Origin of the sequence: Rhizobium sp. 3T7 (assembly GCF_020166565.1) — a bacterium.
GTDB lineage: Bacteria > Pseudomonadota > Alphaproteobacteria > Rhizobiales > Rhizobiaceae > Rhizobium.
This window is the reverse complement of record NZ_JAIQXS010000011.1, coordinates 110,978-165,248: the sequence shown is the minus strand read 5'-3', so window position 1 is coordinate 165,248 and position 54,271 is coordinate 110,978. Positions and strand designations below refer to the sequence as shown.

The window sequence follows — 54,271 nt, the reverse complement described above, 5'->3', positions numbered from 1 at the left end:
AAATCCGACCATGAAAACCCTAAAAACAATAGCAATTGTGGTTCTGAGTTTGGCATGCATAAGTGCAGCACAGCAGCCAACGACAATAGGCGATTTTGGCGCCCAGACGCTGGCTCTCATCAATTCTTACAGGACGAGCCGGGGCCTATCTCCCCTCGCCGCAAATGGCACTTTGAAAGCGCTGGCCCGGCAACATAGTCGGTACCAAGCAGCTCGAAGAACCATCAGCCACGACGGCTTCCGCCAGAGATCGGCTCAAGCCAGAGCTGCAGGCCTCAGTGTGGTGTGTTCGGAAAACGTCGGTGTTGGATATATGACTCCACAGCAGCTTTTTTCTGGCTGGCGAAGTTCCCCGGGCCATAACACGAACCTGCTTCGACCTAACCTGCGATACGCGGGAGTATCCGTGGTCGGAGGCTACTCGACTTTCTTCGCTTGTCGATAGTTTTGCCTTCGCCTGCGAACTGCAGGAAACTGCCGCTATTGGCAAGTAGCTCAAAAGGCTTGCTCGATCCGCCCTACCCGATTAAGAGACCTGCGAAACGCGAGACTTTGGATAAGAACATGCAGATCGAGATCCCCTGCCCGAAATGCAGGAACACGCGAATGAAATTCGAGCGACCCGAGCCGCTCGACACCGATGTACTTATCTGCTTCACCTGCGGCCACGAACTGGGAACACTGGGTTCGGTCAAGGCAAAGATGCTTGCTGCCTTCGAGCGCATGAAGAAGCAGGCGCAGCAACCGCGCAAGCACTAGCAGCAGCTATTTGACCAACGCAACGCGGCCGCCGGGGCCGCTGTCGACACGCCAACCCCGATAATCGGGGATCGAAAAGTGCGGCGTTGCGAACGGCGTCGTATGCGTTTCTGTAATGACCGTCACATCTGCCCCCGCCGCTTCGCCTGCGAGAATTCCGGCAACGGCATCTTCGAACACCAGGCATTTCGTCGGATCGACTCCGAGGCGTTTGGCGCCCAGCAGATAGCATTCCGGGCTCGGTTTGCCGGCCGCCACTTCGTCACCGCTTACCATTGCTACCGGTGTGGGAATGCCAGCCGCTGCCATGCGGCGCCTGGCGAGTTCGATCGGTGCCGACGTTACGATCGCCCACTTTTCCGGCGGAATGCCGTTTAGGAAATCGATAGCGCCTGGAATCGCGACGATGCCCCCAACATCTTCCATCTCCTCCTTCAACAATTGCCTTGCCTCATACTCCGGATCTACGCCTGGTAGCGCCAGTTGCCGAATGACGTCGGACGCGCGAATGCCGTGGATCGTCTTGAGGAAGACCTCCGGCTCGAAGCCATACCGGATCGCCCATTCGCTCCAGACGCGTTCGACCACCGCAATGGAATTCAAGAGCGTGCCGTCCATATCGAACAGGAAGGCGTCGTAGAATTTGCCGGGAACGGAATGAGAGGCAGTCACGAAAGTTTCCTTGGTACTGACTGATATCGAACTCGGCCAACTGCTGTGCACCCGGCAGAGGCTGCGCCCGAACAGCGGGCGACGTTTCACTCACGAAGCCAAAGGCGCCTGGCGCTCAGCGAACCTGGTCCAGTAAGCGCTTGCATTCGAGGAGATCGTAGAGTGCTTCCTGGAGCAGGGCCCGATCCTCCTTGCCGACGCTCGACTTGCCGATCGAAACTTCGGGAGATTCTTCATCACCACCGCCAAAATTAAAGAACCGGCGGGTGATCGGTGGTTTCGCCCGGCCGACGACTTGATCCTCCTCGGACATCCCGACTCGCGGTTCGGCAGCATCGGCGCCCTCCTGCTGGCCGCCCGTCAACGCCTGAACGCTGGCAAGGTCGCCATGTCCGATCGCGATGACGAACTTGTTGCCATTGGTCTTCAAGAGCTTCTGCACGCCCTTGATGGTATAGCCGTGATCATAGAGCAGGTGCCGGATGCCCTTCAGGAGATCGATATCCTCTGGCCTGTAGTAGCGTCGGCCGCCACCGCGCTTCATCGGCTTGATCTGCGGAAACCGCGTTTCCCAGAAGCGCAGGACATGCTGTGGAAGGTCTAGGTCGTCCGCCACCTCGCTGATGGTGCGGAACGCATCGGGGCTCTTATCCAACATCCTTACTCCCTACGCGGTCTCGGGGCGTGCCGCGCGTCTGTTCGGCTGATAAGACGCAGCTGTATCTCACGAACGCCAGAACCGAGCCGCGACTCATCATATTTCAACGGTTTGACGCCGTGAATTCAAGTCACGTCTTGAATACCGCACAGATCGTTCAGGGAAGATTATAGTTGTTGTCGGCAAACGAGAGAACGATTCTCTCTTTTGGGTCCGATCAGGAGGCCGGATTGGCGGTCTTCTGCTTGGTTTTGCGCAGGGTATGTGCCTTGAGAATCCGCGTCTTCAAGACATTCGACGCCTTGAAGGTCATGACGCGGCGGGGAGAGATCGGCACTTCCTCCCCGGTCTTGGGGTTACGTCCGATGCGCTCATTTTTGTCGCGCACCTGAAAGGTCGCAAAAGACGAGAGCTTGACAGTTTCGCCGCGAACAATCGCGTTACAAATCTCGTCGATGACAGTTTCCACGAGCTCGGCAGATTCGGTTCTCGAAAGACCGACCTTGCGAAAAACCGATTCCGCCAGGTCTGCTCGCGTCACTGTCTTTCCGGTCATGGTTTCCCCGCCCATTTGCCAATTATATTATGAAAGCGAACAAAGAGTATTTGTCTTGCGCCTCACGGTCAAGCTCTTGTTCGTCGGTAGTTTTTTGGATTTTCTGGTTACCAGCGCAGGAGTGCGGCGCCCCAGGTAAAGCCGCCGCCCATCGCTTCCAGCATCACCAGATCGCCTTGCTTGATGCGGCCATCGCCGGCAGCCGTCGCCAGCGCGAGCGGAATCGAGGCGGCAGAGGTGTTGCCGTGAAGATCAACCGTAACGACTACTTTCTCTGGAGCAATATGCAACTTCTTGGCGGAACCATCGATGATGCGACGGTTGGCCTGGTGCGGCACGAGCCAGTCGAGATCGTCAGCAGTCGTCCCTGTCGCATCGAAGGCAGCCTGAATGACGTCGGTGATCATGCCGACCGCATATTTGAAGACTTCGCGGCCTTCCATGCGCAGCTTGCCAACTGTGCCAGTCGTCGAGGGGCCACCATCCACGTAGAGCTTTTCCTTGTGGGAGCCGTCGGAACGCAGATGCGCCGTCAGCACGCCGCGATCGACGGTCGTGCCCTCGCCTTCCGCAGCTTCCAGCACGATTGCGCCGGCGCCGTCGCCGAAGAGGACGCAGGTCGTGCGATCGTTCCAGTCGAGAATGCGCGAGAAGGTCTCGGCGCCGATCACCAGCACACGCTTGGCGAGACCGCCCCTGATATAGGCGTCGGCCGTCGTCACTGCGTAGACGAAGCCCGTGCACACGGCCTGCACGTCGAAGGCAAAGCCATGGTGCATGCCCAGTCGGTTCTGGATATTGACGGCAGTCGCCGGAAAGGTGTTATCGGGCGTTGAGGTGGCACAGATGATGACATCGATGTCGGCCGGGGTCAGACCAGCCCGGTCGAGCGCTGCGCGCGCTGCCGCTTCACCGAGCGACGAAGTCGTCTCGCCCTCGCCGGCAATGTAGCGCTGGCGGATGCCAGTGCGCTGGACAATCCATTCGTCTGATGTGTCCACGACATCTTCCATGTCGCGATTGGTCATAACGCGTTTCGGAAGTGCGGCTCCGAACCCGCGAACAACTGAACGGATCATATTGCTTAAACCTCGTCGCTCATGCGGCTTCCGGCCCGATCGGGGGCAGCCGCTTGGCATGATACTTCTGAAGATCGTTTTCTATTTTCTGATTGAGGCCATTCTTGGCCATGTCGTAGCCGACCTCGATGGCTGCAGCGATGCCCTCGGCGTTGGCGCCGCCGTGGCTCTTGATGACGACGCCGTTGAGGCCAAGGAAGACGCCGCCGTTAACCCGGCTCGGATCCATCTTTTCGCGCAGCATGTCGAACGCGCCTTTGGCGAAGAAGTAGCCGATCTTGGCAAGCAGCGTGCGCGACATTGCGGCGCGCAGATACTCGCCGATCTGGCGCGCCGTGCCTTCGGCCGCCTTCAGCGCGATGTTGCCGGAGAAGCCTTCGGTCACGACGACGTCGACGGTCCCCTTGCCGAGATCGTTTCCTTCGACGAAGCCATAGTACTCGAGCGAGTCGATGTTCGCCTCGCGGAGCAGCCGCCCCGCCTCCTTCACCTCTTCCTGCCCCTTGATCTCTTCGACACCTACGTTCAGCAGGCCGATCGTCGGACGCTCGATCTCAAACAGCGCGCGGGCCATTGCCCCACCCATGAGGGCGAAATCCATCAACTGCTGCGAATCCGCGCCGATCGTCGCGCCGACGTCGAGAACGATGCTTTCGCCCTTCAGCGTCGGCCAGATGGCGGCGATCGCCGGCCGCTCGATATTGGCCATCGTGCGCAGACAGAACTTGGCCATCGCCATGAGGGCGCCGGTATTGCCGGCCGACACGGCAACGTCGGCCTCCTTCGTCTTTACCGCCTCGATCGTCCGCCACATGGTGGAGACATAACGACCGCGGCGAAGCGCCTGACTCGGCTTCTCGTCCATACGGACGGCCAGTTCGCAATCGTGGAAGACAGTCTTTTCCTTAAGCTTCGGAAACCTGTCGAGAACCGGCTCGCACTGTTCCTTCAAACCATACATCACGAAGGAAATATCGGGATGTCTTTCCAGTGCCTTGGCGGCGCCGGGGATGACAACCTGGGGGCCATAGTCGCCGCCCATGAGGTCGATAGAAATTCTGATCACGCGTCCCTGATCCTTATTTTTCGCCTCCGGCGGGCGAAATTTCGGCCAAAATACCGGTTTTCCCGTCGCTTACAACTGAATTGTGTCAAATCCCCAACGGGGTTCAGTCCTTTTTCCAATCCTTCAACACGGCGAAGGCGGACGGCTTTTTATCATTCTCTCCAGTGTCTTCCATGTGACCGCCGAACTCGACACCTGCCTTGCGAGGATAGGGATCTATCGCAAGAGCCGCGAATTCTGTCACGACCTCACCTGCATCGATTGTATCGCCGGTAAAGCTCTCGGGAAGGTCCGGACCGTCAGGATCGAACACCATCTCACCGGCATCATTGGCTGGCCGACGCGCAAGCTTCGAATTTTCAGGCACGAAGATCTGCTCGAAGGTCTCATCGATGGCGGATGGAACCGGATCGAGGGTAACGACGCAGGATTGGACAATATTTGCTTGGACCCTGCCCTTCATGCGGATGCCGTCGCGCTTCCACCGAGCGATCTGAAGTTCTGCTTTGAGGCTGTCCACAGAAAGGACATTCCAACTCTCGGCGAGCGCGGCCAGTTCCCGCTTGTCGGCCTCCAGATGCACCTCGACAGGATTGGCCGATATATGACCGACATTTACGAGGTAAGAGAATGGCACGTCATCTCTCTTGTTCTTCATCGTCTTCTCCTCAGGCAACCTTCGGGAGCGTCGCCGAGCCTGTCGCGATGACGTCTTCCGACTGAGACAAAAGATGGTCCTCGGCCTTGAACATCCAGCCCGCGAGACCGCGCATATCGACCGGATCGGTCGTCTTGGGATGGATGTTTCGGACAAGCGCAGCGGCAAGCCCTTCGGCATCCCCGGTGTCCATCGCCTTGGAGTAGGCCTCGAGGCGGCCATAGAACATGCCGGCCAGCTTCTTCATGCGTTTCGGCACGCTGTTGTCGCCGATCCCCAGTTCACGAATGGAGTAGTCGATGTCCTGGAAAAAGGCATCGACAATTTCCTGTGCGATTTCCTGGCCGCTCGTCTCAGACGTTCGTGTGCGCCGGAAGAAAAGGATCATCACCGCGGAGAGCATTTCGAAGCGCCCCATGACCGTATCCGGCACATTCAGGCGCTCGTAGAGGTCCGGCATCCGAGCGGCCGACGTTAATGCCTGATATTGCCGATCAACGATTGCCTGATTGTTGTTTTTCTTGCCAAAGAGCCCGAAGATCATCGTTTTTTCCGGAAAGGCCTCATTCTTGACGCCAAGCGGCGTCCGGCCTTGTTGCATGATTTCGAAAGCTGGTTTACCGAAGCAGGCGCGAATTGCAATGCCGAAGGTGGCCACTTTCGGGACAGCGCCCATCTGTCCGCACGAGCCAACGGGATGTCCGACCCCGGAATGGCCACAATGGTTTTGCATCAGCGATCTGAGGCCGGTGGCTGCCATATATATTTTTAGGGAGTAGATGTCGTTGACGAAACGGTATTTCAAGTCTGACAAGAAATTCCTCAGCAATGCCGCCATTGCCATCATGATCGCCTCCGCCGGACTTTCGGGCTGCCAGACAGGAACCGTCCTTAATGGTGGGTATGTCGCCGACGAGCAGTCTCTGAATCTCGTCCCGGAAGGATCGAGCCGCGAGCAGGTTCTCCTATCCCTGGGCACGCCGTCAACGACGGCGACGTTCGATGGCGAAGTCTTCTACTACATCTCACAGCGCCGCGAGCGCTCCATGGCCTTCCAGAAGCTGAGAGTCGTCGACCAGAGCGTTTTGGCGATCTATTTCGACAAGGACGGCATCGTTACGCGTCGCGCCAACTACACCCTCAAGGACGGCAAGGTTTTCGATACGATTACCCGCGTCACCCCGACAGGCGGCAAGGACTTCACCTTCCTGCAGCAACTCCTGTCCGGCGGCAGCGCCGCGAACGCTGCCAAGGGCCTGTTCGGTGGCGGCACCTCGCAGCCGGCCTCCCCGCAGAATCCGGCCAGCTTGCGCTAGCGGGGATCGAACTCCACGGAAAAACCTGCCGGATCGGTGAACTGACCCCCCGAAAGTTGGACAACAACCTTCGGGGGGCATGTCCAAGCACAGCGAAGTTTTAAGCGATCTGTTGTGGAGTTTTTTCAGACGGGTGAGCGAGGCGCCCGTGAAGTAGGCCGGCATTTCGGCGTAGATCATGCCACGGTTCGTAAATGGGCGGCGAGTTACGCGGCGCACGGACCTTTAGGTCTGGCGAAGAAATCCAGCCGCTACGATACAGCTTTCAAGCTGTCGGTTCTCCAGCGGATGTGGGAGGATGGTCTCCCAGGAAGGCCACAGGGTCAATCACAAGACGGTGCAGCATCTGATGGTCAAGATGGGACTGAAATCGCTGGTCAGACCGAAGAAACATCGATCCTACAAGGGCGGCGTCGGGCGCACAGCTCCTGATCTGATCGAACGGCAGTTAACGTCGGGGGCGAGAAGCTCTATCTCTCGCCGGTTATGGACTTGTTCAACGGAGAGATCATCGCTTTTGAAACCGCAAGGCGGCCCGTCTTCAAACTGGTGGAAGGGATGTTGAGCAAGGCGTTGAACCAGCTCGGCAACAATGACAAGCCGATCCTGCATTCTGACCAGGAATGGCATTACCAGATGCCCGCATATCAGCAGCAATTGAAAAAACACGGTATCCAACAGAGCATGTCACGCAAAGGCAACTGCCTCGACAACGCGGCAATGGAGAGCTTCTTCGCAACCCTCAAGTCCGAGCTCTTCTATCCCAATCGTTTCGAAGGCACCCAGAGCCTGAAGAACGGCATCAAGGACTATATCCACTACTACAATCATCAGCGCATCAAGCTGAAAAGGACCGAGCCCTGTGCAATACAGAACTCAGTCCCTTGTATCATAACCCAGCAACCGTCCAACTTTATGGGGTCAGTTCAATCGCTCCGGCGGGTTTTTTAGTGTTCGTTCGCGGTTACCTCAGGCCAGAACGGCAAGAAGCAGAAGCGCGACGATGTTGGTGATCTTGATCGCCGGATTGACGGCCGGACCCGCCGTGTCCTTGTAGGGATCGCCGACCGTATCACCAGTCACCGAAGCCTTATGGGCATCCGATCCCTTCATGTGGCGAACGCCGTCCTTGTCGACGAAACCGTCCTCGAAGGATTTCTTGGCGTTATCCCAGGCGCCGCCGCCCGATGTCATCGAGATGGCAACGAAGAGGCCGTTGATGATCACGCCGAGCAAGGATGCGCCCAGCGCCGCAAAGGCCGAAGCCTTCGATCCGGAAATGGCAAGAACGCCGAAGTACACGACGACCGGTGCCAACACCGGCAGCAAGGACGGTATGATCATCTCGCGAATGGCTGCCTTCGTCAGCAAGTCGACGGCCCTGCCATAGTCCGGCCGCTCTGTCCCCTGCATGATGCCCGGCTTCTCCTTGAACTGGCGGCGAACCTCCTCGACGATTGCGCCAGCCGCACGACCGACGGCAGTCATGGCAATGCCGCCGAAGAGATACGGGATCAGACCACCGAAGATCAGCCCCGCCACTACGTAGGGATTCGAGAGGTCGAACGAGATCTCACCAATTCCCGCAAAGTAAGGGTACTTGTCCCCGTTCGCCGCGAAATATTTAAGATCGTACGAATAGGCAGCAAAGAGCACGAGTGCTCCGAGGCCCGCCGAGCCAATCGCGTACCCTTTGGTGACCGCCTTCGTCGTGTTTCCTACGGCATCAAGCGCGTCGGTCGACTTGCGAACTTCAGGCGGCAGATGGGACATCTCAGCAATACCACCGGCATTGTCCGTTACTGGACCGAAGGCATCCAGCGCAACGATCATGCCGGCAATGCCGAGCATCGCGGTAACCGCAATACCGGTACCGAAAAGACCACCTAGCTGATAGGTGGCAAGAATACCGCCGACGATGACAATGGCCGGCAACGCCGTCGACTCGAGCGAAACTGCCAGCCCCTGGATAACGTTGGTTCCATGACCGGTTACCGACGCCTGGGCGATCGAGTTGACCGGGCGCTTGTTGGTGCCGGTGTAGTACTCGGTGATGGCGACGATCAGCGCTGTAACGACGAGGCCGATCAATCCACAGGAGAACAGATTGGTTCCGGTCACCTCTGCGCCACCGACGGTGCCGAGCGAGCCCCAGCCGATCGTAAGCGACGTGGCGGCACCAAGACCAATGATCGAGAGCAGACCCGTGACGATCAGCCCCTTGTAGAGCGCGCCCATGATCGAACCGTTGCTGCCGAGCTTGACGAAGAATGTGCCAATGATCGAGGTGATGATGCACGCCCCACAAATCGCCAGCGGATACAGCATCGCCGATTGCAGGACGGGCGCGCCGGCGAAAAAGATCGCGGCGAGAACCATCGTTGCAACGACGGACACGACGTAGGTTTCGAAAAGGTCTGCGGCCATGCCAGCGCAATCGCCGACATTGTCACCGACGTTATCGGCGATCGTGGCAGGGTTGCGCGGATCGTCTTCCGGGATGCCCACTTCGACCTTGCCAACGAGATCGCCGCCAACGTCGGCGCCCTTGGTGAAGATGCCGCCACCAAGGCGGGCGAAGATAGAGATCAGTGAGGCGCCGAAGCCGAGCGCGACAAGTGAGTCCACAACCTCGCGCGAGCTGCCCTCGTGACCGAGGACGACCGTCAGTACATAGTAGTAGATCGATACGCCCAGCAGCGCCAGCCCGGCTACGAGCATCCCGGTGATCGCGCCGGACTTGAACGCGATTTCAAGGCCGGCCGCCAGGCTTTGAGATGCTGCCTGCGCCGTGCGGACGTTGGCGCGCACCGAGACGTGCATGCCGATGAAGCCGGCGGCGCCGGAGAGAACCGCGCCGATGAGGAACCCGATTGCAGCCGTGCCGGAGAGCAGCAGCCAGGCTGCAATGAAAACGACGATGCCGACGATTGCGATGGTCTTATACTGGCGCATCAGATAGGCCTGCGCGCCTTCACGAATATAGCCTGCAATTTCCTGCATACGCTTGTTGCCCTGATCGGCGGCAAGAACCGATCGGGTTGCCCAGATGGCATAGACCACCGAGAGCAGACCGCATGCTATTACCCATAAAAGAATGCTCATTTCGCTCTTTCCTCCAAAAGAGCCGGAGCTCACTCCCTCTCCGGCTGCGAATACGCCGACTCGATTTCCTCCCACAGAAATGCTGCAACGCCGCGCGGAGATTGCGTGGAGGAAAACGGCGCGTCAAGCCCGCAAACGCCAAAAGCCCTTGCAGCACAATGGGAACCGGGAGTTTCTGGAGGTCGGGGCCACGGCCCCGGCAGAACGCTACTTCTTGGCTTCGCCGCGAACCTGCTTCGCGATGCGGTCAAGCACCGCATTGACGAGCTTCGGCTCATCTTCGCTAAAGAAGGCCTGGGCGATCTCGACATATTCCGTCACGATGACCGCGACGGGAACATCCTTACGATCGAGGATCTCGAACACGCCGGCACGCAGGATCGCGCGGACCGTGCTATCGAGACGCGACAGCGCCCAGTCGTCCTGCAAAGCGGAGGCGATCAGTGGATCAAGTCGACGCTGTTCTCGTACGACGCCCGAGACGATGGAACGGAACCAGGAGGGGTCGGCCTTCAGATAGGTCTCGCCGTCGAGTTCCTGACCGAGGCGATGCGCCTCATACTCGGCGACGATTTCCAGGACGCCGGTACCGCCAATATCCATCTGGTAGAGCGCCTGAACGGCAGCAAGGCGCGCAGCACCTCGCTGGTTTGCGGCCTTGACGGGACGCTCCGAGTTCTCGTTGTTCATTCGTTATGCACCCAACTTTTTCTTCAGCTCGATCATCGTGAGAGCTGCGCGGGCGGCAAATCCGCCCTTGTCCTTGTCTGAACGGCGGGCGCGAGCCCAAGCCTGATCGTCATTCTCAACAGTCAGAATGCCATTGCCAATGGCAAGGGATTCGCTCACGGCCAAATCCATCAGCGCGCGCGAGGATTCATTCGACACGATATCGAAATGGTAGGTCTCGCCGCGGATGACCATGCCAAGGGCGACATACCCGTCATACTGCGTACCATCATTATCCGCTCCGTCGAGCGCCATGGCAATCGCCGCTGGAATCTCGAGAGCGCCGGGAACGGTGACGACCTCATAGGTCGCGCCGGCCTCTTTCAAGGCGAAGGTCGCGCCTTCAAGCAAGGCATCGGCCATGTCGTCGTAGAAGCGTGCTTCAACGATCAGAATGTGGGGAGCGGTTTCTCGCGCCATGCTTCACCTTCGGTAGCTAGAGGACTTCGCCAATCGGCAGGCCGCGGTCAAAACACGCCGCGACCCGAATGGCAAGCAAATTCCGAACTTGGTTTGGATGCGAAATCCGGAATCACGGCAGGGGCATGGTTGACAATCCTTGCATCGCCTTGCGCCGAAGGTGCCCCGGCGCCTCGAAGATGGCAAATGAAGGGCGATCCGCATGAACAATTTGTAACTAAATTCCAGATACTTATTGGTTGAAGGCGGATGATCGGGACACCAATTTCATCCGTGTAACGCTGACGATCTACTGCCGACGGCCGATCGTCAGAGCAGATGAAAGGATACTCCCATGAATCGCGTTGCCGCCATCGCCTCCGCAGTCGCTACTCTTGCCTTCGCAGACGCCAGCCGTGCGGAAAGTCTAGATATGAATATCCCTTCGGGCATCGAACGAACGCTGCGCAGCTTCAGCGGCCGCAATCTCGATGTTCGGCAGGTGTACGATCACGGCGGCTCGGGAAATATCGGTGACCCCAAGTCCTTCGCCGCGCGCAGCGTAAACGACATCCAGATGATCCGTGCCGCTATTGCCGTCAACAAGCCTCTTGTGCATCAACTCAACGCCAGAGGGGTCTTGTTGGGCAACATCGTCAATGCCGACCAGGCCGCTGATGGCGGTATCACCGTCTACTATCGATGAAAGCAAGGGCGACAGCGGAAGACTGTCGCCCATACGATGCTTTGCGGTTGTATTTTCTCGCGGGATGGTGCCTCTTCTCCGGAAACAGGAGGGAGACAATGTCCATCGTATCGAATCCCGTGATCAACACCGCCGATTTGGAGCTTGAGCACTGGAAGCAAGGAGATCTGTATGAAAGCGCAGATGCCTCGTTTGGCTCGCTTCTCGGTCTCGCAGGTCTCGGCATAAGCTACAACGAAGTTCCGCCCGGCAAATCCAGCTGTCCGTTCCACAACCATCACGTGGAGGATGAGCTGTTTTTCATTATTGAAGGCACCGGCGAGTATCGCTTCGGCCCTGACCGCTACCCTATTCGAAAGGGCGACACACTCGGCGCTCCGGCCGGCGGGCAAGAGACCGCCCACCAGATCATCAACACCGGTTCGACGCCTCTCATCTACCTCGGCATCTCGACAACGGCGAAGACGGAGATCGTCGAGTATCCCGATTCCGGCAAATTTCTAGCCAAGACCAATCGCGACGGGGGACAAGCGAACCGCTTTCGCTTTATCGGCAGTGAGAGCGGTAAGTTGGACTACTGGGATGGCGAGCCCGGCGCATGACTTCCGTCCGAGAGAGCACTTTGAAATGACAAGTATTCCGACCATCGAGACCGCGCGGCTATTGCTGCGGCCGCATACCGTTGAAGATTTTTCGGACTATGTGACGATGTGGAGCGATGAAGCGGTCGTGCGCTTCATCGGGGGTATGCCCTCTACCCGTGAGCAAACCTGGGCACGCATGCTGCGCGTCGCGGGCATGTGGTATCACATGGGCTTCGGGTTTCTGGCGATCGAGGAAAAGCAGTCAGGGCGCTTCATCGGGGAAGCAGGCTTTCTCGACATGAAGCGGGACATGCATCCGGTCTCCACGGAAGGCACCCTGGAAACCGGTTGGGGTCTGATGCCCTTCGCGCAAGGACGCGGCTACGCCAGCGAAGCGCTGACGGCGCTGATCGCCTGGGCGGAAGAACGCTTCCCCTCCAAGCCGATGACCTGCATCATCCACCCCGAGAACGACCGCTCGCTACGCCTAGCGCGCAAGCTCGGCTTCCGCGAAGTCCAGCGATGCAACTACAATGGAGACGTCATTCTCCTTGCGCGGTCGGGAACTCCGCCAGCCTAGCGGCATAGCGCGCCATGGTATCGACTTCGAAATTGACGAAGTCGCCTGCCTTGCGCTCGCCCCAGGTCGTGACCTCAAGCGTGTGACGGATCAGCAGGACGTCGAAATCCGTGCCGTCGACCGCATTGACCGTGAGCGACGTGCCGTCCAGGGCGATAGAGCCCTTGCGTGCAACGAACTTGGCGAGATGTTCAGGCGCGCGCAGGCGAAAGCGTGTAGCGTCACCCTCTTCGGTCACAGAGAGAATCTCTGCCTTGCCGTCGACGTGGCCGGAAACGATGTGACCGCCGAGTTCGTCACCGATCTTCAGCGAACGCTCGAGATTGATGCGGCTACCTTCCTTCCACGTTCCGATCGTCGTCAGACGCAGAGCCTCTTCCCATGCTTCGACCTCGAACCAGCGGCCGTTGCTGCCGTCGCTCGGTAGGCCGGTCACCGTCAGGCAGATGCCGCCGTGCGAGATCGAGGCGCCCATGTCGATGGTCGCCGGATCATAGGCAGTGGCGACACGCAGCTTGATGCCTTCCTTCAACGGGGAAACGGACTCGATCGTGCCGATGTCGGTGACAATTCCGGTAAACATCAAAGCTCTCTTTCGTATTCGTCCAGGCGGTCGTCGCCAAACATGAAGGTGCCCTTGTGTAGGAAACCCGATGGCATATCGGTCTTCGTCACCGGCGATTCAATACCGCCCTGCCCGATCACCTGAGGGCCTTGATAGAGCAGAACCCGGTCGACGTATCCGGCGTCAAGGAAGAGCCTCGCCGTGCGCGCACCACCTTCGACAACAAGCGAGGAAATGCCGCGCGACGCGAGCGCAGGCAGCAGCTCGTCCAGGCGGTAGGGATTGCACTGGACGACTTCGACGCCCGCCTGATCGAGCGCGGCACGGCGCGCAAGAAAGGCCGCGTCCTCGCTTTCGTCGAAGCGGGGCGGCTCGGTTGCAACGACGATCAACGGCACCTGCTTGGCAGTCGCAACCAGCTTGCTATCCAGCGGCAAAGAGAGATCTTCGTCGAGCACGACCCGGATCGGCGAGCGGGTCTCAAGGCCTGGGGTGCGAACTGTCAGCAAGGGATCATCAGCGATCGCCGTACCGATCCCAACCAGAATCGCATCGGTTTCAGCGCGCAGCTTCTGCACCTCGGCGCGTGCGGCAGGCCCGGTAATTGCAATCTGCCCCTCGCCCTTTTTTCCGATCATGCCGTCGGCAGAAACCGCAAGCTTGAGAGTCACGTACGGTCGGTTCTTCGTCTGCCGCGTGAGGTAGGCGGCAAGCGAACGCTTGCCTTCATCTTCAAGAATCCCGGACTCGACCTCGATCCCGGCATCGCGCAGCATGGCAATGCCCCTGCCCGAGACGCGCGGATCCGGATCGGTCACGCTGATGACGACCCGACCGACGCCATAGGCAATCAGCGCCTCCGCGCAGGGCGGCGTCTTGCCATGGTGCGAGCAGGGTTCGAGCGTCACATAGGCGGTAGCGCCGCGTGCCAGATCGCCGGCCCCGGCCAGAGCTTGCGGCTCCGCATGCGGGCGCCCGCCGACTGCCGTTACGCCACGGCCGACGATCTGCCCGTCACGCACGATGACGCAGCCGACCGAAGGATTGGTGGATGTCTGGCCGAGGTGCAGGAGACCCAGCCGGATCGCCTCTTGCATGAAACGCGCGTCGTTTTCCGAAGCGCTCATCAGCTAGTTGTCCAAGGGATCGCGAGCGATCTTGGCGTTGATCTCGGAAATCACTTTCTCGAAATCCTCGGCATGCGAGAAGTCCCGATAGACCGAGGCGTAACGAACAAAGCCAACATCATCCAGACTCTTCAATGCTTCCAGCACCTGCAGACCGATCTGCTCGGAGCTGATCTCAACCTCGCCGGAGCTTTCAAGCCGTCGAACGATACCGGAGACCGCGCGCTCGATGCGGTCGCGGTCGACGGGGCGTTTGCGCAACGCGATCTCGAAAGAACGCACCAGCTTGTCGCGGTCGAAAGGCACCTTGCGGCCGGTTTTCTTGACGACCATCAGTTCGCGCAGTTGCACGCGCTCGAAGGTTGTGAAGCGACCGCCGCAGTCGGGACAGATACGCCTCCGGCGGATGGACGTGTTGTCCTCCGCCGGGCGTGAATCCTTGACCTGTGTGTCTTCCGATCCGCAAAATGGGCAGCGCATGCGCTACTCTTAGCCGATGTAGTCGTACATTGGGAAGCGGTTGGTCAGGTTGACCACCTTGTCCCGCACGGCCGCTTCGACGGCTGCATTGCCTTCGTCGGAATTGGCAACCTTCAGGCCATCGAGAACCTCAACGATTAGGTTACCGATTTCCTTGAATTCCGCTTCCTTGAAGCCGCGCGTCGTGCCGGCAGGGGCGCCGAGACGAACGCCCGATGTGACGAAAGGCTTTTCGGGGTCGAACGGGATGCCATTTTTGTTGCAGGTGATATAGGCCCGGCCGAGAGCTGCTTCGGCGCGCTTGCCAGTCGCGTTCTTCTTGCGAAGGTCGACGAGCATCAGGTGGTTGTCAGTGCCGCCCGAGACGACATCGAGCCCGCCAGCGATGAGCGTTTCGGCAAGTGCCCTGGCGTTCTTGACGATCTGGGCCGCGTAGTCCTTGAACTCAGGCTGCAGTGCTTCGCCGAAGGCAACGGCCTTGGCGGCGATGATATGCATCAGCGGGCCGCCCTGGAGACCCGGGAAGACGGCCGAGTTGAACTTCTTCGCCAAATCCTCGTCGTTGGTCAGGATCACACCACCGCGCGGACCGCGCAGCGACTTGTGGGTCGTGGTCGTGGCAACGTGGCAATGCGGGAACGGCGACGGATGCTGGCCACCGGCAACGAGACCGGCGATGTGAGCCATATCAACCATGAGGTATGCGCCAACGGAGTCAGCAATCTCGCGGAAGCGCTTCCAGTCCCAGATGCGGGAATAAGCAGTACCGCCAGCGATGATAAGCTTCGGCTTGTGCTCTTCGGCCTTGCGGGCGACTTCGTCCATGTCGAGCAGGTTGTCGCCTTCGCGTACGCCGTAGGAAACGACGTTGAACCACTTGCCGGACATATTGACCGGCGAGCCGTGCGTCAGGTGACCGCCCGAGTTGAGGTCGAGGCCCATGAAGGTGTCGCCCGGCTGCAGCAGTGCCAGGAACACGGCCTGGTTCATCTGCGAACCGGAGTTTGGCTGAACGTTGGCGAAGTTGACGCCGAAGAGCTTCTTGGCGCGTTCGATCGCGAGCTCTTCAGCAATATCGACGAACTGGCAGCCGCCGTAGTAGCGCTTGCCCGGATAGCCTTCGGCGTACTTGTTCGTCATGATGGAGCCCTGGGCTTCCAGCACCGCACGGGACACGATGTTTTCCGAAGCAATCAGCTCGATCTCATGCCGCTGGCGGCCGAGCTCCTTTTCGATCGCGCCGAAGATTTCCGGATCGGTGTCGGCGAGCGAGCGATTGAAGAAGGTCTGGGTGGAAGCATTTGTCATGGGCGGGCTCCTCAACTGGAATGCGCGAAGGTATTAGCGCCCCGCCCTGTCAAGGGCAATACGGAGAACGACATTTGCTAGGCAATCTACGCGCAACAAAAAACCGCGCCTCGAAAGACGCGGTCTTGAAAGCGAACGAGAGGCTGGAGCCTCACTGAACTGGCTGCTCTGTGCCAGCGGTCGTATCCAGCGCCAGCTCGGCATTGCCGTCGAGCTGGTAGATATCGTCGCGGAACTGTACAACGCCATCCGGCATGCCCCAGGCGGAGATGTAAACGAAGTAAACCGGCACTTCTTCAGCAAGTTTGATCGGCGTGTTGACGCGGGTCGTGATGACCTGCTCCATCTGCTGACGCGACCACGGCGGGGTCTCGCGAAGCAGCCACGTCGTCAGGTCGCGCACATTCTGAACGCGGACACAGCCGGAGGATTCAAAGCGCATGAGCTTGTTGAAGAGGCCCTGCTGCGGCGTGTCGTGCATGTACTCGCCGTTCTTATTGTAGAAATTGATCTTCGTGGAGGCCATGGCGTTGATCTTGCCCGGGTCCTGACGGAACATCAGGTTCGGTGCCTTCTCAGCATTCCAGTCGACCGTTTCCGGCGCCACCTCATTGCCCTTGCCGTCGATCAGGCGAATGGCATTCTTCTCGAGGTAGGTCGGATCCTTGCGCATGAGCGGCACGATGTCCTTTTCGACGATCGAGCGCGGTGCGGTCCAATATGGGTTGAGGATGACCTCGTAGACCTTCGAGTTGACGAGATGCGTGGGACGGCTGATGCGTCCGACGACGGCCGCATGGCGCGTGGCAACGCTGCCGTCTTCGACCGCCTCGACGTAAGCTGCCGGAATATTGACCATCAGATGGCGGCGTCCCAGGTCTTCCGGGAACGTTTGAATGCGGATGAGATTGGTGTTCAGTTGCTGCAGACGAACGTCAGCCGGAATATTCATGGCCTTCAAGGTGAACTCGCCGATGACACCGTCAGCCGGGAGACCGTGGCGCGCCTGGAAGCGCTTGACGGCGCCGTCGACGTAGGAGTCGAAAGCACTGGAAATGCCCGCTTCCTGCGGCAGGTCGCCGGTGATGATCAGGCGCTGACGAAGGCTCTGGACGGCCGGATCAGTCACGCCGATCTGCAGACGCTGCTGGCTTGGGCTCACCTCCGGCCAGCCGCCTGCGGAAGCGATCTGCTGATATTGGGCGATCGCCTGTTGGATGCTCGGCACCGACTGCGGTCCGAGAATCGGCGTGTTCGAAACGACGGCCGTCGCCGTGCGGGACGCAGCCTTCGCATCGAACTGGTCATCCCAATCGCCCCGCTGCGGAGCATTGATGAGCGAATCAATCGCTGACTGCGCGAATGCGGGGGCAGCCAAAGCGCCCGCGCCAACCATTGCCGCAGACGTCAGAAACGCCCGACGAGAAAAAGCTTCAGTTCCGATTTTCTTCGACATTCATCCCAACCACTAAATTGCCGCTGCTTGAGAGACCGGCGACCTTCGCTATCCCTGCGAGAACGCAAATCCCTATCAACCCGTCGCCACGGCGCATCGCACAATCTCTCTGCCGGCGATCACATGATTGCGAGCAGGGAGCGCGAGGTTATCGGACCTCAATTGGGGAAGCGCCATTTGCTATGTATTTCCGCTGACATGCTAATATGGCCAATTCGTGTCACCCTAAACCGCGCTCAACCGTCGGTGGCGGGCGATGCGCAAATAACCATACCGATCCACAGAATGTGGCGGTTAATAGCGGCTAAAAAACGGCTTGAATACAGGCGATTATGCTTGCCTGCCATGCGTTGCAAAGATGTCACGAGACAGCTGACGGGGTTCGAATTACTCGCGCCAGTGGTCGGCCACCCATGGCGTTGGGCGGATGTAGTGGCGCAGGTAGCGGAACAGCGACTTGTTCCTTCTCCGCTCCGGATCGAACATATGCAGGATGTGATCGAGCGGTGGCGCCGCACGCCCCTTCAACCCGAACCGCCCCTCGACCGCGAACTGCGGATGGAAATCGCGTGGGAATAGGATCACCCGGGCATTCGCGGGTAGGCGCGGCGTCAGGAAATAATTCAGCGGGAAAGGCCAGCGGCAATCCTGCCTGAAATGCAGGACCCACCGGCGGGGAAAGAACTTCGCGCCACCGGGCGCATTTCGCGTCACGAAGCGCTGTTCGAATTCGTACTTGTCGGCCACGCCCTGCGGATCGGCTCGGAACTTCTCCTGCAACGAAACGAGCTTGCCGACCGGGAATCGGAAAAGAGAGGTCTGCCCGAGGCGTTCAAATGGCGTCGTCTGGTTGCGCGACAGGATGACGTCATCCGGTTCGCCAACCTCGAAGAATGAATCGAGAGAGCCGACAATCACTAGATCGAGGTCCAGGAACAGAACCGGGCCGCTCAACTTTCCAAGCTTCGGACCCCAAAGCCGGGCCTTGGGCCAGATGCCCTTCGTCCTTACCGGCATGTTTTCGACATCCAGCGGCGGCAGGTCCTCGCAGAGAATTTCCGGATTCAGGTCGGCGCGGTTGTCGGTGAAGCAAGTGAACGTGAAGGGCGGCGTGATGTTGCGCCTCACCATGGCGTACAGGCGGTTGATGAAGGGGGCCCCATACTTCGTTCCCCAGCTAATGCAGATGACCTGCTTCACCCCACCGCTCGCAGCCAGTACAGCTGACGTCATAACCTGCAACTCCTGATTCACGCGAAGACCGAAGGTCCGTGCGGAAGTCATTATCAACTTGGCGACCGAATATGTAGCCCTGTCACGAAGCGCAGCAAACGGCGAAAAGGGCGCTACGGCATACCGTTGCGCCCTTTCGTGCCTTGGAGGTCCAATAAGCCAGCAGGGAAGTTGGCCTAAGGGATTACAGGCGGTAGAGGATCTGGTCGTTCCAAAAGCGGTCCAGACGGGTCAGCAGCTTGTTCATCTGCGTGAATTCGTCGGTGCCGATACCGCCGACCTTGTCGATCGAGCCGATGTGGCGCTCATAGAGCTTGGCAACGGTTTCGGCGATGTCCTGGCCCGTTTCCGTCAGGCTGATGCGGACCGAGCGACGGTCGATGCGCGACCGCTGGTGGTTGATGAAGCCGAGATCAACCAGCTTCTTGACGTTGTAGGAAACGTTGGAGCCGAGATAGTAGCCACGGGAGCGAAGTTCGCCGGCGGTCAGCTCGGAATTGCCGATGTTGAAGAGAAGAAGTGCCTGAACGGCGTTGACGTCGCTGCGACCCTGACGGTCGAACTCGTCCTTGATGACGTCGAGGAGACGGCGGTGAAGACGTTCAACAAGATGAAGGGATTCCATGTAAAGATCACGGATGCCCTGTTCCTGCTGGTCACGGAAGTTCGATACCGCCTGCGGCTTGATTTTCGTGTTCATGATGACTGCCTCACTGTTTGTTTGGCGGTGTTGGTTTTCTTCCCGCCTTGAGACAGACCCTATCGAATACAAATAAAATTCTACTTAAACCGCAGGCTTAACAGTGCCTTACCGAATCTCCGCGTTGTATCAGGGTAAATCAACGCTTACCTGCTGACGGCGCTTGCGCTTCTCGTACCAGAGCGCAGCGCGGAATCCCAAGTAGACCAGGGCTACCGCAATATGGAGCAGAACGATCAACCGGTTGGCTCCAAACACCTCCGGCATGAAGCCGTACATGATCGTCTGTCCGCCTGCCGCGAGCACCCAGATAACAGGCCCCCAGGAGACGGCAAGCCACAGGCCGAGAGACGCGACAGGGAGCAGAACGGCAAGGCAGGTGCTTGCGACCTTCCATGGAAGGCTGAGCAGATCGAAGCGGCCTGCCCCGACAAGCGAATAGCCGACCAGCATCGCCCAATACTGCAATCCGAACCAGAAGCAGGAAATGGCGACAAGCCGCAAGAACAGGATAAAGAGAACGCTGGTCAGCGTCCGTTTCGGTATCGTCGGGGAATCAGCGTCCATGTCTTAAACAATAGGGTTGCGATTGCGACTTCGCCAGCGTCTCTTCCATTGCGGCCAATCGTCCGGTTTGGATTTCGGCGGCGCCATGATAATGAGCGCTTCGATAATTTGGAATGGCAGAAAGCTGGAACGACCATGCAGGACAAGACCCATCTCGTCGACGAAATCACCGGCCATCGGCGCATGCGCCGCAATCGCAAGGCCGATTGGACGCGGCGCCTCGTGCAGGAGAACCGTCTGACGGCCGACGATCTCATCTGGCCGGTTTTCGTCGTTCCCGGCACAGGCATTGTCGAACCAATACCGGCGATGCCCGGCGTCAACCGCATGAGCGTGGATAAGCTCGTCGAGGCCACCAAGGAAGCCGCTGACCTTGGCATCCCGGCGATTGCGACCTTCCCCAATATTGAGATGGAACTGCGCGACGAAACCGGCTCGAACAGCCTCGAGGCCAACAACCTGATTAATCAGGCAACGATCGCGATCAAGAAGGCAGTGCCTAATATCGGTGTCATCACCGATGTCGCGCTCGACCCCTTCACCAGCCACGGCCATGACGGGATCCTGCGACAGGGCGAGATCGTCAACGACGAGACCGTGGATCAGGTCGCGCGCGCAGCAGTCATGCAGGCCGATGCCGGATCCGACATCATTTCCCCCTCCGAGATGATGGACGGCAGAATAGGCGCTATCCGCCGCTCCCTCGATGCCGCAGGGCATCAGAACGTCGGCATCATGAGCTACGCCACCAAGTTCGCTTCGGCTTTCTACGGCCCTTACCGCGAGGCGATCTCGACCGGCGGACTGCTCAAGGGCGACAAGAAAACCTACTACATCGACCCGGCAAACGGCACTGAGGCAATCCGCGACGCCGCACTAGATGTAGAAGAAGGCGCCGACATGCTGATGGTCAAGCCGGGGCTGCCCTATCTCGACATCTGCTGGCGCATGAAGGAGGCGTTCGGTCTACCGACCTTCGCCTACCAGGTTTCAGGCGAATACACGCAGATCAGGGCCGCCGCGATGAACGGCTGGATCGACGGTGAACGTGCCATGCTCGAAACTCTTCTCTCGTTCAAGCGCGCGGGCTGCGACGGTGTCCTTACCTATTTTGCGGTCGAGGTGGCCAGGATCCTCGCCAAGCGCTGATCATTTCGCGCCAATATTGCATTTGCGGGAAGCGATACCATATCAGCGGCATCGCTTTCTCGAAAGGAGACCGCAAAGATGACGCTCACTCCCAACCCGCTCTATGCCGCACCGGACGACTGGCGCGCCTATACGGGTACGCTGAGCCGTCGTGTCTTCGCATTCATCCTCGACTACGTGATCATCCTGCTGCTTTGCATTCCGGCAGCGGTTATCCTTTTCTTCCTGTCGATTGTCACGCTCGGCCTGGGATTCTTTCTTTATCCGGCACTGTTCGTAATCGTCGCCGGCCTCTATTTCGGCTTCACCGTCGGTGGCTCCAATCAAGCCTCGCTCGGCATGCGCGCAATGGGAATTGCAATCATGCGAGTCGACGGGCAGCGGATGGACTTTCTGACGGCCATCGTTCACCTGGCGCTTTTCTGGATCCTGAACTCCGTTCTGACGCCGCTGATTCTGCTGGTTGGCCTGTTCACCGAGCGCAGCCGGTTGATCCACGATTTCCTGGTGGGCACCGTCACGGTCCGTACTGCCTAATTCGCCGTGGTGGGCTAAAATAAACGCAGCCTCTGATCTTTGCCGGAAAGGTCTTGGCACCATATCCCAAAGTATGACGCGCGACAGCGGGTTCGAAAACAGCCCCGCTGTTGACGTTTTACATTCTTAAGTCATCCTGTCAGATACGCAGCAAACCGAAGGAAATCTCCGCAACAGATGAATACGCAGACGACGCCATCACCGCAGTTTTACCTGACTGCTCCGGCTGCGTGCCCTTATCTGGCCCACGAGATGGAACGTAAGGTCTTTACACACCTCGTCGGCCCCCGCGCAGCGGAGATGAACGATATCCTGACACAAGGCGGCTTTCGCCGGTCGCAGAACATTGCCTATCGGCCAGCCTGTGAGGCCTGCCGCGCCTGCATTTCCGTCCGTATCCTCGCGCAGGAGTTCCTGCCGACGAAATCAATGAAGCGGGTGCTTGCGGCAAATGCCGATATCATCTCGACCGAATTCCCCGCGCAGCCGTCCAGCGAGCAATATTCGCTATTCCGACGCTATCTCGACTTTCGCCACCAACAGGGCGGAATGTCCGACATGACGGTGCTCGATTATGCCATCATGGTCGAGGATACACATGTGAACACCAAGATCATCGAGTATCGGCTTCGAAAGGAAGGGGCTGGTCTCGAAGAGCGCCCGACGGGTGAACTCCTGGCTGCCGCTCTTACGGATACGATGAGCGATGGCCTGTCCATGGTCTATTCCTACTTTAATCCTGACATGGATCGGCGTTCCCTTGGCACGTTCATGATTCTTGATCACATCAAGCGCACAAGAGCTTTGGGTCTTCCGCACGTCTACTTGGGCTACTGGGTTCAAGGGTCGCGGAAAATGGACTACAAGACTCGCTTCCAGCCACAGGAGCACCTGACTTCGCGGGGCTGGGAACGTTTCGATCCCTCCGCAATACCCGAAAGCACACGCTACTAGATGCTCTTCCCCTCCCTTTCCGATCATCGGAAGGGTCTGCTGCTGACAGCGATCGGCGGCCTGGCTCTTTCCATGGACATTCCACTCGTGCGCCTTGCTCACGGGGACATGTGGTCGATCCTCGGCGCGCGCAGCATCACGACCGTCGCCGTGACGCTCGTCGTGGTCTGCCTGATCAGATACTTCAAGGGAACATGGCCTTTGCTTATGCCCGGCAGGCACGGCCTTGCGACGGGACTGCTGTACGGCTGCTCGACGCTGACCTTCCTGCTTGCCGTCTTCAATACGGCAACGGCCAACGTGGTCTTCATCGTCGCGTTCAATCCGATGTTCGGCGCGCTTCTATCATGGGTGTTCCTCAAGGAACGCCCTTCGATATCCACGCTCGTCACCATGGTGGTGATGGTGTTCGGTGTTGGCTTGATCGTGCATGATGGATTGGCCGGCGGCCATGTCTTTGGTGATGCCATGGCGCTACTGAGCGCCTTTATCCTCGCCTCGGCGATAACGGTTGGCCGGGCATCACGCCGGGACATGGGCTTTGTGCCCCTGCTTGCCGCCGCCCTGCCCGCCATACTCGGCTTTGCGAATGCATTGCCGAGTGGGCTCGCCATAGAACATCCGGCCTGGATCATCCTCAATGGTGCACTTCTGATGCCCGTTGCCTTCTGGTGCTTAGCGACGGGACCACGCTATTTGTCAGCGCCCGAAGTCGGCATGTTCTATCTGCTCGAAACCATCCTGGCTCCGATCTGGATCTGGCTGATCTTCGCGGAAACGCCACCGACAATGACACTCATCGGCGGCACGATCCTGGTTTGCGCGATTATGGCGCACTCGCTTTGGATGGTTCGGAGGAAGCCTGTGCAGCAATCTCTGGCACATTGACCACCTGCATCGCCTCGAGTTCGCGCTCAAGCCCTTGCATCACGTGGACCCAGACCTGTCGCGTCTGCTCTTCGAACTGGCCCCATTCGGCGCACATTTCGTGTGAGAGTGTCAGCCGCGTGCCTTCGGCCAGTGGTTCGATGTCGATCTGGATTCGATCTGCGTTGTGGTCGTGCTCCGCTGCCGAGAAGCAGAAGACCATTCGCCGCGGCCGGCGCAATTCCAGAAACACGCCGTAATGCACCGCATCACCTGTCGGACGCCGGTCGATGACGAGAAAATGGCCGCCGACCTTCGGATCGATATCCGCGCGGATAACGCGGCCTTCGTCGCTCGCGAAGAGGAAGCGTTTTGCGATTTGCGGGTTCAGCCATGCGTCATAGACGGCGCAGGGCGAGGCATTGAAAGTATGCGCAACGTTCAAGGTGATGGTATTGCAAGCACTCATCAACATTCCTCCGTGATCGGACATGACGCTCTCGCTGAAGCGCCACATTCGATCATTCCGTCCGCCTGCGGAATGATGTCTGTCCATGTTGTGATTACAGGGCAGAGGTAGAGGAGTTGCCTCGCCCGCCAAGAGCCAGGCACGGATTTATTTTCGCCTTAGCCGGCAAACTTGCCGCTGCGCGGGAAGCCCTTCGGAACGGTGCGGCCGGCTGTCGCGCGATCAGCGAGCCATTCGGCAAGCTCATCCTTGTTCTTGGTGAAGGTGCGGCCGGCGCTGTCTTCCCAGATGAGGCCGTCAGCGATCGCGAAGCAGCGCACGTCAGAGATGCCGCCATCCTTGTAGCGCTGCAGGCGAACGCCCTTGCCGCGACCCATTTCCGGCACCTGCGCCAGCGGGAAGACGAGCAGCTTGCGGTTTTCGCCGACGACGGCGACATGATCACCGCTGACGGGAACGATCAGCTTCGTCTCATCAGGCATGGAGACGTTCATGATCTGCTTACCCTTGCGGGTATTGGCCACCATGTCGGTCTCGGCAACGACGAAGCCGTTGCCCGCCGTCGAGACGATCATCTGCTTACGCGCCGAATCATGCACGAAGGCGGTCAGAACGTCCTGATCGTTCTCCATGTCGATCATGATGCGCAGCGGCTCACCGTGGCCACGACCGCCAGGCAACTTGTCGCCGCCAAGAGTGAACGCCTTGCCGCCAGTCGTGATGATAAGGATCTTGTCGGTCGTCTGCGCCGGGAAGGCAACCTTCAGCCCATCGCCCTCCTTGAAGGTCAGGGTCGCGGTGTCGGAGATGTGCCCCTTCAGCGCGCGGATCCAACCCTTTTCGGAGACGACGACCGTAATCGGTTCCTTCTCGATCATCGCCTGCTGGATGGCCTGCTCGTCGGCCTCGGGTGCATCGGCGAACTGGGTGCGGCGGCGGCCGAGCTCGGTCGCCTTCGCGAACTTCTTCTTTACCTCGCCGATTTCCCACGCGACGGTCTGCCACTGCTTTTCTTCCGACGCCAGCAGGGCTTCGATTTCGCCCTTTTCCTTAGTGAGTTCGTCGAACTCGGTGCGGATTTCGAACTCCTCAAGCTTGCGCAGCGACCGCAGACGCATGTTCAGGATCGCTTCAACCTGGTTGTCGGTCAGCGACCAGCGCGCGATCATCACCGGCTTCGGCTCGTCCTCTTCGCGGATGATGCGAATGACCTCGTCGATATTGAGATAGGCGATGAGCAGGCCGCCGAGGATTTCGAGGCGCCGGTCGATGGCGGCGAGGCGGAAGCGCGAGCGGCGTTGCAGCACCTCGCGGCGGTGGTCGAGCCACTCCTTGAGCACGTCGTTCAGAGCCATGACGCGCGGGATGCGGCCCATGGAGAGGACGTTCATGTTCAGCGGGAAGCGGCTTTCCAGCTCCGTCAGCTTGAACATGGATTCCATAAGGATCGTCGGATCGACCGTCCGGTTCTTCGGCACCAGCACGACGCGGACGTCCTCGGCGGACTCGTCGCGGATGTCCTCGAGCAGCGGCAGTTTGCGCGCCAGCAGCAGTTCGGCGATCTTTTCGATCAGGCGGGACTTCTGCACCTGGAACGGAATTTCGGTGACGACGATCTGGTAGCCGCCGCGGCCGAGATCCTCAGTCTCCCACTTGGCGCGTGTGCGGAAACCGCCACGGCCGGTCTTGTAGGCTTCGATGACGCTTTCACGGCCATCGATGATGATGCCGCCAGTCGGGAAGTCCGGCCCGGGGATGAACTCAACCAGCTTTTCGACCGAAGCATCAGGATGCTTGATGAGGTGAAGTGCTGCATCGCATAGCTCGTGGACATTGTGCGACGGAATGGACGTCGCCATGCCGACCGCAATACCGGACGAACCGTTTGCAAGCAGGTTCGGGAAGGCGCCCGGCAGGACGACCGGCTCTTCGTCTTCTTCGTTGTAGGTCGGCCGGAAATCGACGGCATCCTGCTCGATGCCGTCGAGCAGCAGACCCGCGACCTCGGTCATACGCGCTTCGGTATATCGGTAGGCCGCGGCACTGTCGCCGTCGATGTTGCCGAAGTTGCCTTGCCCGTCGACGACAGGATAGCGCTGCGAGAAATCCTGCGCCAAACGCACCAGCGCATCGTAAACTGACTGGTCGCCGTGCGGATGGAACTTACCTATGACGTCGCCGACGATACGGGCGCATTTCTTGAAGGCGGAATTGGGCCGGATGCCCATTTCACTCATGGCGTGAATGATACGGCGATGGACCGGCTTCAGGCCGTCGCGCACATCCGGAAGAGCGCGGTGCATGATGGTCGATAGCGCATAGGCAAGGTATCGCTCTTCGAGCGCTGCCTTCAGATCGACCGGAAAGATACTGTCATCGTCTCCGCCAGAGGGCGGCAAAATCTCTTGTCCCATATGTCCTGACTAGCCGAGAAGACCCTCTTGAGCAAGGATTCGGGGCATTCCGGCTGTGGACGAAGTCTTGGGGGCACAGGAAAAGAATGGCTTGAGACACTTTGCCTGAATTTGGTCGTTGTTTCGTTCTCCCTTCAACACAAATTTAGAAATCCGCAAATATAACCCGCGATCGAACCACAGTAGACCGGCAGCGAATTGAGCCGTCGCTACACACCGCCACCAGGGGACCCCAGATGACTTTTTACCGGACGACACGGCTAATGCTTTCGGGCGTTGCCTTTCTTTCTCTCGCCGGCTCGGCTTTCGCGCTCGACGGCCAGGATCTGCTGAAGAAGATCAATGCCGCCTATAGCCAACAGGGCGGCACGATCGTTGCCGATAGCGTCAACGTCGACGGTACGACCGTGATACTGAAGAAGGCGAGCTTCAAGGCAAACAGCGGTGAAGCTGTGTCGATCGGCGACATCACGATGACGGGTGTCGAAGCCGACGACGACGGCGGCTACTACGTCGAGGAAGCGTCCTTCCCGAATGTCAGCGCCACCAATGAGGGCGCGACCTTCACGGCGACCGATCTGACGCTTGGCGGTATTTCGATCCCTGCCGATCCGAAGGGCGATGGGCTCGACTCCATGCTGCTCTATGAGAACGCTCACAGCGGTCCTGTGAAGGTTGTCCAGAACGGCGCGGAATTATTCTCGATCGCCGAAAGCGACGTCAACCTGACGCTGCGCGAAGACGAGTCCGGCTTCGACTTCGATGGCGCTTTCAAGGGCCTGAAGGCCGATCTCAGCAAGGCAAGCGACGCGCAGAGCAAGGATGCGATCGACAAGCTCGCACTTCAGCACATCCAAGGCGACATCACGATGAAGGGTGCCTGGGAGCTGACGCCCGGCACGATCGACGTTTCCGAATTCGCGTTCGACTTCAACAACATCGGCAAGCTGAACCTCGCTTTCAAAATCTCCGGCTACACCATGCCTTTCTTGAAGTCGCTGCAAGAAGCCGCCAAGCAGGCCGAAGCGAACCAGAACAAGGAAGAAGCGCAGCAGGCTCTCGGCCTCTCGATGCTCGGACTGATGCAGCAGCTGTCGTTTGAAAGTGCCCAGATCCGCTTCGATGACGCTTCCATCACCAAGCGTGCGCTCGACTACGCCGGCAGCCAGCAGAACATCTCCGGCCAGCAGATGGCGGATTCGCTGAAGGCGATGACGCCGATCATGCTGGCGCAGCTCAACATTCCGGAGCTTCAGAACGCCATATCGGCGGCCGTCAATACGTTCCTCGACGACCCGAAGAGCCTGACGCTTGCCGCTGCTCCGGCAAAGCCTGTACCGTTTCCGATGATCATGGGTGCTGCGATGGGCGCACCGAACACGCTGCCGCAGGTTCTCGGCGTGAAGGTCTCGGCCAACGATTGATCGGCCAAGCTTGACTACTTGGAAACCCGGCGCGCCGTTGCCCGCTGGGTTTTCTACTTGGTAGCGAGGTGACCGCTGACCGTCACGTTGCTGGACGCGATCTGGAGCCTCGCAGAAATCAAAGGAAGCCGGCGAAATCGATCGCCGGCTTTTATTCATTCAGTAAGCCCGCTTAGTCCTTCTTGACCGGCGGGATCGGGCGGATCGCCAGTTCACGCAGCTGCGTTGGCGTTGCCGGAGTCGGTGCGCCCATCAGCAGATCCTGGGCCTGTTGGTTCATCGGGAACAGCGAGATTTCGCGCAGGTTCTTGGCGCCGACAAGCAGCATGACGATGCGGTCGATACCGAAGGCCATGCCGCCATGCGGCGGTGCGCCGTACTGGAAGGCGCGGTAGAGGCCGCCGAACTGCTCCTCGACCTCGGCCTGCGACTTGCCGGTCAATTCAAAGGCCTTGACCATGACTTCCGGCAGCTGGTTGCGGATCGAGCCCGAGGCGATCTCGAAGCCGTTGCAGACCATGTCGTACTGGAAGGCCTTGATCGACAACGGATCGGCGCCGTTGAGCGCTTCCATGCCGCCCTGCGGCATCGAGAACGGATTGTGGGCGAAATCGATCTTCTTTTCGTCTTCCAGCCATTCGTAGAACGGGAAATCGACGATCCAGCAGCATTCGAAGCGATCGCGATCGACGAGGTTCAGTTCCTCGCCGGCCCGAGTGCGGGCTTCCCCGGCGAACTTGTAGAACTTCGTGGGGTCGCCAGCGACGAAGAAGCAGGCGTCACCGTCATCGAGACCGAGCTGGCTACGGATCGCGTCGGTGCGCTCCTCGCCTATGTTCTTGGCAAGCGGACCAGCACCTTCGAGCTTCTCGCCCTCCTTGCGCCAGAAGATATAGCCGAGACCCGGTTGCCCCTGGCTCTGCGCCCAGGCGTTCATGCGGTCGCAGAAGGCGCGCGAGCCGCCGGTCTTGGCCGGAATAGCCCAGACCTCGACCTTCGGGTTCGACGCGATCATGTTGGCGAAGACCTTGAAGCCTGAGCCATCAAAATGCTCGGTCACAGCCTGCATCTCGATCGGGTTGCGCAGGTCCGGCTTATCGGAACCGTACTTGCGGATTGCCGTCTCATAAGGAATACGCGGGAACTTCTCAGTCACTGGCTTGCCATCGGCGAACTCGACGAAGATGTCACGAATGACCGGCTCCATGGTGTTCCAGACGTCTTCCTGTTCGACGAAGCTCATTTCGAGATCGAGCTGGTAGAATTCGCCCGGCAGGCGGTCGGCGCGCGGGTCTTCGTCACGGAAGCACGGGGCAATCTGAAAGTAACGGTCGAAGCCGGCGACCATCAGCAGTTGCTTGTACTGCTGCGGCGCCTGCGGCAGCGCGTAGAACGTGCCAGGATGAATGCGTGATGGCACGAGGAAGTCGCGTGCGCCTTCCGGCGATGAAGCCGTCAGGATGGGCGTCGTGTATTCGGTGAAGCCGATATTGCCCATCTCGCGGCGCATGGCCGAAATGACCTGCGTGCGCTTGACGATATTCTTGTGCAGCGTCTCGCGGCGCAGATCGAGGAAGCGGTACTTCAGGCGCACATCTTCCGGATAATCCGGCTCGCCGAAGACCGGCAGCGGCAGTTCCTTGGCAGCGGAGAGAACTTCGATCTCCTGCGCGTAGAGTTCGATCTCGCCGGTTGCCATGTTCTTGTTGACGGTGTCTTCCGTACGAGCCTTCACGAGGCCGTCGATGCGAATGACCCATTCGCCGCGCACCAGTTCGGCCTGCTTGAAAGCGGGCGAATCCGGATCGGCAACGACCTGGGTGATGCCGTAGTGGTCGCGCAGGTCGATGAAGAGAACGCCGCCATGGTCGCGAACACGATGGACCCAGCCGGAAATCCGGACATTGGCGCCGACATCCGACTTGCGGAGGGCTGCACATGTGTGGCTGCGGTAACGATGCATCATCTCAATTCCCGGTATCTGGCTAAAGACGGCAGCAAGGGGCTCTGATGGCTCTCCCGCACCGACAAGAAAATCGGGCGGAAAAGCGCATGGACGGCCTGATTTGTCAAGGGTTGGCGCGTAGGGCACGTGCGTTGCGAAGGCTTTATGGCCAGCATGCAACCGTGTCACCGGGAAAAGCCATGCGGCAGTTTGGCAACCTCGCACCATATTGCTGAAGCTTGCGGTCAACTTTAAAGAGGAACGCTATCATTTTCTCGGAGCCTCCACATGCCCCTCCTCACTCGCCGCAATCTCCTGAAAGCCTCTGCCGTCGCAGGTGCATATGGCGTCGGTGTCGGGATCGCGGGGAAGTTTGGGCTGGCGGAAGCAGCCTCCGAGCCGCAGGTCTTGAAAGCAGTGAAGACGACGGCCAGCATCACGGATGCCGGCGTCACGAAAGACATCATGACCTGGGGTGACGGCGGCATGCCGCCGGTATTGCGGATGACCAAGGGCAAGCCCTATATGGCACGGCTGACGAACGCGCTCGACGAGCCGACGACGATCCACTGGCACGGTTTGAGAATCGCCAACAAGATGGACGGCGTGCCGTTCATGACGCAGCCTTACGTCTATACCGGCGACAGCTTCGATTATGTCTTCACGCCGCCGGATGCTGGCACCTTTTGGTATCATCCCCATTGCAACACGCTCACGCAGATGGGCCACGGCATGACTGGTGTTCTCGTGGTCGAGGATCCAGCCGACCCGACATTCGATGCCGAAGTGGTGCTCAATCTGCGCGACTGGCGCCTCGGCGGCGACAGCCAATTCATTGCGGCCTTCCGCCCGCGCGACGCGGCAAAGACCGGTACTTACGGAACGGTCAGGACCGCGAACTGGCACCAAGAGCCGCACTATGATGCGCCGGCCGGCGGCCTCATCCGGCTACGGATTGCCGTGACCGACGTTACCCGCATCTTCTCACTGAAGATGGAAGGGGCTGAGGCGACGGTCATCGCAATCGACGGCAATCCCGTACCAAAGTGTTTTCCGCTCGATCTGCTGCTGATCGGCCCCGGCCAGCGCCTTGATCTCGCCGTGCGGATGCCGGACAGTGAGGGTGCCGTTGCCACGCTTGAAGATATCAGGGGCACAACACCGAAGACGATCGCCAAGCTTAGGGCTGTCGGGACGTCGTTGAAGCGGAATGTCGGCGACCTTGTTTCGCTTGGCGAAAACCCGGTCGCCAAGCCCGACCTCTCTGCGGCACAGAAGATTCCGCTCATTCTCAGCGCCACGGCCGAAAGCGCGCCTGCCGACAGTATCTGCGGCACCCTCGGCTACAGCTTTTGGGCCATCAACAAGGTGCCGTGGCCGGGCGACACCGCGGACCCGACCGCGCCGCTGGCGGAACTGAAGCTCGGCAAGAGCTACATTTTGCAGCTTGAGAACGTGACGCCGCATGCCCATCCCATCCACCTGCACGGGATGAGTTTCACCGTCCTGTCGTCATCGACGCGGGAGGTCATGCCACTCGTTAGCGACACCTATCTCGTACAACCAGACGAGAAGGTGCAACTCGCCTTCGTGGCCGACAATCCCGGCGACTGGGTGCTGCATTGCCATATCATAGAGCATCAGAAGACTGGCATGACCAGTTATGTCAGAGTTGTTTGACGGGTCTTTACGGGTTCTAGTTGACTTATCCGGCCGAAAGGAGAAGGAAGGTTCAACTATGTCTATCCTGCGAATGAATTGAGATGATCGAAACAACCGCCGATTTGGAGGCGGCCTGCAAAGAGCTGGCCAAGTCAGAATTCATTACCATCGACACCGAGTTTCTCCGAGAAACAACATTCTGGCCGGAACTTTGCCTGATCCAGATGGCAAGTCCGACAATGGACGTGCTGGTCGATCCGTTGGCGAAGGGTCTCGACCTCAAGCCATTCTTTGAACTGATGGCCAATCCTGCCGTTTTGAAAGTCTTTCATGCCGCGCGCCAGGATATCGAGATCATCTACAACCGCGGCGGCCTCATCCCGCACCCGATTTTCGACACGCAGGTCGCCGCGATGGTTTGCGGCTTCGGAGACTCCGTCTCGTACGATCAGCTCGTCAGTCGCACCAAGGGTGTTCAGATCGACAAGTCTTCGCGCTTCACCGACTGGAGCCGCCGGCCGCTTTCGGAAAAGCAGCTTGACTACGCGCTTGCCGACGTGACGCATCTGCGCGACGTCTATCTCTATCTCAAAGCCGAGCTCGAACGCGAAGGCCGCTCGTCCTGGCTTCGGGAGGAGATGGATATCCTCGAGGCCCGCGAGACCTACGACATGCATCCGGACGATGCTTGGCAGCGGTTGAAAATGCGCCTGCGCAAGCCCCAGGAACTTGCCATTCTGAAATATGTGGCCGCCTGGCGCGAGCGCGAGGCGCGCTCCCGCAACGTGCCGCGCTCGCGCGTGCTGAAGGATGACGCGATCTACGAGATCGCCCAGCAGCAACCGAAGGACGCCGAAGCGCTCGGCCGCCTACGAACGATCCCCAAGGGTTGGGAGCGATCGGCAGCCGGCATCGCCGTCGTCGAAGCCGTCAATGCCGCACTCGCCTTGCCGAAGGCCGAGATGCCGCATGCTCCACGACAGACGCAGCCGCCGGAAGGTGCTGCCGCTGCCGCCGAGCTGCTGAAGGTCCTGTTGAAGCTGATCTCGGAAAAGCATGGCGTCGCCCCGAAGGTGATCGCCAACAGCGAAGATCTCGACCGTATCGCGGCGGAAGGCGAGAAGGCCGAAGTCGCAGCGCTGCATGGATGGCGGCGGGAGCTTTTCGGTGAGCCGGCGCTGCAGCTCATCCAGGGCCAGGTTGCTCTCCGCTTCGTTGGCAAGAAGGTCGAGACGGTGGCGCTCTAGGCGCCATCAAGCCGACTTTTTTGCGCGCGCAGTTATCTCCAGATCGATTCGGTCCAAGGAAACTGACGCAGCGCCTTTCGGAAACAATCAGCGTTTCCTATATGCCCTAGGTATCCCCGACGGACAGGTACCGCGAAAAGGACTACATGAGGGAAATATCTCCGGTCCAGAACTGGCTGTTGATCGCGCTTGTCATAGCCGCGAGCGGTGTATTCTATGATATGCGCTTCTACGGCGGCCATCCGTTTGTCGGCGCGACCTTTGCGCTGTTCATCGGCATGCCGATCATCGCCTTCGAGCGCAAGGTGATCCTGCGCGGCCTTTACCGGCGCATGCAGGCATTGCCGACGGTGACGTTCTTCCTCGCTGAGATCTTCGTCTACGAGATCCTGATGAGCGTTGGATTTGCGGTTGCCGGCCTCTCGATGTGGTGGCTCGGAGCCTTTCGCCCAGCATCGTGGGTCGATGCCGTTATCCTGCCATTCGACGCCTTTCTTTATGCCCTCGCCGTGTGTGCGCTTATCATCTTCGTGCTACGTATCCGCGAACTGCTGGGCCGCGACATCTTCATCAGCATGCTTTTCAGCCGTTACCGGAAGCCGATCAGCGAGGAGCGCGTCTTCTTGTTCATCGATCTGGTGGATTCGACCTCCTTTGCCGAGAAGCATGGCGATCTCCGAGCCCAACAGATGCTGAGTTCCCTGTTTGCGTCGTTCGCCGAGCCGGTCCGGAAGTACAAGGGCACCATCGATGACTACGTGGGTGACGCCGCGATCATCAGTTGGCCGTTGGAGCGTGGGATCACGTACGGCCGATGCGTGAACTGCATCTTCGATATCATCAGCGCGATAGAGGCGGACGCCGAGAACTGGCTGAAGACATTTGGTCAGGTCCCTCGCCTGCGCGCCGCCTTGCATGGCGGTACGGTTATTACGGCCGAAATCGGCGTCGACCATCATAAGATCACCTACTTCGGCGACACCGTGAACACCACATCCCGGCTTGAATCGCTCTGCAAGAGTTTGAACCGATCGGTTCTCATCTCAAGCGACCTCGCCCAGCGGATCAAGATGCCGGAGACGATCTCGGCCGAGGATCTTGGAAGCCACGCCGTCAAGGGCCGCGGCCAGAGCCTCGGCGTCATCGCGCTCGCCAAGGCAGACAACCGCAAGGCGTCACCAAAGCTTCACGCAAGCGTCAACGCGCCGACATGAAAGCATTGCTAATCGAGACCCGCATTCCAATCCTTGGGGGTTTCGATGAAAAATACTCTTCTTGCTTCCGTTTCATTTGTTCTTTTGGTCACCGGTTTGGCTGCGGCCGGCCAGCAGGAATTTCCAGCCACGCTCGCAGGTCAAGCCATTCTGCCGGCCAACACGCTCGTCGCGGCTCCAGCCGATACGCCTGAGTTCCTCAAGCACTCGGGCAAGTTCACGACCGCCGACCGCAAGCGCACCGAAGCGCTCGGCACGGTTCCCGGCAAGGACGGCGCTCGCGTCACCGATCTGAAGCTGCCTTTCGACGGTCAACCAATTCAGGGCTTCTCCGGCATCAAGACCATGCCGGATGGCACGTTCTGGACGCTCTCCGACAACGGCTTCGGCTCGAAGGCGAACTCCAGCGACGCGATGCTCTTCCTGCATCAGGCAAAGTTCGACTGGCAGACGGGCAAGGTCGAGGTCGTCAAGAACCTCTTCCTCTCCGACCCCAGCAAGAAGGCTCCTTTCCCGATCGTTCTGGAAGGCGCTGAGAAGCGTTATCTCACAGGCGCGGATTTCGACATCGAATCCGTGCAGCCTGTGGCCGATGGCTTCTGGGTCGGCGACGAGTTCGGACCCTATATCCTCAAGTTCGACACGGAAGGCCGCCTGACCGACGTGATCTCGACCAGTGTCGACGGCAAGCCGGTTATGTCGCCCGACAATCCGGTGCTCTCCGTTCCGGCAAATCCGATCGCCAAGATGCCTGTCTTCAACCTCAAGCGCTCGGGTGGCTTCGAAGGTCTTGCAATGTCGAAGGATGGCAGCAAGCTCTACGGCCTTCTGGAAGGCGCGATCTATCAGGACGACGGCAAGATGGAGTCGGTCGACGGCCATACCGCCATCCGCGTCATCGAGTTCGACACTGCCTCCAAGAGCTGGACCGGCCGCAGCTGGTTCTACCCCTTCGAGGACAAGGGTGTTTCGATCGGCGACTTCAACATGCTCGACGACACGACCGCGCTCGTCATCGAACGCGACAACGGCGCCGGCACGAAGGATAAGGCTTGCGCCGATCCCAAGCAGCCGAAGCCGGAGTGCTTCGAGGCACCGGCCCACCTCAAGCGTGTCTACAAGATCGAGTTCAACGACGCCAACGTCGGCAAGTCTGTTCGCAAGATCGGCTACATCGACCTCCTGAACATCAAGGACCCGGACAACAAGAAGAAAGCTGGTGGCAAGGATGGCATCTACGACATGCCGTTCGTGACGATCGAGAACGTCGATCGCGTCGATGCCACCCATATCGTCGTCGGCAACGACAACAACCTGCCCTTCTCGGCGGGCCGCGCTGTCGACAAGGCCGACAACAACGAGTTCAGCCTGCTCGAAGTCGGCGAGCTCCTGAACGCGAAGTAAGTTTACGCTCGTAAGGAAGGCTCCGCTCGAAGGAGCGGGGCAGCAGACACCAGATTCGGTTGGGCGTTCGAAAATTCGGACTACCGCTCTGTTGCGCCCTTTCCAGCGAGAATGTGATCTCGGAATTTAGCAATCCGCGTCGTTCGCGTTTCCGACTTTTTCACCCCGTTGAGATTGATCACGTAGCTTTTCTGCCGGCCGGGCGTCAGCTCGTGAAAAGCCTCGGCAAGTTCAGGGTCGGAATCCAGGGCCTCCACCAACTCGTCAGGAAGTTCTATTTGGCTTTGCTCTTTAGGCGGCTTAATGCCTGCCTCCGCATAGCCCATCGCTTCCTTCAAGTAGGACCGGATGACGGGTTCCATCTTTGCTACCTGTGCATTGCTTACAAAACGGAGCATGTCGGGATGTTGAGTGTTCGATCCCTGCTTCTCAAGCACGCCTTCGGGATCCTTCATCAGTGCGGCGTTAAAGAAACTTGCGCGAAAATCGCCGCGGAAGGCACCGAGTATCACGATATTGCGGCCTTCGTGCATGTAGCAGGGATGCGCCCATTTTACCGTCTCGACAAGGCCCGCATCGCGACAGATGCGGCGAAGTTCGTTTAGGCCGTCAATCCATTGCCGTGTCGAACAGTCCGGTGTCGCAAACCGCTCGCAGCGTCCGCATCCTTTCGTAAAAAAGTCCTCAATATCCGTGATCATGTCTCTCGCCCAAATTTCGCTCGTGATGTTGGTTGCAAGCATACCGAACCAATACGTCAACTTAGGGACGAAATTTGTGGGAATGCGCCATAAGCGATCAACAAAGTCGTCGGGTTGTTCGCGGCGGTGTGCCTTGGTCAAGCACGAAGCGCTACTCGAAGCGGAAAGCCAAGCGCTTGTTGGTGAGCCTGGACAACTGTTGCAGGCGGCCGTCAAGGCGCTCACCAGCAAAGTCGCTGTACTCCGCCGGAACCACGAACTCCAGGTCCAGATCGGGATTGGACGACTTCTGGAAACTCAGGTTGCGGACCACGCCCGGCATGGATGCCGAGAAGAGGTAGACAACCCGCAGCATTCCGCCGAGCAGCTTGGCGCGCTCGACATATTGCGGTGTAGCGATCGTTGCCAACGGCCCCGTCGCGCCGTCATCATGCGGCCCTTCGAACCGGTAGTAGTTGGTGAGCGCGATGAATGCCCGGCCGGGATGGCTGATGCCGACGAAGGACGAATGGGCAATGATGTTCAGTGCCTGCAAGCCGCGATAGTCGGGATGTGCGCGCCAGCTGATGTCGGCGAGCAGGCATGCGGCCTGACGATAGCGCGCCTCTTCTTTCGTCTCGGTGACGCCGAAATAGGGCATCATCCGACCGGTCCACTCCGCCAGTTCTCTGGCATGCTCCGGCGAACGGGCACGGAGAATGGCAAGCTCGCCCGCCGCGGCTAAGAGTGGATCGCTGCGGCGCTCGCTCTCGGAAAGCAATGAATAGAGGTAGCCTTCGCGCACGCCCTGCCCCGAAAACGAGATAACAGAGGGGTTCATCGCACTCAGGACTTCCTTCATGGCGACCGCGCCGAAGGGAAGCAACGCGCGGCGATGCTTCGAGACGGCCAACCATGCAGGATCTCTCGAGTCCCTGGCGATCTCCACCTGATCGAGGAACTGCATCATCGCCTCGAGCGAAACCTCGTAACCCTGCATCATGTGCAGCGGATACTGTGTCAATTCCATGTGCAGCTTTGCGATGTTTCGCCAGGTGCCCCCCACGGCGTAGAAGGTGCGCCCAGCGCCCTTCGCCAAAAGCTTGGAGCTTGTTCTCACATGCTTGCGGGCAAACGTGCGGGCCTTCTCCATCGAGCCGCCGGCATATTCGGACAGGCGAAGGCCGCCAAGCGGCAAGGTTACGCCGTTGCCGATTTCCTTGCCCTTGATATCAATCAGTTCGAGCGAACCGCCGCCCAGGTCACCAGCAATACCGTCCGGCTCATAGAAGCCGCTGACAATGCCGAGGGCGGAGAACTTCGCCTCTTCTTCACCGGAGAGAACGCGGACCTTACGCTGCAGAATTGTTTCTGCCTGATGGATAAAATCCGGTCCATTTGATGCTTCGCGGGCAGCCGCGGTCGCCAGCACGAACATGGTGGCAGCGCGCGCCTGATCGGACAATGCCTTGAACCGGTGAAGAGCGGCCAGCGCCCGCTCGACGCTCGCCTCGTCCATCTTGCCGGTCAGCGCAATGCCCCTGCCGAGCCCGCACAACACCTTTTCGTTGAAAAGGATCGTCGGCGAACGGGACATACCTTCATAGATGACCACACGGATCGAGTTCGACCCGATATCGACAACGGAGACCGGGGCAATCCCTGGAAGGCGCCCCTGGGCTTCTGATTCAACCATGCAGGTCCAATATTACTTGTTGTTTCGGCCGGAAAGCAGGCCGGCGATCAGCTTGGGCGCACTGGATTTCAAGGCTTCGCCACGGCCGGACAGACTGGGGTTGGTCATGAAATACTGCTGCGCGTTGAACGGCTCCTCGCCCTTGCGCACCTCCATGCGCCTAGACGTACCGTCGGGCAATATCTCGTAGCTTTGCTGATTGTCAATGATATTGCCGAGCATAATCTGTGAGAGAACCTGCTCGTGGACCGTCGGGTTCGTCAGTGGAACCAACGTCTCCACACGGCGATCGAGATTGCGCGGCATCATGTCGGCCGAGCCGATATAGACCAACGCCTTGTCTGACGGCAGCCCGTGACCATTGCCGAAGCAGAAGATGCGGCTGTGCTCCAGGAAGCGACCGACGATCGACTTCACACGGATATTGTCGGACAGACCGGGTACCTGCGGGCGCAGGCAGCAGATACCTCGAATGACGAGATCGATCTCGACCCCGGCGTGGCTCGCCGTATAGAGCGCATCGATGATCTCTGGATCGACCAGAGAATTCATCTTCATCCAGATCGCGGCTGGCGCACCGCTCTTGGCATGCCTGATCTCTTCGTCGATATGGCGAAGGATACGCGAACGCAGCGTGTACGGCGACACGGCGAGCTTCATGCTCTCCTCCGGTTCGCCGTAGCCAGTAATGAAGTTGAAGATATTCGCCATGTCGTGGGCGATCACCGGATTGCAGGTGAAGAAGGACAGGTCGGTGTAGATCTTCGCGGTGATCGGATGGTAGTTGCCGGTGCCGAGGTGGCAATAGGTTCGCAGCTTGCCCTCCTCGCGGCGCACGACCATCGACATCTTCGAATGCGTCTTCAGTTCGATGAAACCGAATACGACCTGCACGCCGGCGCGTTCAAGGTCGCGCGCCCAGCGGATATTTGCTTCTTCGTCGAAACGGGCCTTCAGCTCCACCAGGGCGGTAACCGATTTGCCTGACTCAGCGGCATCGATCAGCGCGCGGACAATCGGGCTGTCGTTCGAGGTGCGGTAGAGCGTCTGCTTTATCGCCAGGACGTCAGGATCGCGCGCAGCCTGGAGCAGGAACTGAACCACCACATCGAAAGATTCATAGGGATGGTGGACAACCATGTCCTTTTCGCGGATTGCCGCAAGGCAGTCCCCGGCATGCTCTCGGACACGCTCGGGAAATCGCGCATTGTAGGGCGGAAACCGGAGATCCTCACGCGGCGCTTTCGTGATCTCAGACAGCGTATTCAGGGCCAGCAGTCCGGGCAGAACGGCGACGCGATTTTCCGGAACACTAAGGGCCTGAACAACGAACTGGCGCAGCGACGCGGGCATCTCCGAATCGGTCTCGATACGGATCACCGATCCACGGCGACGGCGCTTCAGCGCCGTTTCGAAAAAGCGCACAAGGTCTTCGGCTTCTTCCTCGACTTCGATATCGCTGTCGCGAATGATCCGGAATGTGCCGGAGCCCTGCACTTCGTAGCCAGGATAGAGCCGGTGAATGAAGACATTGGCGACGTCCTCAAGCGTGATGTAGCGAATCGTATTGCGATCGTCCGGCAGGCGAACGAAGCGATCGAGCGCCGGCGGCAAGCGCAACAGCGCCGTCATCGGCTCGCGGCCGTTCTTGCTGACGAGCTGCAGGCCGATCGAAAAGCCAAGGTTCGGGATGAAGGGGAACGGATGCGCCGGGTCGATCGACAGCGGCGTCAACACCGGGAAGATCGCCTGCTCGAATTCTGTCGCCAGCCACGCGCGATCGGATTCGCTGAGGGCTCCCGGGCGTACGATCAGGATATCTTCTTTGGCGAGATATTGTTGGAGCACGGCAAGCGATGCCTGCTGCTCCATCTGCAGATTGTCGATCTCCTGGAGAATGGCGTCGAGTTGCTCGGCCGGCGTCTTGCCGTCGGGCGTGCGAACAACAATATTCTGGCGCACCTGCCCCTCAAGACCGGCGACGCGCACCATGAAGAATTCGTCGAGGTTTGCCGCCGAGATCGACAGGAAGCGGACGCGTTCAAGCAACGGATGCTCAGTGTTCAGCGTTTCTTCAAGGACACGGCGATTGAACTGCAACCATGAGAATTCGCGATTGATGAAGCGTTCAGGACTGGCGAGCAGTTCTTCCAGCGATGGCACAGTCTCGTTGGTTTCCGGAGTAGGTTCGTGATGCTCCGCGACTGCACTATCCATGGTCTGATTGTCCCGTTTCATTCGCCCAGCGAATTATATCAGTTTCACGACAGAACTGTGACAGTCAATCCGCAGACTCCGAATTGCCCAATTCATTCAACACTTCAGCGGCGAGAGTTCGAGTAATCTTCGTGCCCCGAGAGAGGGCAAGTCGATCAAGCCTGTCCACAATCGTCTGGGCGGCGTTCAGCGACCGCTCCATCCGGTTGACTATATAGAGGACCAGTTTGTCATCAATATAAAGCTGGCGGTCAGCAAACAGCTTCACAATGACCTGTGACAGCAGTTCCTCGTCCGGTTCCCCGATCTCGACAACCGTCGCAGCCTTTAGACGCGAGCGCAAATCCGGCAGTTCTACCGGCCAGGACATCGGCCACAGGCGGCTTGTCATCAGAAGACTGTGACCATTTTCCCGCACGCTGTTTATCACATGGAAGAGTTCATTGTCGTCGAAGCCAAGCCGGTCGACATCCTCGAACAGCACCGGACCATTGGCGGCATCGATCGCCGCGTTGGCACCGGCCCTCGGATGAATATCGACGGCACCACTGTGATCTTTCCAGATGTTGGCCAGATGCGATTTTCCGGAGCCCACTGGACCGGCGAGGATCACGACGGGCGAAGGCCAGTGCGGCCAGGCATCGACGATAGAGACGGCAGCGGCAAGCCGTTCGGAGATCAACAGATCGTCGCGCCCGGTTGCCGCATCGTGCGAAAAGGCCAGGGGAAGCTGTTCGACGGCATTGCGCCTTGGACCAGCGTTCTTCACATCAGTCATTTGGGATCAGCTTTTGTCTTGCCGACCTGGCCATTCTTCGACCCGCCGGCATAAAGATCGCTCTCAAGGTAGCGTGAAAGCGCAAAACGGACAAGCACGCCGACCGCGGCAGCCGCCGGCACGGCGACCAAAAGGCCAACAAAGCCGAACAGCGCGCCGAAGGCAAAGAGCGCGAACATCAACCAAACAGGATGCAGCCCGACGCTGTGTCCCACCAGCTTTGGTTGCAGGATGTTGCCCTCCATGAACTGACCGCTGAAGAAGACCGCGAGCACCGCGCCGACCCAGATGTAGTCGGGCCAGAACTGAACGATAGCAACACCGACGGCAAGAACGAGGCCCACCAGCGAGCCAACATAGGGAATGAAGCTGATCATCCCCGCGAAGAGACCGATCAGCAGGCCGAAGTTCAAGCCGACCAGCGACAGGCCAACGGCATACCAGATGCCCAGGATGAGGCAGAGCGACCCCTGCCCGCGGATGAAACCGGCGATCGCCTGGTCGATCTCGCGCATGATCTGGTGGACATTGGCTACATAGTCGCGCGGAATGTACTGATCAACCTTTGCAATCATGCGATCCCAATCAAGCAGCATATAGAAGGCCACAACCGGCGTAACGATCATCAGCGAGATCACGTTGACGACGGCAAGACCCGAGCTCCAGACCTGACCAAAGAGGCCAGTCAGGAGTCCAAATCCCTGCGACAGGATTTCGGAGAAGTTGTTCTTGATCGTCCCGAGCTGGCTCCTCACCCAATCCGGCATGAGGGAGTTCTGCGACGTTGTAATGAATGTCTGCAACTGATCGATATAGCCCGGCAGGCGACCGGCAAAATCGCTGAACTGGCTCGCCAAAACCGGTATCAGGATCATCAAGGCCAGCACGATCACGACGATGAAGGCGATCAAGATGACGATCGTCGCCATCAGGCGGCTCAGCCCAAAGCGTTCCAGCCGGTCGGCGACCGGATCGAGGAAATAGGCGAGCGCCATCCCTGCGAGGAACGGCAGCAGGATCGAACTGAAGATGAAGAGGAAGCCGATGAAGAAGGCGAGCACGATCAGCCAGAAGATGACTTGGCGCTTCAGACCTGCCCCGCTAACCTGCTGTGGCATTACATTCCCCGCTGATCGACCGTCTTGATTTTCCGCATCGTCGCGATGCAACCTTTCGAGCACATAGGATGTGGCCGAGAGAATGGTCAACCCCGCCGCTGAAAATCCCGAAGGCCTGCGTGAAAACAGCGGGAAATTGGGGCTTTTTCCATGCAATCCCTTGCAAGTAGGCCCGTGTCATGCAATGGCGACCCGCATATTGAGGCGGTGACATTCCCGCCCCTGCACAGCCATCGGAGAGCAGCATGAGCCAGTCTGGAAAAAACGGCCTGACCTATAGCGACGCAGGCGTCGACATTGATGCCGGAAACCTTCTGGTGGAGAAGATCAAGCCCGCCGTGCGTTCGACGCGCCGCCCTGGCGCAGACGGAGAGATCGGTGGGTTCGGCGGCCTGTTCGACCTGAAGGCAGCTGGTTTCACCGATCCGGTTCTCGTCGCCGCCAATGACGGCGTCGGTACCAAGCTGAAAATCGCGATCGACGCCGATTTTCATGACACGGTCGGCATCGATCTCGTTGCCATGTGTGTCAACGATCTGGTCGTCCAGGGCGCCGAGCCGCTGTTCTTCCTCGATTACTTTGCCACGGGTAAGCTTGACCCCGACCAGGGTGCGGCGATCGTCGAAGGCATTGCTGCCGGCTGCCGCGACGCGGGCTGTGCGCTGATCGGCGGCGAGACGGCCGAGATGCCGGGCATGTATTCCTCCGGCGACTACGACCTGGCCGGCTTTGCCGTCGGCGCTGCCGAGCGTGGCCAGCTGCTCCCCTCGAGCGACATTGCCGAAGGCGACGTCATTCTTGGCCTTGCTTCCTCGGGTGTTCATTCCAACGGCTTTTCACTCGTGCGCAAGATCGTCGGGATTTCGGGCCTCGCCTGGGATGCCCCGGCACCGTTCGCGGAAGACAAGGGCCTTGGCGAAGCGCTGCTGACGCCGACGCGCATCTACGTAAAGCCGCTCCTGAAGGCGATCCGCGAAACCAAAGCCATCAAGGCACTGGCGCACATCACCGGCGGCGGCTTCCCGGAGAATATTCCGCGCGTTCTGCCGAAGCATCTGGCAGCCGAGATCGATCTTGCTGCCGTCAAGGTTCCGGCGGTGTTCTCCTGGCTTTCCAAGACGGGCGGCGTTGACGCCAAGGAAATGCTGCGCACCTTCAACTGCGGCATCGGCATGATCGCAGTCGTTTCGGCCGAGAACGTTGCGACCGTCACCGCCGCGCTCGAAGCTGAAGGCGAGACGGTCGTGGCGCTCGGCCGCATGATTGCCCGCGCCGAGGGTGCAGCCGGTACTCTCTACAAGGGTATGCTTGCCATATGACGACGCCGCGCAAACGCGCCGTCGTCTTCATCTCCGGCGGCGGTTCCAACATGATGGCGCTAGTCGCCGCGGCCAAGGCTGCCGACTATCCGGCAGAAATCGTCGGCGTCATCTCCGACAAGGCCGATGCCGGCGGACTTGCCAAGGCGGCAGCCGAAGGCATTCGGACATTCGCCTTCGTCCGCAAGGACTACGCCAGCAAGGAGGCGCACGAGGAAGCTATCTTTGCGGCGCTCGATCAACTGTCTCCCGACATCCTCTGCCTTGCCGGATACATGCGGTTGCTGAGCGGCACCTTCATCCAGCGCTACGAAGGCCGGATGATCAACATCCACCCGTCCCTACTTCCGCTCTTCCCCGGCCTGCACACCCATCAGCGGGCGATCGATGCTGGCATGCGAGTGACGGGATGCACCGTTCACTTCGTTACCGAAGGCATGGATGAAGGGCCAGTCATCGGCCAGGCGGCCGTGCCGATCCGCTCCGACGACAGTGCCGAGAGCCTAGCGGCGCGCGTGCTAACCGTCGAGCACCAGCTCTACCCGCAGGCGCTGCGGCTCTTTGCCGAAGGCAAGGTGCAGATGGACGGCGGCAAAGCCGTCAGCACAGGCGCCCTCGCCACGCCAGCGGAAAACGGCAAAGTCATTTCGATCATCGGCGAGCGCGGCTGAACTCAGGCGGCAAGCGCCCGCGGCTGATGCAGCGTACCATCGCTGTAGACGAAACGGCCCTTGCGGAACGTGGCGCGGATGCGGTGCACGTCACCAACCTCGACAACCACGAGATCCGCCTGCTGGCCGAGGGCGATCTCGCCTCGATCCAGAAGACCGGCCGAGCGGGCCGCATTGCGCGTCGCCATGGCGACGGCATGGGGCAGGCTCGTGCGATCGGCGATCTTGAAAATGCCAGGCACGAAGGCTGCGGGATGGTAATCGGCGGCGACAACCGTCAGCAGGCCGGCTGCCGCGGCGTCGAGCGCACTGAGATTGCCGGACATGGATTGTCCGCGTAGGGCATTCGGAGCCCCCATCAGCGTCCACAGACCCCGGCGACGCGCCTCTTCTGCCGCGGCAAGCGTCACCGGAAATTCGCTGATCGTGACGCCGAGATCGTGCATTTGCGCGACCTTTTCGGCGCTGTCGTCGTCGTGGGAGGCGAGCGAAAGCTTGTGTTTCAGGGCAAGATCGACGACCCGCTTCAGCTTGATCTCGATGTCCGGATTGTCGCGCATCTCGATGCGCTTGGTAACCATCTCGGCGGCCATCTGCTCGGAAATGGCGCGACGTTCAGCAATGCTCAGAATGTAGCTCTCGATGTTGTTGTACTGCCCCTGCCCTGGCGTGTGATCCGTCAGCGAAACCATGTCGACATGACCGGCATCGAGCAGCTTCTCGAGTGCGGGTGCGGCACCGAGGTTGGTGATCTCGTAGCGCGCATGAACGCGATGATCGATCAGCAGATCATCCTTAAGCCGGTTGATACCCTCGATGACGGCCGAGGTCGTCTCAAGCGAGCGGACATGACCGTAGACGCTCTCTGTCGCGAAGGAGACGGCGGCAAACGCCGTCGTGACGCCAGCCGCCGCCAGCTTCTTATCCAGTTCGTGAATGCTGAAATCGATCGGCATCGGCGCGTTCGGGCGCGGCGCGATCTCGCGTTCCACCATGTCGCCGTGAAGATCGACAAAGCCCGGCATCAGCAGGCGCCCGCCGCCATCGATGGCAGCACCGGCGACTGGCTCCGGCCGAACTTCAGCGATCGCGCCGTCCTCGACGCGCACCGAGCCGTGGCACACGATCTCATCTGGAAGGACAAGAGTAAAATTGCTGAGCCACATGGATCTGCTCCGAGAGGGTAATTGTGACAAGCCGGAGCGCATAGCGCTGATTCATGACATAGGTATGAACGCAAAGACAGTTGGTCATGTGGTTGATCAACTTCACGTCGAAGACTAACCTGCGAAGTCTCTGGGATCAGAAAATGACAATCAAAGTTAAAGTTGCAGAGGCGAAAACGTGCCTTTCAGAACACCTAACCCAGGTCGAGGCGGGGCAGGAGAACGAGATTTCACGCGGCAGCGTTCCTGTCGCCCGGCTGAGCAAGGTCGATGACCGCAACGAACGCGCCCAAGCCTTCCGCCTGCTTCGTATCGAGCGCGCAGAGCGTGCCAAGGCGAGCGCGGCGGAAATTCAGCAATGGCGGCTCGAAGGGCAGCGTTGATGCCATTTGTCGTGGACGCGTCCGTCGCTGCTGCATGGCTGCTGGACGAGGAAAATGTCGAGGCGAAAGCGGCGCTGTCTCTCCTGGAGATCGATGACGCGTTTGTGCCGGGTCTCTTTTGGCATGAAATGCGCAATATTCTACTCGTGGCGGAGCGTAATCGCCGGATCGCCAGCGAAGACATTCTGGGCTGCCTAGTGCGTCTGGAAATCTTGCCCCTGCGAACCATGTTCGACGATGATCACCAAACGATTGTTCGGCTTGCGCGAAGGCATCAACTATCGGGTTACGACGCTGCCTATCTGGCGCTCGCTTTGGCACAGGCTGTGCCGCTGGTCACAACTGATGCAAAGCTGAAACAAGCCGCCGCCGTGGAGCATTTGCGGCCGAATTCGCTCTAGAGCAACGTCTCGCTGTTCAATGTCGCCCACTGCAGCAGGATGATCGTCTTTGCGTCGACGATCTCGCCCTGCTCAATCATCGTCATCGCCTTGCTGAGCGGCACTTCCAGAACTTCGATATCCTCGTGTTCCTCGGCAAGTCCGCCACCGTTCGATACCCGATCGGTCGTATCGATCGATGCGGCGAAGAAGTGCAGCAGCTCCATGCTCGAGCCCGGCGAGCTGTAGGCCTTGAACAGGAAGCGCACGTCTTGAATGCGAAATCCGGTTTCTTCCATGGCTTCGCGGCGGATCGCGGCTTCCGGCTCATCGCCATCGAGCAGGCCCGCCGGCGCCTCGATGATCCAGGCCGGTTCATCATGAAGGTAGACCGGCAGGCGGAACTGCCGGACCAGGACAACCGTGTCCCGTTTGAGATCGTAGAGCAGGATCGTCGCTGCGGGTGTGCGATGATAGACCTCGCGCTGCAGTCGGTGTGTCTCGCCGTCGGAATCCGTGTAGTCGATCTGGAAGTCGCTGAGACGCGTCCATCCGCTCGAGAGCGTCTTTTCATCGACGATCTCGGCTTTTGCTTTGTCAAACTTCGTCATGCGGCATCCTTGCACAGCCAGACCTTGTTGTCGTGAACCGCCGCGCCGCCGTATGGCGCGACCGGATCTGCGCCAGTCAGCACGTTGATGCCTTCGCCATCGACATGCGCCTTGTTCGGCCAGAGACCTTCGGCGATCAACACGCCCGGCTTGACCTCATCGGTGATGCGCACGTGGATGCGCAGGTCACCACGACTGTTGCCGATCCGCACGAGGTCGCCATGCTCAATGCCGCCGGCGGCAGCATCGGTCGGATTCATCATCAGCTCCGGTCGCCCCTCTTTCTGGCGCGAGGTCTTCGTCTCCGAGAAACTCGAATTCAGGAAGTTGCGCGCCGGCGATGTTGCGAGCCGGAACGGATGCTCGGCATCCGCCACCTCAATGACATCCACCTGATCCGGGAACGACGGCAGTCGCTCGTGCGGGCCGAGAGCCCCGACGGCGGCTGGAGGTTTATTCGGCGCGGGACCGTTGACCCAGTCCGGCCGGAAATGGAACTTGCCATCCGGATGCGCGAATCCCTTGAGGAAATGTGCATCCTCGAAATCCGGCTGACGGTCGAACCATTTGTGTTCGAGGAAATGATCGTAGCCCGGCAGGTTGCTGGCCTCGAGAACCCGATCGATCATTTCGCGCGCGGTGAAGCCGAAGCCGGGGCGATCGGCGACGCCGAGCCGTTTGGCCAACTCCTCGATCACGAACAGGTTCGTTCGCACCGTCGATGGCGACTCGACCAACTTGGGACCGAGGAGGATGTGGTTCTGGCCACCAGCGCGGTAGATATCGTCATGCTCGACGAACATCGTTGCCGGGATGACGATATCGGCCATTTCGGCCGTCTCCGTCATGAACTGCTCGTGGACGGCGACGAAGAGGTCGTCGCGGGCAAAACCGCGCTTCACCAGCCGCTGCTCCGGCGCGATGTTCACCGGGTTGGTGTTTTGGATCAGCATGGCCGTGACCGGGCCGCGATGGCGCAGCGCGACGGCATCGCCTGTCAACGCACGGCCGATTTGCGACTGGTCGATCATGCGGATATCCGCATCCTTCATCGACTTGCCCGTCAGTTCCGCATTGTTCATGCGGAAGATATCGCCGTTCGAATGGAAGGCCCCGCCGCCTTCATATTGCCAGGAGCCGAGGACGGTGGCGATGGAGGCAGCGGCGTGCATGGCGACGGCGCCGTTACGCTGCCGCGTGAAGCCGTAGCCGAGGCGGAAATAGGTCTTCTTCGTCGTGCCGACGAGCCGTGCAAAGGCCTCGATCTCGTCCACGGACAGACCAGTGATGGCCGCAGCCCATTCCGGCGTTTTCGTTTTCAGATGCGCTTCAAGGCCGCCTGGATCGTCGGCGTATTTGGCCATGTAGTCGCGATCGGCGTGGCCGTCGCGGAAGGCGATATGCATGACCGCACAGGCAAGTGCCGCGTCCGTACCCGGCTTGACGATTAGCGCCATGTCTGCCTGCTTCATCGTCGGATTGTCGTAGATGTCGATGACGACGATCTTGGCGCCGCGTTCCTTGCGGGACTTGATGGCGTGGGTCATGACGTTGACCTGGGTGGACACCGCGTTCGTACCCCAGATCACGACGCAGTCGGTGCGGCCCATCTCGCGCGGGTCAGGTCCCCGCAGCGTCCCCGTCGCCATGGTGAAGCCGGTCCAGGCCGGATTGGTGCAGATCGACGAGAAGAAGCCGGAATAGCGCTTGGCGTGGCGCAGGCGCTCGATCGAGTCGCGCTGCACCCAGCCCATGGTGCCTGCATAGTAGTAAGGCCAGATCGCCTCACTGCCGCCCCTGGCTTCGGCCTTGACGAAGGCTTCGGCGATTTCATCCAGCGCCTCGTCCCAGGAAATCTGCTGCCACTGCGCTGCCCCCTTCGCGCCGGTTCGGCGCAGGGGATGCATCAGCCGGTCCGGATGATAAAGTCGCTCGGCGTAGCGCGCGACTTTGGCGCAGATGACGCCGGAGGTGTAGCTGTGGTCATTTGCGCCACGCACACGACCGATGCGGCCATCGTCACTGATCTCCACTTCCAGCGCGCAGGTGGAGGGACAGTCGTGCGGACAGGCGGTGTGACCGAGCCTAACGTTCGACTTGGCGGATTTGGCGTGAATGGGGGTCGCAATGTTCATGGCTTTTCTATATTCGAACCGGAAACCGGCCAAAAGTCACAAATGACGTCGATCAGGCGAATTCATAACGGGCATCAGCAAAAATGAACTACCGCCACATATATCACGCGGGCAATTTTGCCGATGTGCTCAAGCACGCCGTTCTGGCGCGGCTGATCCGCTACCTGCAGAAGAAGGATGCGGCGTTTCGGGTGCTCGATACCCATGCCGGCATCGGGCTTTACGACCTCTCCTCTGAAGAGGCTCAAAAGACCGGCGAATGGAGCGAGGGCATCGGTAGGCTTCTGGATGCAGAGCTTGCTCCACAGGTCGCGGAACTGTTGGAGCCCTATCTTTCCGCCGTGCGCGAGTTGAACCCAGAGGGCGGCATCCGCTTTTATCCCGGTTCGCCAAAGCTCTCGCGCATGCTGTTTCGCCCGCAGGACAGGCTTTCCGCCATGGAGCTGCATCGGGAGGATTTCGCGCGGCTACATCGGCTCTTCGAGGGCGATCATCATGCACGCATCACCGAGCTTGACGGCTGGCTGTCGCTCGGCGCGCACCTGCCGCCGAAAGAGAAGCGCGGCATCGTCCTGGTCGATCCGCCGTTCGAGGAGGACGGCGAATACGAACGGCTGGTGGATGGTCTGGCAAAGGCCTACCGCCGCTTCCCCGGCGGCACCTACTGCCTTTGGTATCCGCTGAAGAAGGGCGCGCCGATCAAGGAATTCCATGAGTCATTGCAGGCCCTCGATATTCCGAAAATGCTTTGCGCCGAACTCAGCGTGCGCAGCGATCGCGGCATCACGGGGCTGACAGGCTCCGGCCTGATTATCGTTAATCCGCCCTTCACGTTGAAGGACGAGCTGCATGCTTTGCTGCCCGCGCTCAAGGACCATCTGGCGCAGGATCGCTACGCCTCGCATCGCGCATTCTGGCTACGCGGTGAAAGCAGGGCGGAAAAGGAGGATTGACCGACTCCTGGCTGCGCGAAATAGTCGCGCCGAGACATAACCATATGGAACAACGACCATGAAGATTCTTTGCGCTCCAAGCTCTCCCTATTCCAGCAAAGTACGGATGGCCGCGCACTACCTGGAACTCGATGTCATCGAAATCCGTGTGGACACCAATGCCGGCCCGGCAATCCTTGTCGACAACAACCCGCTTGGCAAAATCCCGACACTGCTCACCGACGACGGACTGTCGATCTTCGACAGCATCGCCATCATGCACTATTTCGACCGACTGAAAGGCAAGAAGCTTTATCCCTCGAAGAACGGCAAACGGACGGAGGCCGAAATCCTCGAGGCGCTTTGCGACGGAATCTGCGACTGCCTTCTCGCAATCGTCTACGAGCGACGTTTCCGCGACGAGGAAAAGGTACACCAGCCCTGGATCGACCGGCAATGGAAGAAGGCCGTCAGTGGCTTGAATCACCTCGCCGTTCACCTACCGAAGATCGGTAAGCGGCTGCATGGCGGCCATTTCGCACTGGCGGCAACGCTCGGCTACCTCGATCTGCGCTTCAAGGGCCAGTGGGAGGCCGATCATTCCGAACTCATCGGCTGGCTTCGCCGGTTCGAAAAGACGTTTACCGCCTATGACGACCTGAAGCCTCAGAGCTGAGCCAAGCCTTTGTCGGTTTTGGCAAAATCGATGAAGGCGCGCAGCGCCGTCGGCAGTTGCCGACGGCTCGGATAATAGAGGAAGAAGCCCGGATAGAAGGGACACCAGTCTTCGAGCACGCGTATCAGCCTGCCATCGGCCACCGCCTTCAGCACCTGCTCCTCGAAAAGATATCCGAGGCCACAGCCGTGTAGCACGGCATCCAGCATGATGTCCTGATCCCCCAGCGTCAGGGGACCGGTGACCTCGATCTCCAGTTCGATCCCGCCGCGTTCGAACTCCCATCGATAGAGCGCGCCGCCGGCAAAACGGTAACGCACACATTCGTGGTCGCGCAGATCGTGCGGCGTCGCCGGCTTACCCCTGCCCTCGAAATAATTCGGCGCCGCAACCACTGCGAAGCGATGGCGCGGACCGATCGGCACGGCGATCATGTCCGCGGCAATGCTTTCGCCGAAACGCACGCCGGCGTCGAAGCCAGATGACACCATATCGACCAGCGCGTCATCGATGACGATCTCGACCTCGACGGAGGGGTAGGCCTTCAGGAAGCGCGAGACGATCGGCAAGAGCACAAGCTTGGTGGAAGCCCGCGCCGCATTGATGCGTAGCTTGCCATGCGGTTGGCCGCGGAAATTGTTGAGATCGTCGAGTGCTGCGTCGATATCGAGGAATGCAGGCCGAATGCGATCGAACAGTCGCTCGCCGGCCTCGGTCAAGGCCACGCCGCGGGTCGTCCGGTTGACCAAGCGAACCGCCAGCCTCTCTTCGATTGCTCTTAATGCGTGGCTCAGCGCGGAGGCCGTAACACCCAGTTCGACCGAGGCTTTCCGGAAGCTTCGGTGATTTGCGATCGCGAGGAAGATCGCCAGGTCGGTAGAGCGCACCCGCTTCATTGATGAATTTTTCTCAGTAAGTTGTGAAACATAACGTAAATTCTCTCATCTCTGCCAATACGCTACCTTCACTCCGTAAGCAAATCGCAGCGCAACGGACAAAGGAGATCGTCATGCGTGTTTGGTTCATCACAGGGGCATCGCGTGGTTTCGGCGCCCTTATCGCTCAGGAAGCTCTCAATGCCGGCGACGCCGTCGTCGCGACGGCGCGCAACCCGAAGGGTCTTGAGGAGAAGTTCGGCAATCATCCCAATCTGCTCGCCGTGTCGCTTGACGTGACCGACGAAGCCTCTGCGCACAAGGCAGCGGAAGCAGCCGTCGAGCGCTTCGGCAGGATCGACGTGCTGCTCAACAATGCCGGCTTCGGGCTGCTGGGCGCCGTGGAAGAAGCAACCACCGAAGAGATCGAGAAGCTCTACGCCACGAACGTCTTTGGTCTCTTGAAGGTTACCCGCGCGGTCCTGCCGCACATGCGCCGCCAGCGCTCCGGACATGTGCTTAACATCTCGTCCATCGGCGGCTACGAGTCGCATGCCGGTTGGGGTATCTATTGCTCGACGAAGTTCGCCGTCGAGGGCCTGTCCGAGGCTCTCGCTGCCGAAGTGGCTCCACTTGGCATCAAGGTGACGGTCGTCGAGCCCGGCTTTTTCCGCACCGACTTTCTGGATGAGAGCTCACTCGCCGTCAGCCCGAGTTCGATCGCCGACTATCAGCAAACGCCTGTCGGCGCGATGCGCGAATTCGCTGCCGGCCATAATCATCAGCAGCCCGGCGACCCTGCCCGCCTTGCTGAGGCGATGGTCACCTTGGCGCACGCCGAAAACCCGCCGCTGCGCATGCCGTTCGGCAGCGACACCGTCGCGGTGATCGAAGCGAAGAACGAGCATGTCGCGAAGGAACTCGCCGCATGGCGTGAGCTTGCCGTCTCGACCGATTTCCCCAAGCAGGTCTAAGGGTTCCTCGCATAGACAAAAAAGCCGGGCTGGAGCCCGGCTTTTTTGCAGTTGATGCTCGGCTTAGAACTTGACGCCGATACCGACCTTGACGCTGTGCTCGTCGTAGCCGCGCGAAATGTTCGCGCCGCCGATGTTGAAGTCGCTGTCAGCGTAGTTGGTGTAACGGTACTCGACACGGGCCGTGATGTTGTTGGTCACGAAGGTTTCTGCACCCGCACCAACCGTGTAGCCGAGCGACGTGTCGGTGTCAGAGCCGGCGGCGTTGCTGAACTTGTTCTTCGTAGCAGCAAGACCGGCCGTGCCGTACAGCAGGAACGGGTTCAGATCGTAACCGATACGGCCGCGGATAGAGCCGTTGACTTCGTTCTTGCCGGTGCCACCGCCAGCAGCACCGTCAGCGCCGGAGTAGCCGATGTCGGCTTCCGCACCGTATACGATCTGGCCAGCCTGCCAATTGTAGCCGGTGTAGATCTGACCGCCGAGAGCGCGCGCGTTGTACTTGTCGCCAAAGCCGCCCATGTTGTAGGTGCCGGCGCCGCCGAGATAGAAGCCCTGCCAGTTGGCCGCTGGAGCCGGTTCATTCTGTGCAACCGGAGCTTCCGGGATCTGATCAACGGCATCGGCTGCATAAGCGGCGGAAAACCCACCAAGGGCAACGGTCGAAACCAACAGGCTAGCAATAAACGTACGCATACTCGTCTCCTTTCAGACCCGCGTCCTTCGTCAACTGTCCTACAGCGAAGCATTCGCGGGCTATTACAAATGTCCCTTGCGGTTCGGGAGAGAAATTGATGCCCAATTGAGGATTTGAAAGAGCCAAATTGTGATTTGATTGCGGCACCCGGATGGCTGAAATTCGATGTTGCTTTGCCGCAACAGAATATTTGTTAACCATAACGAATGGTTAAATCATGAATACTTATTTTAAGCAGTTATATTCTTAAATAGTACATACAGTAATTCCGGCGCCGCCGCAATCAAAACGGCTATTTATCTCACCTTCTCCCGCGCCTATATAAGCAGCGAATAGAGTTTCGCGGCGAGAAGGCATGATTTTGAACGAGAAAAGACTTCGGACGGCACTCGTGACCGGGGCGGCCAAAAGAATAGGCAGGGCGATAGTCGAGGATCTGGCCGCGAATGGCTTTTTGGTTGCGATACACGCCAGCCGTTCGATTGAGGCGGCTGAGAATTTCGCGGCGGAATTGCGGCAAAGCGGTTCCCGGGCGGTTGCCGTGCAAGCTGACCTCGAGAAAATTGACGAGACAAGCGATCTCATACGGAAGGTCTCAGAGACGCTTGGACCGATCGATCTGCTTGTCAACAATGCATCTGTTTTCCACGAAGATTCCGTCCGCCATATCGACGCTAAGGCCTGGGACGAGCATTTCGCCGTCCATGTCCGCGCGCCCTCGATTCTCTCGGCGAACTTTGCGGCGCAACTGCCCGAACAGGCGGATGGTCTGATCGTTAACATTATCGACCAGCGCGTCTGGGCGCTGCGACCGAGCTTCTATTCCTATACACTGTCGAAGTCAGCCTTGTGGACCGCGACGCAGACCATGGCGCAGGCGCTCGCGCCGCGCATCCGCGTCAACGCCATCGGGCCCGGCCCCTCGATGCCAAGCGAACGGCAGTCGCAAGAAGACTTCCAAGCGCAGGTTTCAGCGCTTATCCTCAAGCGAGGGCCGAAGCTCGAGGAATTCGGAAAAACGATTCGCTTCCTCTACGAAACGCCCTCAATCACCGGTCAAATGATTGCCCTCGACGGCGGCCAGCACCTTGCCTGGCAGACGCCCGATGTGGCGGAGATTATGGAATGAACTCAAGAAAGCTGCCGGACGGCGGCGTTCTTTACGACGAAACGGACGAAAGCGACGACGATATTGAAGTGGAGAGCGAGGCCTCCGCTGCGCCGATTTCGGGTGCGATCGATTGGAACGAAGGCGGGGTCAACGAAACCGGCCTCGTCGGTGCCGAACTGATTGCCGAATTTGTCAAACGGCTGCCGAACAGTCCGGGTGTCTACCGCATGTTCAACGAGGCCGGCGACGTCCTCTATGTCGGC

Annotated in this window: 55 protein-coding genes and 2 pseudogenes (1 of these 57 only partly in view); 26 read left to right on the top strand and 31 right to left on the bottom strand. The window is 59.4% G+C overall.

Annotation, left to right across the window (positions count from 1 at the left end; all coding sequences use genetic code 11):
• Nucleotides 1-10: 10 nt before the first annotated feature.
• Both K9B32_RS17515 and K9B32_RS17510 read left to right on the top strand, forming a co-directional pair.
• On the top strand, nt 11-445 hold the full coding sequence (locus K9B32_RS17515) for a CAP domain-containing protein (RefSeq protein WP_224564390.1): 435 nt from the start codon (nt 11-13) through the stop codon (nt 443-445).
• A 161-nt stretch (nt 446-606) separates the two neighbouring features.
• Nucleotides 607-759, top strand: a complete 153-nt coding sequence (locus K9B32_RS17510) for a hypothetical protein (protein WP_224564370.1) — start codon at nt 607-609, stop codon at nt 757-759.
• 6 nt (nt 760-765) lie between these two features.
• Here the strand turns inward: K9B32_RS17510 and K9B32_RS17505 are convergent, their stop codons facing one another.
• From K9B32_RS17505 to K9B32_RS17475, 7 genes are all read right to left on the bottom strand, one after another.
• Complete coding sequence (locus tag K9B32_RS17505) at nt 766-1,431, bottom strand: HAD family hydrolase (protein ID WP_411969716.1); 666 nt, start codon at nt 1,429-1,431, stop codon at nt 766-768.
• Between the two features lie 115 nt (nt 1,432-1,546).
• Entirely contained in the window at nt 1,547-2,089 is a 543-nt protein-coding gene (locus K9B32_RS17500) for a MerR family transcriptional regulator (protein WP_224564368.1), read from the bottom strand.
• Nucleotides 2,090-2,306: 217 nt separating this feature from the next.
• A complete protein-coding gene (locus K9B32_RS17495) occupies nt 2,307-2,645 on the bottom strand; it encodes an integration host factor subunit alpha (protein ID WP_007801086.1) in 339 nt (112 codons plus the stop codon).
• A 107-nt stretch (nt 2,646-2,752) separates the two neighbouring features.
• Nucleotides 2,753-3,724: a beta-ketoacyl-ACP synthase III gene (locus tag K9B32_RS17490; protein ID WP_224564366.1), complete on the bottom strand. Its 972-nt coding sequence runs from the start codon at nt 3,722-3,724 to the stop codon at nt 2,753-2,755.
• A 19-nt stretch (nt 3,725-3,743) separates the two neighbouring features.
• Nucleotides 3,744-4,790: a phosphate acyltransferase PlsX gene (plsX, locus tag K9B32_RS17485; RefSeq protein WP_224564364.1), complete on the bottom strand. Its 1,047-nt coding sequence runs from the start codon at nt 4,788-4,790 to the stop codon at nt 3,744-3,746.
• A 103-nt stretch (nt 4,791-4,893) separates the two neighbouring features.
• The gene (locus K9B32_RS17480; RefSeq protein ID WP_224564362.1) at nt 4,894-5,448 is read right to left on the bottom strand and encodes a YceD family protein; all 555 of its coding nucleotides are present in this window, start codon (nt 5,446-5,448) and stop codon (nt 4,894-4,896) included.
• Between the two features lie 10 nt (nt 5,449-5,458).
• Entirely contained in the window at nt 5,459-6,049 is a 591-nt protein-coding gene (locus K9B32_RS17475; protein WP_224564386.1) for a ubiquinol-cytochrome C chaperone family protein, read from the bottom strand.
• A gap of 178 nt (nt 6,050-6,227) precedes the next feature.
• On the opposite strand from K9B32_RS17475, the gene K9B32_RS17470 reads away from it, so the two are divergent.
• The 3 genes and pseudogenes from K9B32_RS17470 to K9B32_RS17465 all read left to right on the top strand — a co-directional run.
• A complete protein-coding gene (locus K9B32_RS17470; protein ID WP_224564360.1) occupies nt 6,228-6,764 on the top strand; it encodes an outer membrane protein assembly factor BamE in 537 nt (178 codons plus the stop codon).
• A gap of 114 nt (nt 6,765-6,878) precedes the next feature.
• Nucleotides 6,879-6,956 (top strand): annotated as a pseudogene (locus tag K9B32_RS29125) (hypothetical protein); the annotation flags it as partial.
• Nucleotides 6,957-7,065: 109 nt separating this feature from the next.
• Nucleotides 7,066-7,659: pseudogene (locus K9B32_RS17465) on the top strand (IS3 family transposase); the annotation flags it as partial.
• Between the two features lie 74 nt (nt 7,660-7,733).
• Here the strand turns inward: K9B32_RS17465 and K9B32_RS17460 are convergent.
• The 3 genes from K9B32_RS17460 to K9B32_RS17450 all read right to left on the bottom strand — a co-directional run bounded on the left by K9B32_RS17460 (nt 7,734) and on the right by K9B32_RS17450 (nt 11,018).
• Entirely contained in the window at nt 7,734-9,869 is a 2,136-nt protein-coding gene (locus K9B32_RS17460) for a sodium-translocating pyrophosphatase (protein WP_224564357.1), read from the bottom strand.
• Between the two features lie 207 nt (nt 9,870-10,076).
• Entirely contained in the window at nt 10,077-10,559 is a 483-nt protein-coding gene (nusB, locus tag K9B32_RS17455) for a transcription antitermination factor NusB (RefSeq protein WP_224564355.1), read from the bottom strand.
• A 3-nt stretch (nt 10,560-10,562) separates the two neighbouring features.
• Nucleotides 10,563-11,018 (bottom strand): 6,7-dimethyl-8-ribityllumazine synthase, encoded by a 456-nt coding sequence (locus K9B32_RS17450; RefSeq protein WP_007801069.1) that lies wholly within the window; start codon nt 11,016-11,018, stop codon nt 10,563-10,565.
• Between the two features lie 334 nt (nt 11,019-11,352).
• On the opposite strand from K9B32_RS17450, the gene K9B32_RS17445 reads away from it, so the two are divergent.
• The 3 genes from K9B32_RS17445 (at nt 11,353) to K9B32_RS17435 (ending at nt 12,867) form a co-directional block, all read left to right on the top strand.
• Nucleotides 11,353-11,703, top strand: coding sequence for a hypothetical protein (locus K9B32_RS17445; protein ID WP_224564352.1), 351 nt, complete (start codon nt 11,353-11,355; stop codon nt 11,701-11,703).
• 98 nt (nt 11,704-11,801) lie between these two features.
• A complete protein-coding gene (locus K9B32_RS17440) occupies nt 11,802-12,305 on the top strand; it encodes a cupin domain-containing protein (RefSeq protein ID WP_224564349.1) in 504 nt (167 codons plus the stop codon).
• Nucleotides 12,306-12,330: 25 nt separating this feature from the next.
• On the top strand, nt 12,331-12,867 hold the full coding sequence (locus tag K9B32_RS17435) for a GNAT family N-acetyltransferase (protein WP_224564345.1): 537 nt from the start codon (nt 12,331-12,333) through the stop codon (nt 12,865-12,867).
• Here K9B32_RS17435 and K9B32_RS17430 read toward each other — a convergent pair.
• The 8 genes from K9B32_RS17430 to K9B32_RS17395 all read right to left on the bottom strand — a co-directional run bounded on the left by K9B32_RS17430 (nt 12,830) and on the right by K9B32_RS17395 (nt 20,303).
• Nucleotides 12,830-13,450: a riboflavin synthase gene (locus tag K9B32_RS17430; RefSeq protein WP_224564344.1), complete on the bottom strand. Its 621-nt coding sequence runs from the start codon at nt 13,448-13,450 to the stop codon at nt 12,830-12,832. The two genes, K9B32_RS17435 and K9B32_RS17430, sit on opposite strands and share 38 nt — an antisense overlap.
• Nucleotides 13,450-14,559: a bifunctional diaminohydroxyphosphoribosylaminopyrimidine deaminase/5-amino-6-(5-phosphoribosylamino)uracil reductase RibD gene (gene ribD, locus K9B32_RS17425; RefSeq protein WP_224564341.1), complete on the bottom strand. Its 1,110-nt coding sequence runs from the start codon at nt 14,557-14,559 to the stop codon at nt 13,450-13,452. The genes K9B32_RS17430 and ribD overlap by 1 nt, the downstream gene beginning before the upstream one ends.
• 3 nt (nt 14,560-14,562) lie before the next feature.
• A complete protein-coding gene (gene nrdR, locus K9B32_RS17420; RefSeq protein ID WP_007801056.1) occupies nt 14,563-15,039 on the bottom strand; it encodes a transcriptional regulator NrdR in 477 nt (158 codons plus the stop codon).
• A 9-nt stretch (nt 15,040-15,048) separates the two neighbouring features.
• A complete protein-coding gene (glyA, locus tag K9B32_RS17415; RefSeq protein WP_224564339.1) occupies nt 15,049-16,347 on the bottom strand; it encodes a serine hydroxymethyltransferase in 1,299 nt (432 codons plus the stop codon).
• 151 nt (nt 16,348-16,498) lie between these two features.
• Nucleotides 16,499-17,803: a murein L,D-transpeptidase gene (locus tag K9B32_RS17410; protein ID WP_224564337.1), complete on the bottom strand. Its 1,305-nt coding sequence runs from the start codon at nt 17,801-17,803 to the stop codon at nt 16,499-16,501.
• A 387-nt stretch (nt 17,804-18,190) separates the two neighbouring features.
• On the bottom strand, nt 18,191-19,036 hold the full coding sequence (locus K9B32_RS17405; protein WP_132592208.1) for a glycosyl transferase: 846 nt from the start codon (nt 19,034-19,036) through the stop codon (nt 18,191-18,193).
• A 184-nt stretch (nt 19,037-19,220) separates the two neighbouring features.
• Nucleotides 19,221-19,736, bottom strand: coding sequence for a transcriptional regulator LdtR (ldtR, locus tag K9B32_RS17400; RefSeq protein ID WP_007801049.1), 516 nt, complete (start codon nt 19,734-19,736; stop codon nt 19,221-19,223).
• Nucleotides 19,737-19,865: 129 nt separating this feature from the next.
• Nucleotides 19,866-20,303, bottom strand: a complete 438-nt coding sequence (locus K9B32_RS17395) for a DUF6163 family protein (protein ID WP_224564334.1) — start codon at nt 20,301-20,303, stop codon at nt 19,866-19,868.
• 135 nt (nt 20,304-20,438) lie between these two features.
• Here K9B32_RS17395 and hemB point away from each other — a divergent pair, with 135 nt between their 5' ends.
• The 4 genes from hemB to K9B32_RS17375 all read left to right on the top strand — a co-directional run bounded on the left by hemB (nt 20,439) and on the right by K9B32_RS17375 (nt 23,831).
• Nucleotides 20,439-21,452 carry a porphobilinogen synthase gene (hemB, locus tag K9B32_RS17390; RefSeq protein ID WP_224564332.1) on the top strand — a complete coding sequence of 338 codons (1,014 nt, stop codon included), beginning with the start codon at nt 20,439-20,441 and terminating at the stop codon, nt 21,450-21,452.
• Between the two features lie 78 nt (nt 21,453-21,530).
• Nucleotides 21,531-21,989, top strand: coding sequence for an RDD family protein (locus tag K9B32_RS17385; protein ID WP_224564331.1), 459 nt, complete (start codon nt 21,531-21,533; stop codon nt 21,987-21,989).
• A 177-nt stretch (nt 21,990-22,166) separates the two neighbouring features.
• Entirely contained in the window at nt 22,167-22,943 is a 777-nt protein-coding gene (locus K9B32_RS17380) for an arginyltransferase (protein ID WP_224564330.1), read from the top strand.
• The gene (locus K9B32_RS17375) at nt 22,944-23,831 is read left to right on the top strand and encodes a DMT family transporter (RefSeq protein ID WP_224564329.1); all 888 of its coding nucleotides are present in this window, start codon (nt 22,944-22,946) and stop codon (nt 23,829-23,831) included. It abuts the gene before it with no gap.
• Here the strand turns inward: K9B32_RS17375 and K9B32_RS17370 are convergent.
• Nucleotides 23,770-24,279 (bottom strand): SRPBCC family protein, encoded by a 510-nt coding sequence (locus tag K9B32_RS17370; RefSeq protein ID WP_224564327.1) that lies wholly within the window; start codon nt 24,277-24,279, stop codon nt 23,770-23,772. The two genes, K9B32_RS17375 and K9B32_RS17370, sit on opposite strands and share 62 nt — an antisense overlap.
• Nucleotides 24,280-24,437: 158 nt before the next feature.
• Nucleotides 24,438-26,693, bottom strand: a complete 2,256-nt coding sequence (gene parC, locus K9B32_RS17365; protein ID WP_224564325.1) for a DNA topoisomerase IV subunit A — start codon at nt 26,691-26,693, stop codon at nt 24,438-24,440.
• A 236-nt stretch (nt 26,694-26,929) separates the two neighbouring features.
• On the opposite strand from parC, the gene K9B32_RS17360 reads away from it, so the two are divergent.
• Nucleotides 26,930-28,117: a hypothetical protein gene (locus K9B32_RS17360; RefSeq protein ID WP_224564323.1), complete on the top strand. Its 1,188-nt coding sequence runs from the start codon at nt 26,930-26,932 to the stop codon at nt 28,115-28,117.
• Nucleotides 28,118-28,289: 172 nt separating this feature from the next.
• On the opposite strand, the gene aspS is transcribed toward K9B32_RS17360, so the two are convergent.
• On the bottom strand, nt 28,290-30,080 hold the full coding sequence (gene aspS / locus K9B32_RS17355) for an aspartate--tRNA ligase (RefSeq protein ID WP_224564384.1): 1,791 nt from the start codon (nt 30,078-30,080) through the stop codon (nt 28,290-28,292).
• 270 nt (nt 30,081-30,350) lie between these two features.
• On the opposite strand from aspS, the gene K9B32_RS17350 reads away from it, so the two are divergent.
• The 4 genes from K9B32_RS17350 to K9B32_RS17335 all read left to right on the top strand — a co-directional run bounded on the left by K9B32_RS17350 (nt 30,351) and on the right by K9B32_RS17335 (nt 35,589).
• The gene (locus tag K9B32_RS17350) at nt 30,351-31,742 is read left to right on the top strand and encodes a multicopper oxidase family protein (RefSeq protein ID WP_224564321.1); all 1,392 of its coding nucleotides are present in this window, start codon (nt 30,351-30,353) and stop codon (nt 31,740-31,742) included.
• A gap of 83 nt (nt 31,743-31,825) precedes the next feature.
• Entirely contained in the window at nt 31,826-32,971 is a 1,146-nt protein-coding gene (gene rnd, locus K9B32_RS17345) for a ribonuclease D (protein ID WP_224564319.1), read from the top strand.
• 146 nt (nt 32,972-33,117) lie between these two features.
• Nucleotides 33,118-34,185, top strand: coding sequence for an adenylate/guanylate cyclase domain-containing protein (locus K9B32_RS17340; RefSeq protein WP_224564316.1), 1,068 nt, complete (start codon nt 33,118-33,120; stop codon nt 34,183-34,185).
• Between the two features lie 45 nt (nt 34,186-34,230).
• Complete coding sequence (locus K9B32_RS17335; RefSeq protein WP_224564314.1) at nt 34,231-35,589, top strand: esterase-like activity of phytase family protein; 1,359 nt, start codon at nt 34,231-34,233, stop codon at nt 35,587-35,589.
• 80 nt (nt 35,590-35,669) lie between these two features.
• On the opposite strand, the gene K9B32_RS17330 is transcribed toward K9B32_RS17335, so the two are convergent.
• The 5 genes from K9B32_RS17330 to K9B32_RS17310 all read right to left on the bottom strand — a co-directional run bounded on the left by K9B32_RS17330 (nt 35,670) and on the right by K9B32_RS17310 (nt 42,078).
• Nucleotides 35,670-36,290: a YdeI/OmpD-associated family protein gene (locus K9B32_RS17330; protein WP_224564381.1), complete on the bottom strand. Its 621-nt coding sequence runs from the start codon at nt 36,288-36,290 to the stop codon at nt 35,670-35,672.
• Between the two features lie 151 nt (nt 36,291-36,441).
• Entirely contained in the window at nt 36,442-37,965 is a 1,524-nt protein-coding gene (ppx, locus tag K9B32_RS17325; protein WP_224564311.1) for an exopolyphosphatase, read from the bottom strand.
• 12 nt (nt 37,966-37,977) lie between these two features.
• Nucleotides 37,978-40,182, bottom strand: a complete 2,205-nt coding sequence (locus tag K9B32_RS17320) for an RNA degradosome polyphosphate kinase (RefSeq protein ID WP_224564308.1) — start codon at nt 40,180-40,182, stop codon at nt 37,978-37,980.
• A gap of 64 nt (nt 40,183-40,246) precedes the next feature.
• Nucleotides 40,247-40,960 (bottom strand): DnaA regulatory inactivator HdaA, encoded by a 714-nt coding sequence (hdaA, locus tag K9B32_RS17315; protein WP_224564305.1) that lies wholly within the window; start codon nt 40,958-40,960, stop codon nt 40,247-40,249.
• The gene (locus K9B32_RS17310; RefSeq protein WP_224564302.1) at nt 40,957-42,078 is read right to left on the bottom strand and encodes an AI-2E family transporter; all 1,122 of its coding nucleotides are present in this window, start codon (nt 42,076-42,078) and stop codon (nt 40,957-40,959) included. Before K9B32_RS17310 ends, hdaA begins: the two co-directional genes overlap by 4 nt.
• A gap of 245 nt (nt 42,079-42,323) precedes the next feature.
• On the opposite strand from K9B32_RS17310, the gene purM reads away from it, so the two are divergent.
• A complete protein-coding gene (gene purM, locus K9B32_RS17305; RefSeq protein WP_224564299.1) occupies nt 42,324-43,397 on the top strand; it encodes a phosphoribosylformylglycinamidine cyclo-ligase in 1,074 nt (357 codons plus the stop codon).
• A complete protein-coding gene (gene purN, locus K9B32_RS17300) occupies nt 43,394-44,068 on the top strand; it encodes a phosphoribosylglycinamide formyltransferase (RefSeq protein ID WP_224564297.1) in 675 nt (224 codons plus the stop codon). Before purM ends, purN begins: the two co-directional genes overlap by 4 nt.
• A 2-nt stretch (nt 44,069-44,070) precedes the next feature.
• Here the strand turns inward: purN and K9B32_RS17295 are convergent, their stop codons facing one another.
• Nucleotides 44,071-45,234 (bottom strand): alpha-D-ribose 1-methylphosphonate 5-triphosphate diphosphatase, encoded by a 1,164-nt coding sequence (locus tag K9B32_RS17295; protein ID WP_224564295.1) that lies wholly within the window; start codon nt 45,232-45,234, stop codon nt 44,071-44,073.
• Between the two features lie 143 nt (nt 45,235-45,377).
• Between K9B32_RS17295 and K9B32_RS17290 the strand changes: the two genes are divergently transcribed.
• Together K9B32_RS17290 and K9B32_RS17285 are read left to right on the top strand one after the other, a co-directional pair.
• Nucleotides 45,378-45,617, top strand: coding sequence for a type II toxin-antitoxin system Phd/YefM family antitoxin (locus tag K9B32_RS17290; RefSeq protein ID WP_224564292.1), 240 nt, complete (start codon nt 45,378-45,380; stop codon nt 45,615-45,617).
• The gene (locus K9B32_RS17285; RefSeq protein WP_224564289.1) at nt 45,617-46,018 is read left to right on the top strand and encodes a type II toxin-antitoxin system VapC family toxin; all 402 of its coding nucleotides are present in this window, start codon (nt 45,617-45,619) and stop codon (nt 46,016-46,018) included. Before K9B32_RS17290 ends, K9B32_RS17285 begins: the two co-directional genes overlap by 1 nt.
• Here K9B32_RS17285 and K9B32_RS17280 read toward each other — a convergent pair.
• Together K9B32_RS17280 and K9B32_RS17275 are read right to left on the bottom strand one after the other, a co-directional pair.
• Nucleotides 46,015-46,608, bottom strand: a complete 594-nt coding sequence (locus K9B32_RS17280; protein ID WP_224564286.1) for an NUDIX domain-containing protein — start codon at nt 46,606-46,608, stop codon at nt 46,015-46,017. The two genes, K9B32_RS17285 and K9B32_RS17280, sit on opposite strands and share 4 nt — an antisense overlap.
• Nucleotides 46,605-48,743 (bottom strand): molybdopterin-dependent oxidoreductase, encoded by a 2,139-nt coding sequence (locus K9B32_RS17275; RefSeq protein WP_224564283.1) that lies wholly within the window; start codon nt 48,741-48,743, stop codon nt 46,605-46,607. The genes K9B32_RS17280 and K9B32_RS17275 overlap by 4 nt, the downstream gene beginning before the upstream one ends.
• An 83-nt stretch (nt 48,744-48,826) precedes the next feature.
• Here K9B32_RS17275 and K9B32_RS17270 point away from each other — a divergent pair, with 83 nt between their 5' ends.
• The gene (locus K9B32_RS17270; protein WP_224564280.1) at nt 48,827-49,696 is read left to right on the top strand and encodes a 23S rRNA (adenine(2030)-N(6))-methyltransferase RlmJ; all 870 of its coding nucleotides are present in this window, start codon (nt 48,827-48,829) and stop codon (nt 49,694-49,696) included.
• A 58-nt stretch (nt 49,697-49,754) separates the two neighbouring features.
• The gene (locus K9B32_RS17265; RefSeq protein ID WP_224564277.1) at nt 49,755-50,351 is read left to right on the top strand and encodes a glutathione S-transferase; all 597 of its coding nucleotides are present in this window, start codon (nt 49,755-49,757) and stop codon (nt 50,349-50,351) included.
• Here the strand turns inward: K9B32_RS17265 and K9B32_RS17260 are convergent.
• Complete coding sequence (locus K9B32_RS17260) at nt 50,342-51,247, bottom strand: LysR family transcriptional regulator (RefSeq protein WP_224564273.1); 906 nt, start codon at nt 51,245-51,247, stop codon at nt 50,342-50,344. The two genes, K9B32_RS17265 and K9B32_RS17260, sit on opposite strands and share 10 nt — an antisense overlap.
• A 113-nt stretch (nt 51,248-51,360) precedes the next feature.
• Between K9B32_RS17260 and K9B32_RS17255 the strand changes: the two genes are divergently transcribed.
• Complete coding sequence (locus tag K9B32_RS17255; RefSeq protein ID WP_224564270.1) at nt 51,361-52,200, top strand: oxidoreductase; 840 nt, start codon at nt 51,361-51,363, stop codon at nt 52,198-52,200.
• Nucleotides 52,201-52,263: 63 nt separating this feature from the next.
• On the opposite strand, the gene K9B32_RS17250 is transcribed toward K9B32_RS17255, so the two are convergent.
• Nucleotides 52,264-52,896, bottom strand: a complete 633-nt coding sequence (locus tag K9B32_RS17250; protein WP_224564267.1) for an outer membrane protein — start codon at nt 52,894-52,896, stop codon at nt 52,264-52,266.
• Between the two features lie 362 nt (nt 52,897-53,258).
• Here K9B32_RS17250 and K9B32_RS17245 point away from each other — a divergent pair, with 362 nt between their 5' ends.
• Together K9B32_RS17245 and uvrC are read left to right on the top strand one after the other, a co-directional pair.
• A complete protein-coding gene (locus K9B32_RS17245) occupies nt 53,259-54,026 on the top strand; it encodes an SDR family oxidoreductase (RefSeq protein WP_224564264.1) in 768 nt (255 codons plus the stop codon).
• Nucleotides 54,023-54,271 carry the 5' end (the start) of an excinuclease ABC subunit UvrC gene (gene uvrC / locus K9B32_RS17240; RefSeq protein ID WP_224564261.1) on the top strand. It continues 1,791 nt past the right edge of the window, so the window shows 249 of its 2,040 coding nt (coding positions 1-249); its start codon is at nt 54,023-54,025; its stop codon lies off the right edge, out of view. The genes K9B32_RS17245 and uvrC overlap by 4 nt, the downstream gene beginning before the upstream one ends.

Bases quoted from the DNA above. Each gene is read 5' to 3' on its own strand.
- purN (WP_224564297.1), top strand. From the start codon at position 43,394: ATGACGACGCCGCGCAAACGCGCCGTCGTCTTCATCTCCGGCGGCGGT.
- K9B32_RS17445 (WP_224564352.1), top strand. From the start codon at position 11,353: ATGAATCGCGTTGCCGCCATCGCCTCCGCAGTCGCTACTCTTGCCTTC.
- K9B32_RS17270 (WP_224564280.1), top strand. From the start codon at position 48,827: ATGAACTACCGCCACATATATCACGCGGGCAATTTTGCCGATGTGCTC.
- K9B32_RS17255 (WP_224564270.1), top strand. From the start codon at position 51,361: ATGCGTGTTTGGTTCATCACAGGGGCATCGCGTGGTTTCGGCGCCCTT.
- K9B32_RS17290 (WP_224564292.1), top strand. From the start codon at position 45,378: ATGACAATCAAAGTTAAAGTTGCAGAGGCGAAAACGTGCCTTTCAGAA.
- nrdR (WP_007801056.1), bottom strand. From the start codon at position 15,039: ATGCGCTGCCCATTTTGCGGATCGGAAGACACACAGGTCAAGGATTCA.
- K9B32_RS17515 (WP_224564390.1), top strand. From the start codon at position 11: ATGAAAACCCTAAAAACAATAGCAATTGTGGTTCTGAGTTTGGCATGC.
- K9B32_RS17375 (WP_224564329.1), top strand. From the start codon at position 22,944: ATGCTCTTCCCCTCCCTTTCCGATCATCGGAAGGGTCTGCTGCTGACA.
- K9B32_RS17435 (WP_224564345.1), top strand. From the start codon at position 12,331: ATGACAAGTATTCCGACCATCGAGACCGCGCGGCTATTGCTGCGGCCG.
- K9B32_RS17250 (WP_224564267.1), bottom strand. From the start codon at position 52,896: ATGCGTACGTTTATTGCTAGCCTGTTGGTTTCGACCGTTGCCCTTGGT.
- K9B32_RS17310 (WP_224564302.1), bottom strand. From the start codon at position 42,078: ATGCCACAGCAGGTTAGCGGGGCAGGTCTGAAGCGCCAAGTCATCTTC.
- hdaA (WP_224564305.1), bottom strand. From the start codon at position 40,960: ATGACTGATGTGAAGAACGCTGGTCCAAGGCGCAATGCCGTCGAACAG.
- K9B32_RS17480 (WP_224564362.1), bottom strand. From the start codon at position 5,448: ATGAAGAACAAGAGAGATGACGTGCCATTCTCTTACCTCGTAAATGTC.
- K9B32_RS17440 (WP_224564349.1), top strand. From the start codon at position 11,802: ATGTCCATCGTATCGAATCCCGTGATCAACACCGCCGATTTGGAGCTT.
- K9B32_RS17475 (WP_224564386.1), bottom strand. From the start codon at position 6,049: ATGCAACAAGGCCGGACGCCGCTTGGCGTCAAGAATGAGGCCTTTCCG.
- K9B32_RS17330 (WP_224564381.1), bottom strand. From the start codon at position 36,290: ATGATCACGGATATTGAGGACTTTTTTACGAAAGGATGCGGACGCTGC.
- K9B32_RS17385 (WP_224564331.1), top strand. From the start codon at position 21,531: ATGACGCTCACTCCCAACCCGCTCTATGCCGCACCGGACGACTGGCGC.
- K9B32_RS17350 (WP_224564321.1), top strand. From the start codon at position 30,351: ATGCCCCTCCTCACTCGCCGCAATCTCCTGAAAGCCTCTGCCGTCGCA.
- aspS (WP_224564384.1), bottom strand. From the start codon at position 30,080: ATGCATCGTTACCGCAGCCACACATGTGCAGCCCTCCGCAAGTCGGAT.
- K9B32_RS17320 (WP_224564308.1), bottom strand. From the start codon at position 40,182: ATGGATAGTGCAGTCGCGGAGCATCACGAACCTACTCCGGAAACCAAC.
- ppx (WP_224564311.1), bottom strand. From the start codon at position 37,965: ATGGTTGAATCAGAAGCCCAGGGGCGCCTTCCAGGGATTGCCCCGGTC.
- K9B32_RS17275 (WP_224564283.1), bottom strand. From the start codon at position 48,743: ATGAACATTGCGACCCCCATTCACGCCAAATCCGCCAAGTCGAACGTT.
- K9B32_RS17380 (WP_224564330.1), top strand. From the start codon at position 22,167: ATGAATACGCAGACGACGCCATCACCGCAGTTTTACCTGACTGCTCCG.
- K9B32_RS17340 (WP_224564316.1), top strand. From the start codon at position 33,118: ATGAGGGAAATATCTCCGGTCCAGAACTGGCTGTTGATCGCGCTTGTC.
- K9B32_RS17370 (WP_224564327.1), bottom strand. From the start codon at position 24,279: ATGAGTGCTTGCAATACCATCACCTTGAACGTTGCGCATACTTTCAAT.
- K9B32_RS17405 (WP_132592208.1), bottom strand. From the start codon at position 19,036: ATGACGTCAGCTGTACTGGCTGCGAGCGGTGGGGTGAAGCAGGTCATC.
- K9B32_RS17360 (WP_224564323.1), top strand. From the start codon at position 26,930: ATGACTTTTTACCGGACGACACGGCTAATGCTTTCGGGCGTTGCCTTT.
- K9B32_RS17495 (WP_007801086.1), bottom strand. From the start codon at position 2,645: ATGACCGGAAAGACAGTGACGCGAGCAGACCTGGCGGAATCGGTTTTT.
- parC (WP_224564325.1), bottom strand. From the start codon at position 26,693: ATGGGACAAGAGATTTTGCCGCCCTCTGGCGGAGACGATGACAGTATC.
- rnd (WP_224564319.1), top strand. From the start codon at position 31,826: ATGATCGAAACAACCGCCGATTTGGAGGCGGCCTGCAAAGAGCTGGCC.
- K9B32_RS17285 (WP_224564289.1), top strand. From the start codon at position 45,617: ATGCCATTTGTCGTGGACGCGTCCGTCGCTGCTGCATGGCTGCTGGAC.
- hemB (WP_224564332.1), top strand. From the start codon at position 20,439: ATGCAGGACAAGACCCATCTCGTCGACGAAATCACCGGCCATCGGCGC.
- nusB (WP_224564355.1), bottom strand. From the start codon at position 10,559: ATGAACAACGAGAACTCGGAGCGTCCCGTCAAGGCCGCAAACCAGCGA.
- K9B32_RS17460 (WP_224564357.1), bottom strand. From the start codon at position 9,869: ATGAGCATTCTTTTATGGGTAATAGCATGCGGTCTGCTCTCGGTGGTC.
- K9B32_RS17265 (WP_224564277.1), top strand. From the start codon at position 49,755: ATGAAGATTCTTTGCGCTCCAAGCTCTCCCTATTCCAGCAAAGTACGG.
- K9B32_RS17470 (WP_224564360.1), top strand. From the start codon at position 6,228: ATGTCGTTGACGAAACGGTATTTCAAGTCTGACAAGAAATTCCTCAGC.
- K9B32_RS17395 (WP_224564334.1), bottom strand. From the start codon at position 20,303: ATGGACGCTGATTCCCCGACGATACCGAAACGGACGCTGACCAGCGTT.
- glyA (WP_224564339.1), bottom strand. From the start codon at position 16,347: ATGACAAATGCTTCCACCCAGACCTTCTTCAATCGCTCGCTCGCCGAC.
- K9B32_RS17335 (WP_224564314.1), top strand. From the start codon at position 34,231: ATGAAAAATACTCTTCTTGCTTCCGTTTCATTTGTTCTTTTGGTCACC.
- K9B32_RS17280 (WP_224564286.1), bottom strand. From the start codon at position 46,608: ATGACGAAGTTTGACAAAGCAAAAGCCGAGATCGTCGATGAAAAGACG.
- ribD (WP_224564341.1), bottom strand. From the start codon at position 14,559: ATGAGCGCTTCGGAAAACGACGCGCGTTTCATGCAAGAGGCGATCCGG.
- K9B32_RS17510 (WP_224564370.1), top strand. From the start codon at position 607: ATGAAATTCGAGCGACCCGAGCCGCTCGACACCGATGTACTTATCTGC.
- purM (WP_224564299.1), top strand. From the start codon at position 42,324: ATGAGCCAGTCTGGAAAAAACGGCCTGACCTATAGCGACGCAGGCGTC.
- K9B32_RS17490 (WP_224564366.1), bottom strand. From the start codon at position 3,724: ATGATCCGTTCAGTTGTTCGCGGGTTCGGAGCCGCACTTCCGAAACGC.
- ldtR (WP_007801049.1), bottom strand. From the start codon at position 19,736: ATGAACACGAAAATCAAGCCGCAGGCGGTATCGAACTTCCGTGACCAG.
- K9B32_RS17410 (WP_224564337.1), bottom strand. From the start codon at position 17,803: ATGTCGAAGAAAATCGGAACTGAAGCTTTTTCTCGTCGGGCGTTTCTG.
- K9B32_RS17260 (WP_224564273.1), bottom strand. From the start codon at position 51,247: ATGAAGCGGGTGCGCTCTACCGACCTGGCGATCTTCCTCGCGATCGCA.
- K9B32_RS17500 (WP_224564368.1), bottom strand. From the start codon at position 2,089: ATGTTGGATAAGAGCCCCGATGCGTTCCGCACCATCAGCGAGGTGGCG.
- K9B32_RS17430 (WP_224564344.1), bottom strand. From the start codon at position 13,450: ATGTTTACCGGAATTGTCACCGACATCGGCACGATCGAGTCCGTTTCC.
- K9B32_RS17295 (WP_224564295.1), bottom strand. From the start codon at position 45,234: ATGTGGCTCAGCAATTTTACTCTTGTCCTTCCAGATGAGATCGTGTGC.
- K9B32_RS17450 (WP_007801069.1), bottom strand. From the start codon at position 11,018: ATGGCGCGAGAAACCGCTCCCCACATTCTGATCGTTGAAGCACGCTTC.